The sequence below is a fragment of the Pseudomonas sp. T8 genome (genome assembly GCF_024610635.1).
Lineage (GTDB): Bacteria > Pseudomonadota > Gammaproteobacteria > Pseudomonadales > Pseudomonadaceae > Aquipseudomonas > Aquipseudomonas chlororaphis_I.
Window position 1 is genome coordinate 1933941 of the sequence record NZ_CP102374.1, and the last position, 56896, is coordinate 1990836.

Sequence of the window (56896 nt, forward strand, 5' to 3'; positions counted from 1 at the left end):
GCGCACCAATCTTGCGCGGACCGAGATCGATGTGCTCGCCCAGCTCGCGCCCCACCATCAGGTTGACCAGTTGCTCGCTGTTGTAATTGGCCATCGGCTCGACGCAAACCAGGCAACCGTCACGCAGCACCGCAATGCGCTGGGCGACCCGGGCCAGTTCTTCCAGGCGATGGGAGATGTAGATGATGGCTACGCCACGGGCCTGTAGACGGGTGATCTGCTCGAAGAGCAACTCGACTTCGCGGGCCGTGAGCATCGCGGTCGGCTCGTCGAGGATCAGCACATGGCAGTCGCCGATCAGGTTGCGCGCGATCTCCACCATCTGCTGGTGGCCGATCCCCAGTTCGCCGACCAGGGTATCGGGATCAATCGCTTCCAGGCCGACCTGAGCCATGGCTTCGATCGCCGCCTTGCGCAACTGTTTGCGATTGATCCAACCGCCGCGGCTGGGCAGGTTATCGAGGAACAGGTTCTCGGCCACCGACAGGGTCGGCAACAGGTTGAGCTCCTGCATGACCATGCGGATACCCAGCTCCTCGGCCTGGGTGCGACTGCCGGGACGGTAAGCCTGACCGTTGAAACGCATCTCTCCGGTGGTCGGGGTCACCAGGCCACCGATGATTTTCGACAGGGTGCTTTTGCCTGCGCCGTTTTCCCCGGTCAGCGCCAGCACCTCCCCGCGCATCAGCGTCAGGTCGATGCCGGTCAATACCGGTTGCGCGTAGGTCTTGCCGATACCGCTGACCGAAAGGACAGCGTTCACAGCGGAAACTGACATAAGAAACTCTCCATGCGCCCGCCTGTTCAGGTGGGCGCCGTTGCGCCGCCAGAACGATTACTGGGTGACCAGCTCAACCGGAGTTTCGATCACGCCATTGGCGCCGCCGTCCACCTTCTCGCCCTTGAGAATCTTCAGGGCTGTCTCGATACCGAAGACTGCCTGCTTGGCGGCGAATTGGTCGGCGGTCGCCAGCACGCGACCGTCCTTGAGCATCGGCTTGATGGCATTGATGTTGTCGTAGCCGACCACCTTGACCTTGCCGGCCTTGCCCGCCGCACGCACCGCCGAAACAGCACCGACGGCCATGCTGTCGTTACCGGCCAGCAGCGCCTTGAGGTTCGGGTATTCGCTGAGCATGGCGGCGGCGACACGGTTGCCGGCGTCGATTTCCCAGTCACCGGATTGCAGCGAAACCACCTTGATCTGCGCGGCCTCCATTGCATCCTTGAAGCCTGCGGTGCGCTGCTGGGCGTTGGTGGTGGTAGACACGCCTTCGATGATGCCGACTTCGTCACCGGCCTTCAGGTCCTTGGCCAGGTACTCGCCCACCAGGCGCGCTCCCTTGCGGTTGTCGGGGCCGACAAAAGGCACGCTGATGTTTTTGCTCTTGAGTACCGCCGGGTCCAGCTGGTTGTCGATGTTGATCACGGTGATACCGGCGTCCACCGCCTTCTTGATCACCGGCACCATGGCCTTGGAATCCGCCGGGGCGATCACCAGCGCGTTGACCTTGGAAACGATCATCTGCTCGACGATACGGATCTGGTTGGCGGTGTCGGTTTCATCCTTGATGCCGTTGGAGACCAGGTCGAAATCGGCGGCATGGTCTTTTTGATACGCCTTGGCGCCGTCTTCCATAGTGAGGAAGAATTCGTTGGCCAGGGATTTCATGACCAGGGCGACCTTGGGTTTTTCCAGGGTCTCGGCGAATGCCGAAGAGAGAGGAAGCGTAGCGGATGCGGCAGCCAGAACAGCGACAGCGAGAAGACGTCCAGCGAATGGCAGCTTCATGGGTTCACTCCGATCTTATGATTATTGTGAGCAACGCTTGCGCTGGAGTACGCTCGACGACCTTCAGGCCCCGATGAACGCGGCTTGAAGCGAACCTGAGGCGGGTGTGACTCTTATTCGCCCAGGGCCTGCGCAAACGTTTGCGTAGAACGAACTATGCGAACCCTGCCGGGATTTGTCAACGGGAAAGCCAGCGCCCATGAGCACCGCGGAACTCCAGGACAGGCGCCCCGCCAAAACAACACGCAATCATGCGGTGGTGCTGACCAGCCCGCCCGCGCCCGACGAAGAGTCCTTGCTCAACTCCTTGACCAGGTTCCCCACCACTTCCTGCAACGCACCGCTGGTATCGGCGAGCTGGCCTTGAATCGCCATCACCACAGTCGCCTTGGCTTCCGGGGTCGGGTAGCTCGCCGCCTGGGCGGCGGCCAACTGCTGCTGTTGCTCCTGCAATTGCGCCTGCAGTTCTTTCATGCGCTTGAGCAGCATTTTTACCACCAGACTCTGATTGTCCCCTTCGGACTCTTGAGTCTCGGCCTTCTCGGCTTCGGCACCGGACGCCACCCGCAGCTTGCCGTCTTCGTCCAGCCCCAGGGTTTGCGCAGCGTTATCGGCGGCGCCCTGGCTCAGAGCATCGATAGTGGCCGGCGATTTACCGTTGATGGTGATGGCCCCGGCAGCAGGGAAACCGACAGAAATAGACATGTGAGCTCCATAAAGAAACGATCCTTGAAGGGCATCGGCTGCAAGGACCAGCTCTTTAATTCAGAATTTTCCTCATGCCAATCAGAACTGTCGGACAACCGAACGCGAATCTTCCGGCTATTCGGAAAACCGGACAGCAAAACGTCCCGTGCATCCGGCAAATAAAAATAAATTGATATAAATCATTAAGTTAAAAGAGTTTTGCGGCCACAGTCCGGCTGGTACAGATCCTGCTCTTTCTTTTCGCCCGCGGCATTCAGATCTGTCTCGGGTGTATCTAGATGAACCTGCACCAGCACCGTCTCACTACTAGAGAGAAAATAATGAAATCTGCTTTCAACACCCTTGTTCCGGGCGCCTTGGCCCTCCTCTTGCTCCTTCCGACTGCATTGCAGGCCAAGGAAGTCGAAACCCAACAGAAGCTGGCCAACGTGGTCGTGCTCGCTACCGGCGGCACCATTGCCGGCGCCGGCGCCAGTGCCGCCAACAGCGCCACCTATCAGGCCGCCAAAGTCGGCATCGAGCAGTTGATCGCCGGGATCCCCGAGCTGAGCCAGGTCGCCAATGTGCGCGGCGAACAGGTCATGCAGATCGCCTCTGAAAGCATCACCAACGAAAACCTGCTGCAACTGGGCCGCCGCGTCGCCGAACTGGCCGACAGCAAGGACGTCGATGGCATCGTCATCACCCACGGCACCGATACCCTGGAAGAAACCGCGTACTTCCTGAACCTGGTGGAAAAGACCGACAAGCCCATCGTAGTGGTCGGCTCCATGCGTCCGGGTACCGCCATGTCCGCCGACGGCATGCTCAACCTGTACAACGCCGTCGCCGTGGCCGGTAGCAAGGAAGCCCATGGCAAGGGCGTGCTGGTCACCATGAACGACGAGATCCAGTCGGGTCGCGACGTCAGCAAAATGATCAATATCAAGACCGAAGCCTTCAAGAGCCCATGGGGCGCGCTGGGCATGGTGGTGGAAGGCAAGTCCTACTGGTTCCGCCTGCCGGCCAAGCGTCACACCTCGGGTTCGGAATTCGATATCAAGACCATCAAGAGCCTGCCTGACGTAGAAATCGCCTATGGCTATGGCAACGTCAGCGACACCGCCTACAAGGCCCTGGCCCAGTCCGGCGCCAAAGCCATCATCCACGCCGGTACCGGCAATGGCTCGGTGTCTTCCCGCGTAGTGCCTGCCCTGCAAGAGCTGCGCAAGAATGGCGTGCAAATCATTCGTTCGTCCCACGTCAATGCCGGCGGCTTCGTACTACGCAACGCGGAACAGCCTGACGACAAATACGACTGGGTCGTGGCCAACGACCTGAACCCGCAGAAAGCCCGCATCCTGGCCATGGTCGCCCTGACCAAGACCCAGGACAGCAAGGAACTGCAGCGGATGTTCTGGGAATACTGATTGACCCGCCCGACCTGCTCAGGTCGGGCACTGCTCTACCCCGCACTCGCCCGCCCCGGGTGAGTGCTCCGCCCCAGTTGGCCGGCTCTCTTCCTTTCCCGTCGATAAAAAACTCAATCGTTTTGCAGTAATCCGCGGATATCGCTGTCAGAAGAACTTCTTGAATTTTAAGCGGTTGCGAAATTTCCTACAGTAAAATACTGTACGCGCATACAGCTTAATAAGGAATGTTCCGTGCCCGCCGCAGCAACTACCCCACCAAGCTCTTATGAACGCCTCGGTTTGCGCGTTCAGAAAATCATCAATTCGCCCAACGCGCAAAAAGCCAAAGCCGCCCTGATCTTCCGTCAGCCCGACGAGGTGGTCGACGAGTGGGAGCGCCTGCTCGAAGAAATCGCCGAAAACGACAACGTCACCCTCGCCTATCGCGATGACGGCGGTGTGCAGATTTTCTGGGTCGTGCCGAAGGAAGACTGAGTCGATGAGTGTCCGCTGTTTTGCTGTACTGCTGTTTTGTGTTGCCCTGAATGCCCACGCCGATGCACCCCGCACCTTCAACGAAGCGAAGAAAATCGCCTGGAAGCTGTACGCCCCGCAATCCACCGAGTTCTACTGCGGCTGCAAGTACAGCGGCAATCGGGTCAACCTCGCCGCCTGCGGTTACGTACCACGCAAGAATGCCAACCGCGCCGCGCGCATCGAGTGGGAACACATAGTTCCTGCCTGGCAGATCGGCCATCAGCGCCAATGCTGGCAGCAAGGCGGGCGCAAGAACTGCACCCGCCACGACCCGATCTATCAACGCGCCGAAGCCGACCTGCACAACCTGGTGCCGAGCATCGGCGAGGTCAACGGCGACCGTAACAACTTCAGCTTCGGGTGGCTGCCGGCGCAGTCCGGCCAGTACGGCTCATGCCTGACCCAGGTCGACTTCAAGGCCAAGAAGGTCATGCCGCGCCCGTCCATTCGCGGCATGATCGCCCGGACCTACTTTTATATGAGCAAGCAGTACAACCTGCGCCTGTCGAAACAGGATCGCCAGTTGTACGAAGCCTGGAACAAGACCTATCCGGTACAACCCTGGGAGCGCCAGCGCAATCAGAGCGTGGCCTGTGTGATGGGGCGCGGCAACGAGTTCGTCGGCCCGGTCAACCTGAAGGCCTGCGGCTGATTCCGTCCGGATTACCGATAAACACCTGGGGCATGGACAGCCCCTTCAAGATGACTGAGCGCCGACCAGGCCGGTCGCTCAACGTCGCTGCGACGACCTGGCCTGGCACTCAGAAGAACGGCTTACTGCGCGACGCGGTGCTCGATCACTTGCGGTTCGATATTGCGCTTCTTGGCCTTGGTCAGCTTTTCGACCAGCTCGGTTTTCTTGGCTTCGGCTTCGGCCTGGGAATCGAACGGGCCGATCAGCACCCGATCCTTGCCCTCTTCGACGACGACATAGGAAACGATCCCGTGCTCGATCAGCCAGCCAGCCAGATCGCTCGTCGCCTGAGGCAGGGTGCCGGCGACCAGCACATCCCATTGCGGTTTCGTGGCGGCCTGCGGCGGCTGTGCCTGGACGACCGGCGCCACCTTCTTGTCGACCTCGACCTTCTTGCCCTCACCGCATCCCGCCAATGCCAGGACCGCCATCATCATCGCTACTGTGCGCACAACCTACCCCCTTGAAAGTCTGAGGCGGCGATTTTAGCACCCCAATCCCCTGCGCAAACGCCACAAAATCAGCGCAAAACAAGGAGAATGATATTTATCGCCTCTGTATAGTTGCAGCTCGGGAATTAATACCGCGTCTGCGCGTCAGAAAGAGGCACCCACACAGTGGTACTTCGCAGTAATCTATACGCACTACTACCGACATCTGCACTGTCTGAATCAGGTGCCCTACAAAGCAATCAAGGAGAAGATCATGCTGATACTCACCCGCAAAGTCGGTGAAAGCATAAATATCGGTGACGACATCACGATCACCATTCTGGGCGTGAGCGGCCAGCAAGTCCGGATTGGCATCAATGCCCCGAAAGACGTCGCAGTCCATCGCGAAGAAATCTACCAACGGATCCAAGCCGGCCTCACCGCCCCGGACAAACGCGAAACACCTTGAGCGTCATGAGCGGCCAGCCCTTTGTCTCATCACAATGGCTGGCGCAGCGTCGTCGTTGATTGATTCCCCCGCAGCACACTCCCCTCTTCAAATGGCAGCGGCGCAGTTCAGGCCGCCAGCGCCAGCCCTGGCAAAGTGCGTTACCCAAGCCCTCCACCGATAGCGCTCCATCCCGGCAATCTGTCGATACGACTCGGCCGGGAGAAAGCCCTCCCTCGTTTTTGTATAAATACTCAGTAGCGTGGCAACGAGCAGGAGGAGTAATTTCAAGACCTACCGCCTCCGCGAGCCTGCCGAGGCTCCCCCTTGCCACCGGCAGACGCTTTACGAACAAGGAGCGGTCAATGCAAGAGTTCGCTTACCTTCTGATCACCAACGACCTGAATGCAATGCGCACCATTGCCGCCTGCTCGACGGAGGGGCTCTACGAAGTCAAACGCGGAATATTCACCTTCCGCTCCCAGGCCAACGTCGACTACCTGCACCGTGCGCTGGCCATCGTCAGCGACGAGTTCGGCATCATTCCTGTGCAGCAGGCCGAGTTCAAAACCAACCGGGCCACCATCAGCAAGGCTTTCAGCCAACTCTGCTAGAGCGCGCGGCGCTCGGTGATGCACAACAACCCACATCGAGCCAAAGCACACTCGACTCGCTGCTCCTTCCTCACCTCATGGCTGGCTGAACATGACCCCACGCGCCATGCCGCTGGCCGCCACCACCAGCAGCACGATCAACAGCGCCTGCAGATGGCTGATGCGCGCAAACAGCGTGGCGCGGCCGGTATCGATCGAGGTGCCGCGCCCCAGGGCGATTCGCCATTTGATCAACGTCACCATCGGCAATATTTCGAGCAACAGGATGATGATGAACAAGGTCATCTTGATGTGAAACAGCGGCTGGTGCAGGTAGTAATCCGTACCTTTTTCGTAGCCGGCAAAAGCCCGCAGTAAACCGGTGATCAACAACACCGCGGCAGCCAGCCCCCAGCCGTTATCGGCCAGCAGAGCCCGGCGCACGTCCGCCCCCTCGGTGACCACGCGACGCAACGCCGTACCACGATTGAGCACCGCCGCAAAGGCGACAGCAAAGGCCAACAGGTGTACAGCCGCGAGAAACCAGTGCATGAGCATCGCTCCACTCTCCATTGACGGATGACAAAAAACAGCCTGTGAGTATTAGTTCATAACCCGCAGCTTTGCCCTGCTCTACGTACAACAAAAAGGCGCCCGTCATGGGGCGCCTTTGTACCGCTTCCACCACCGTTCACGCACGCCGCTGAATCGCCACCTTGGCCCAAAGGGTAAAGGCGACATCCGGGGTCCAGCCGGCATTCGAGGTGTGCTCCTGGAAGCACAGATACAGATTGCCCTGGTAGGTCACACCGTCATCTTTGCGATAGTGATGATTCAGTTGCCATTCCGGATATTGCGGGTCAGGTACCCCACCGGCAGTCTTGATACTCAGGTTAGTGCTCGGCAGCGACTGATTACCCTGGGTATCCGTGGCGCTGACAAAGTAGCTGTACAGCGTATCGGTTTTCAGACCTTCGTCCTTCAGGGTCAGCGAGGCCGTCTGGGCCACCGGCTTGCCATCGCGGAACAGGGTGTAGAACTCGATCGGACGAACACCGTGGGCAGCACTCCAGCTCAAGGTCACGCTGTTCTCCGTCTGTGCAGGAGAAACCAGGTTGCCCGGCGCCGAAGGTCGCTCCTCGCCGCTGCCGCCATGGATCAGCGGCGCATAACGATCACGGAACTCCCAGTTGTAACGGACGCCGTACCTGTTGATGCCGTTATCCCAGTTGACCGACCAGGTCATCAGCCCCTTGATCGACAAGCCGGCACGATCCAGACGCTTGAAGGCGTTGCTCACCGACGCGGGGTCAATGACATACCCGCTCGCCGCTGCGTCGACGTTGGCCGGCAGACCGATCACGAACTTGTCGGCAGGGATGGCGATATAGCCACGCGTACCGGTGACCAGGCTCTCGGTCAGATAAAACAGAAAGTCTTCCTTCAGCGCGTCGTCATTCTGGGCTATCCAGACCCCCTTCCCGCCGTTGGCTTCCTGGACCCACAGACCGTCGCCGCCCTGGTTGTAGTACTGCGGCGCGATGAAATCGTAGTAGCCATCCAGCGCCTGGATGTAACCGACATACTTGCCGCCGGTGACGAGGTAGGGAAACTCTGGCGCCATGCTGATGATGAAATGCTTGCCCTCACCTGCGTAGTGATCCTTCACCAGCTTGAGCGCCGCCGGCAGCACAGTCTTGTTGTCGGCAAAATCGATGGCGCTCTGTTCCAGGTCGATGTCCAGCCCGTCGAAACCATAGACTTCCACCAGACGGATGATTTCGTTGGCCAGCGCTTGCTCGTTGCCCTTGTGCAACTCGATATGAGCATCCGCACCGCCAAGGGAAATCAACACCGCCCGCCCCTGGCTGTTGAGCACGCCAACCTGGCGCCGGAACTCCTCATCCGACAGGTTGTAGGGCTTGAAGGTGGGAATGCCGTTGCCTTTCATGAAGGCCACGGCCACCACGTTGTATTCCTTGGGTACATCCACCAGGTCGAGATTGGCGAACTGCCCCTGCTGGTAACCGTCACTGGGGCCTGCCGGCCAGTTGTGCCAGAAACCCATGAGAATCTTCTTGCCAGCGATCGACGGCATCAACGATGCCGAATCATTCAGCTGAGTCTTTACCGATGCAAAGTTGATCTTGTTCACGTTCTAATCCTTCAGAACCATTTAAAGAGAGTGACAACTTCTGCTGTTATTTGAAGTCGACGTCGAATGCCTGATAGAACGCATTGCCGGTGTTGGCGACAATCCACGCCAGCACAATCACGTGATGGCCTCTCTTGCTCCTGGGCAGGGTCACTTGATGTTCGACCTTGGCTTTCATTTCATCGCCATGCTGGTCATACGGAACTTGTGTGTAGAAGTCCTTGAAGAAAGCCTGCGGCTCCAGTTGTGCACGGCTGATACGCTGTTTCGGATCCCAGCCATCCTTGGTGATGAACCAGCTGTAACCGCGGGTCACATGAGGGGCGGTGTACTCCCACTTGACCTGGAACACCTGCCCCGGGTCGACGTTGAGCAACGGCCAGGAGAACGCACGGCCAAGCTTCTTCGACATTTCTTCATTGGTGAAGTTGAGGCAGTCACGCTCGTCGGTCTTGCCGCCGCTGAGGATATGCCCATCAGCCGGTGGCACAACGCTGGCAACATCGCTCTCGTATGGTTTCTGGAAAGGTCCACCCACCAGGTCCGGGAAGTTTTTGCCACCTTCCATCTCGTTGACCTGCCAGGTGCCGAGCAGCCCCAGCTCGACGGCGACAGCGCCACGACTGGAGGGGGACACGACACGCCCGTGTTTCAGTTGAACTAATGGTTTATTCATGATGCTTCACTCCATTGATCAAATAAAACTCCTTCTTGAGGAGAACTTTTAAGCTAGTCCAAATCAGTGTTTTGTCTACTGACTCCCACACACAGAGCTCCGAGCCAATTGTCGCACCTCAATAAAGGCGGGACATCAGAAAATAATTACAGCGCAAACCTACAGAGAGAAAGGCAAATAACTTACACAATTAAATAAGAGAACAACTAGCTTTGTGTTAACTAACCGTTCAGGACAAGCAATGAATATCCCCAAGAAAGCATAAACCCGACAAAAGCCGGGTTCATGATCTGCTTACTGGATAATGCTCAGAAAGGAATTACAGGCAGGTCGCCAATGCTGCCAGTCTACGCTTGGCAACCCAATTGTCCTGGGTCGCGTAATAACTGACAGTGGTACCCGAAGCCTGCCCCCGAATATCGGCAAAGGACTCCGCCGAACGGGTATAGACCGTGTATCCACCCACCTTGGCAGACTCCAGGTAGGCCGACGCATCCACACCGAACACAGCTTCGTCCTGCCAGGCAAACTGCACGCACTGCGCCACGACCTGCTCCGCCTTGGCCGACGAGAGCACCTTGTAGGGGCTCTTCGAACGCGCCTCATTCATCACCGAGCCGGCACACCCCGCCAGCAACGCCGCGATCATTACCGCCATCAACACCCGCATCATGCTACCTCGCCGTGAAAACGCGACTGTACCACTCACATGGCAAGCGATTGGCACTCGGCCGCGAGAAAACTGCTCGCCAATCATTTCGCCCACTGGCTGCAAAAGCAAAAGCCCGCACAAGGCGGGCTTCTTCATGAATCGATAACACCTCGGTTAAAGGCGGCGTAAAAACGAACTCACAATACTTTTGGTGGCGGCCGTTGCATCCAGCTCGCTGGCAGCCCCATAGGCATGCCAGGCGACGGCCGCAATTTCATTCAAGGGACGGGCATCCCCGGCATTGGTCACGGCCACCTCGAACACGTGATGCCGCACATTGCCGGCTTCGAACTCCAGGATGTAAAGAGGCTCACTGGCATCCAACCCTGTCTCTTCCCGCAACTCACGTAGCGCGGCAGCGGCGAGAGACTCCCCAGGCTCGACCTTGCCACCCGGTAAAGACCATTTGGAGCGATCCTTGCGAACAAAAAGAATGTGCCCTCCGTGTGCACAAATAACCGTCGCTCTGCTCTTCATACCTGCACCCTACCCGACCACGCCCTGCCCGCATTGCACAGGGAACGTACATACAGACCGCAATCGACTTAAAAGTGTCACAAAAATGCCATGAAATACGTAAGCATTAAGGATGCCAAGAAGACAACGGCATCGCCTGGAGGGAGCAAGCATGTCGGCGACTCGAAGAACGGCAAAGCCTATCCATACAAACAGAGACATTTACCTCAAGTAAAAACTGCATGCATCTCTATAGGTATCAGTGCATTCCAGGATCGTGGATGAGGAGAAGTCTCGGGACTCTTTCCATGACAACGAGTTCCCAATCCACATGACCTGCTTGTAATTGCTGCCGAGATCAAGATGCATATTCAAATATCTACCCCCGGAGGTCACGTAGATACAGTTATTTATAAAGCCAACTTTATCGACACCTTGGTGAGTCAGTACAAAATAGCTTTTCTCGAAGTTGGTAACGGCTTCCATGACACCATCCACCAACACACCTACCCATTCAGCACCCTCACTCTTGGCTGGCGCGCTAAAAACCCCCATCTTGCCCTTGATATCTCGTGGCGAAGGACATGATTCCTGGTCACCTGACCAGTCAGGGATATTGAAGTAATTGCTACCGGGCGCGGCATGCACGAATGTAAACAGCTGTGAACACAGCAACATCCAACCCAACAATCTCAACACGTTCCATTCCCTCATAAATATCAGAGGGAAAGTTCTATCAGCTAGGACAATTTTAGAATGTAGGACGATTCCTAAAGTATTAGATTCTTCTCTTAAGACCAGCGGTCTCCACGCCGACGCACTTGACCGTGGTGGTCAGCAGAACAGGGATGCCGCACATACGTATGACCACATTCCAGCCGGTGAGCACCCTGCTCTTCATGAGATTCATGCCTGAGGAGCATTGCTGTACGAACAGCAGAAATTCCCACAGGAATATATCCAGCCCCTGATGGCCATGCCGACGAGAAGATGACAGGACACTATCAGGAGAGGCGCACCAAAAAAGAGATCGCGTACCTGGAGACGGGTGCCGATTTGGCCTTTTGAGTGGGAGGGTTTTGCAAAGGCTTTGAAAACCGCAGGCAACAAAAAAGGGCCCACCTTTCGGTGAGCCCTTTCAGACCGCCCAGCAGAGCGGATTTTGTTTGGTAGGCGCGATTGGACTCGAACCAACGACCCCCACCATGTCAAGGTGGTGCTCTAACCAACTGAGCTACGTGCCTGCTGTGAGGCGGCATTCTACGGAATTCCGGAGGGGTGTCAACACCTTTTTTGCAGCTAACCCTCTGAATATGCAAATTTTTATTTTTTGAGTCTGCCAAGAAGATTTTTCGATGGCTGGTAGGCGTTTTTCAACTCAGGTAGGATCCACGCAATCGTCAAGAATATTAAACAGAGGTTGCAGGATGGCGAACACTCCTTACCCACAGTCGTATTACGCGGCGTCAGCCAACGCTGCTCCAGCCCGCCCGCTGCTGCAAGATGATGTGGAAACCGATGTCTGCGTGATCGGTGCCGGCTACACCGGCCTCTCCAGCGCCCTGTTCCTGCTTGAGAACGGTTTTAAAGTCACCGTCCTGGAAGCGGCCAGGGTTGGCTTCGGCGCTTCCGGGCGTAACGGTGGGCAGATCGTCAACAGCTATAGCCGCGACATTGATGTGATTGAACGCAGTGTCGGCCCCAAGCAGGCTCAATTGCTTGGCCAGATGGCCTTCGAAGGCGGCAGGATCATTCGTGAGCGGGTCGCCAAGTATCAAATCCAGTGCGACTTGAAGGATGGCGGAGTGTTCGCCGCCATCACCAGCAAGCAGATGGGCCACCTGGAGTCGCAAAAGCGCCTGTGGGAGCGCTACGGCCACACCCAGTTGGAATTGCTGGATCAGCGTCGCATTCGCGAAGTCGTCGCCTGTGACCTGTATCAGGGCGGCATGCTCGACATGAGCGGCGGGCATATCCATCCACTCAATCTCGCACTGGGTGAAGCGACAGCCGTGGAGTCCCTGGGCGGTGTTATCTACGAGCAATCCCCTGCAGTGCGCATCGAACGCGGCGCCAATCCGGTGATACATACCCCACAAGGCAAAGTCAGGGCCAAGTTCGTCATAGTCGCGGGCAACGCCTACCTGGGCAACCTGGTGCCGGAACTGGCCGCCAAATCGATGCCATGCGGCACCCAGGTCATCACCACCGAACCATTGGGCGATGAGCTGGCAAAAAGTCTTCTCCCCCAGGACTACTGTGTCGAGGACTGCAACTATCTGCTGGATTACTACCGCCTTTCTGCCGACAAGCGCCTTATCTTTGGCGGCGGCGTGGTGTACGGCGCTCGCGACCCGGCAAATATCGAAGCCATCATCCGACCGAAGATGCTCAAGGCCTTCCCGCAACTCAAGGATGTGAAGATCGACTACGCCTGGACCGGCAACTTCCTGCTGACCCTGTCGCGCCTGCCGCAAGTCGGACGCCTGGGCGACAACATCTACTACTCCCAGGGCTGCAGTGGCCATGGCGTCACCTACACCCACTTGGCGGGCAAGGTACTGGCAGAGGCCCTGCGCGGCCAGGCAGAGCGTTTTGACGCCTTTGCCGAGCTGCCGCACTACCCCTTCCCTGGCGGCCAGCTGTTGCGCACTCCATTCACTGCAATGGGCGCCTGGTATTACAGCCTGCGGGACAAGCTGGGATTCTGATAACCCTGCCCCTCTCCAAATAAAAAACCGCCCATAAGGCGGTTTTTTTGAGCTTTGCAGAGGGGAAATATCGACTGCCTGAACGGCACAGAAAAAGCGGAGTGCGAAAACAAAAAACCCCGGTCTTTCGACCAGGGTCTTTGCTATCGATCCGAAGAGCCTATGGCTCCTTCGTCACCTGAGGGCGTTCAGTGCTCCCTCAAGTAGATATGGCGCAGCGGACGGGACTCGAACCCGCGACCCCCGGCGTGACAGGCCGGTATTCTAACCGACTGAACTACCGCTGCGTATCGCTTGGACTTGCGTCCATGTGAACCGTTTAAATCGTCTGACTGGAAAGCTTCGAGGCTTTTCAATCTCAGAGCAGGAATCCCTGATCTGGAAAATATGGCGCAGCGGACGGGACTCGAACCCGCGACCCCCGGCGTGACAGGCCGGTATTCTAACCGACTGAACTACCGCTGCGCGTCGGTTGGATGCTTCCGTGGAAGCCTCCGCCTTTCTTTCGAAAGACACTCAAGAAGTGGTGGGTGATGACGGGATCGAACCGCCGACCCTCTGCTTGTAAGGCAGATGCTCTCCCGGCTGAGCTAATCACCCTTTGCTTCGTTGAGGCCGCGAAATTTACGCAGATACCGATGCTAAGTCAATACCCTGCTTGAAGTTTTTCTGAAAAAGACAAAATCACGACAATGCCTGCAAAAGGGATCAACAACGCCGGCGACCTCAAGCCGCGCTCGCTACGCCCTTCACATGCCATCAATCGCGATAAATCATTTTCTTGCTCATGCCGCCGTCGACCACGAACTCCTGGCCAGTGACAAAACCGGAGTTCTTCGACAACAGCCACGCCACCATCGCCGCCACATCTTCGACCGTCCCTACCCTGCCTGCAGGATGCTGGGCATGATCGGCATCGCTCAAAGGTTCGGCCCGACGCGCCGCCGGATCCCGCGCATCGATCCAGCCAGGACTGACCGCATTGACCCGAATCTCCGGCCCCAGACTCATGGCTAATGCATGGGTCAAGGCCAGCAGGCCGCCCTTGCTCGCCGCATAGGCTTCAGTGTCGGGTTCCGATTGCCGGGCACGGGTAGATGCCAGGTTGACGATGGCTCCGCCATGAGCGCGCAAATACGGCGCACAATGCTTGGCCAGGAGCATCGGACCGCCGAGGTTCACCGCCAGCACCCGATTCCAGTAAGCCAGGTCGAGGCTTTCCAGGGTGATGTTGCGTGGATCGGCGACCGCCGCATTGCACACCAGCGCATCGAGGCGCCCGAACTGCCCCAGCACTTCGGCGACCCCCAGCGCGACCTGCGCTTCATCCGCCACATCCATGCCGATGAACCAGGCGCTGTCACCCAGGACCTTGGCCACCTGGGAGCCGCGCACGCGGTCCAGATCGGTCAACACCACCTGCCAGCCCTCGCTGATCAGCCAGGCGGCAATGCCCAGGCCGATACCGCGTGCCGCGCCAGTCACCAGCGCGACGCGGCCGTTGGCAATGCTCTGCTGTTCGGACAACTCGATCACAAGGCTGCCAAGCCGCGCGCCAGGTCGGCTTGCAGGTCCACCACATCCTCAAGGCCGACAGCGATACGAATCAGGCTGTCACGAATGCCCGCCGCTTCACGCTCTTGCGGCGCCAGACGACCGTGAGAGGTGGTGCTCGGGTGAGTGATGGTGGTCTTGCTATCGCCCAGGTTGGCGGTAATGGAGATCAGGCGAGTGGCGTCGATAAAACGCCAGGCCCCTTCCTTGCCACCCTTGACCTCGAAGCTCACCACCGCACCGAAACCACGCTGCTGACGCTTGGCCAGCTCGTATTGCGGATGGCTTGGCAGACCGGCGTAGTGCACTTTCTCGATGCCGTCCTGCTGCTCCAGCCATTCGGCCAGGGCCTGGGCGTTGGCACAATGGGCGCGCATACGCAGGTTGAGGGTTTCGAGGCCCTTGAGGAAGATCCAGGCGTTGAACGGACTCAGGGTCGGCCCCGCGGTACGCAGGAAACCCACCACTTCTTTCATTTGTTCGCTGCGGCCAGCCACCACACCGCCCATGCAACGACCCTGGCCGTCGATGAACTTGGTTGCCGAGTGCACCACCACGTCCGCGCCCAGCTTCAGCGGCTGCTGCAGTGCCGGGGTGCAGAAACAGTTGTCGACCACCAGCATCGCGCCCTTGGCGTGAGCCACCTCGGACAGCGCAGCGATATCCACCAGCTCGGCGAGCGGGTTGGACGGCGATTCAACGAACAGCAACTTGGTATTGGCCTTGATTGCCGCATCCCAGCCGGACAAGTCCGCCAGGGGCACGTAATCGACCTCGATACCGAAGCGTTTGAAATACTTTTCGAACAGGCTGATGGTCGAACCAAACACACTGCGCGAAACCAAGACATGATCGCCCGCGCTGCACAAACTCATGACCACCGAGAGAATGGCCGCCATGCCGGTGGCCGTGGCCACGGCCTGCTCGGCGCCCTCCAGGGCGGCGATGCGCTCTTCGAACGCTCGCACGGTCGGGTTGGTGTAGCGGGAATAGACATTGCCCGGCACCTCGCCAGCGAACCGCGCGGCCGCATCGGCGGCCGTACGGAACACGTAGCTGGAGGTGAAGAACATCGGATCACCGTGCTCCCCTTCCGGGGTACGGTGTTGGCCGGCGCGCACGGCCAGGGTATCGAAAGCTACGCCATCAAGGTCGCTGTCCAGCCGACCGGCATCCCAATCCTGACTCATGCCGCCTACTCCTTATGTCTTTAGTGCTCTAAATCAGTTGTTGTACAGATCGATGATCGCACTGACCGCCTGGGTCTTGGCTTTGGAGGCATCGTTACGTGCGTTTTCGATCTTGTTCAGGTAGGCCTCGTCGACGTCGCCGGTGACATACTTGCCATCGAATACCGCGCAGTCGAAGCTCTCGATCTTGATCTTGCCGCCACCGACCGCTTCGATCAGGTCAGGCAGATCCTGGTAGATCAGCCAGTCGGCGCCGATCAGATCGGCCACATCCTGAGTCGAACGATTGTGGGCGATCAGCTCGTGAGCGCTCGGCATGTCGATGCCGTATACGTTCGGGAAACGCACGGCAGGCGCCGCGGAGCAGAAGTAGACGTTCTTCGCACCGGCTTCACGGGCCATCTGGATGATCTGCTTGCAGGTGGTGCCGCGCACGATCGAGTCATCCACCAGCATCACGTTCTTGCCGCGGAACTCCAGCTCGATGGCATTGAGTTTCTGGCGCACGGATTTTTTCCGCGCAGCCTGGCCCGGCATGATGAAGGTCCGGCCGATGTAGCGGTTCTTCACGAAGCCTTCGCGGAACTTGACGCCCAGGTGGTTCGCCAGCTCCAGCGCTGCGGTGCGGCTGGTATCCGGAATCGGGATGACCACGTCGATATCGTGATCCGGACGCTCGCGCAGGATCTTCTCGGCCAGCTTCTCACCCATGCGCAGGCGTGCCTTGTACACCGACACACCGTCGATGATCGAGTCCGGACGCGCCAGGTAGACGTGTTCGAAGATGCATGGAGTCAGTTTCGGATTGGTCGCGCACTGGCGGGTGTGCAGCTTGCCGTCTTCAGTGATGTAGACCGCTTCGCCCGGCGCCAGATCGCGGATCAGGGTGAAACCCAGCACATCCAGGGACACGCTTTCGGAGGCGATCATGTACTCGACGCCTTCGTCGGTGTGACGCTGACCGAAAACGATCGGGCGAATACCGTGAGGGTCGCGGAAACCGACGATGCCATAACCGGTGACCATGGCCACTACCGCATAACCGCCAACACAACGGTTGTGCACGTCGGTCACGGCGGCGAACACGTCTTCTTCGGTCGGTTGCAGCTTGCCGCGCTGGGCCAGCTCGTGAGCGAAGACGTTGAGCAGGACTTCCGAATCGGAATTGGTGTTGACGTGGCGCAAGTCAGATTCGTAGATCTCCTTGGCCAGCTGTTCAACGTTGGTCAGGTTACCGTTATGCGCCAAAGTAATGCCGTAAGGCGAGTTGACGTAAAACGGTTGAGCTTCGGCCGAAGTCGAGCTGCCAGCGGTCGGATAACGCACATGGCCGATACCCATGTGACCGACCAGGCGCTGCATGTGCCGTTGATGGAAAACATCACGGACCAGGCCGTTGTCCTTGCGCAGGAATAACCGGCCATCATGGCTGGTCACGATACCGGCAGCGTCCTGGCCGCGGTGCTGGAGGACGGTTAGCGCGTCATACAGCGCCTGATTGACGTTCGACTTACCGACGATACCGACGATGCCACACATGCGACGCAACCCCTACTTAATGAAACTGAACTGAACACATCTTACTGAGGCGTTTTGGCCGGTAAGAGTTGTTCCTTGAACGGTATTTCAGCGGGTACGCTGATACCGCTGGCCAACCACTGACTGCTCCACCCCAATATGAGGTTTTTTGACCAGTCTGCAACCAATAGAAATTGTGGCACCAGTCGCGACTGCTGCCACCAGGAATCCTGTTGTACCGGCCCCAGGCTCAATAGCCCGACTGCCACGACCACCAGCAACGCGCCACGCGCCGCGCCGAAGGCCATGCCCAGGAATCGATCGGTCCCGGATAGCCCGGTGACGCGAACCAATTCGCCGATAAGATAATTGATCATTGCGCCCACGATTAAAGTGGCGACAAACATGATGGCACAGCCCGCGATCACGCGAGCCGAGGGAGTCTCGATGTATCCGCCGAGGTATTCGGACAGAGAGCCACCAAACATCCAGGCAACGACTCCTGCGACGATCCAGGTAAGCAGCGACAGCGCTTCTTTGACGAAGCCGCGGCTCAAACTGATCAAAGCGGAGATGGCGATGATTGCAACGATCGCCCAGTCAACCCAGGTAAATGGCACAGTGCAGCCTACAGACGGATAAGGCGGCGCATTTTAACAGAGCGCATGGCCGTCGGTAAGCTGCGATTCACTGTGCTTTGCAAATCAAGGCGATAGCCTTAACCGCGTTCAGGCTGGAAGCGCACGACAAAACCCTTGAGGTTCTGCTGACGGCTCAGCAAATCGCGCAGGCGGTCTGCCTCGGCCCGCTCGATCAACGGACCAACGAATACCCGGTTCTTGCCATCGGCGGAACGGATATAGGCGTTGTAACCCTGGCTGCGCAAGGTTTTCTGGAGGTTTTCAGCACTTTCCCGACTGGACAGGCTGGCCAGTTGCACCGACCAACTGACCGACAGGCCATTCGCATCGACACGGCTTGGGGTCGCATCGGGCTTGGCTGGCGCCGCGGCAATCGGCTGGGCCGGAGCCGGCTTGGGCGCGGGTGCAGGCGGTGGAGCCACTGGCTTGCTCGCAGCGACTGGCGGCGGCGCCGGAGTCGGGGCTGGAGCTGAAACAGGGGCACTTGGAGCAATCGGCATCGAAGGCGTGGCCTGCTGGGCCACCTCTTCATCGGTGGGTACCGGCTCTTGTGGCAACGCCTGTGGCTCGGGCACCGCCACAGGCTCGACCTGGATCTGGGTTACCGCGGGGGCCTGAGGTGCTGCCGGCGCCTCGACATTGACATGCCGCTGCTCATCTTCGCGGGAAAACAGCATCGGCAGGAAAATCACCGCCAACGCCACCAGAACCAGGGCCCCAACCATTCGCTGCTTGTAGACGTTATCCAGCATAGCCATGTGCAGCTTCCTCCGTGGAGCGCCGAGCGAGCCACTCGAGCGCCTCGGCAACACAATAAAAAGATCCGAACAGCAGAATCTCGTCTTCGGCCGTAGCCTGCGCACACTGCCCTTCCAAGGCAGCGGCGACACTCTCGTGAGACGTTACCGAAGCCCCAAGGTTCTCCAGTGCCGCCTGCAAATCCGCAACGGGACGCGCGCGGGCAGAATCCAGCGGCGCCACCGCCCAATGCTCGACACAGGCATCCAGACGGGCAACCACGCCCTCCAGATCCTTGTCCGCCAACAGGCCGAATACCGCCAGGCGCTTGCCCGCCACAGGTCGACGCATCAGGCGTTCAGCCAGATACTCCGCCGCATGGGGATTGTGCCCGACATCCAGCAACAGGTTCAGGCGCTTGCCCTGCCATTCGAACTGGCGGCGATCCAGGCGCCCCACCACTCGCGTCTGCTGCAAGGCTTCGGCGATGCGTTCGGCCTGCCAAGGCAGCCCCAGCAGCAAATAGGCCTGCAAGGCCAGCGCAGCGTTCTCCATGGGCAGATCGAGCAACGGCAGATCCCGCAATTCGACGGCATTGCCCTGCGCATCGAGACCACGCCACTGCCAGTTCGCCTCGGTAATCCCCAGGTCGAAATCACGACCGCGCAGGAAGAACGGGCAGCTCAGCTCACGCGCCTTATCCAGCAGGGGTTGAGGGGGATTCAGGTCACCACAGAGCGCAGGCGCGCCCTGGCGGAAAATGCCGGCCTTCTCGAAGGCCACGGATTCACGGGTGTCGCCCAGGTAATCGGCATGGTCGACGCCGATACTGGTGACCAGCGCCAGATCGGCATCCACCAGGTTGACCGCATCCAGGCGCCCGCCCAGGCCGACTTCCAGCACCACCGCATCGAGACCGGCGCGCTGGAACAGCCAGAAGGCCGCCAAAGTGCCCATCTCGAAATAGGTCAGGGAAATTTCACCGCGCCCGGCCTCGACCGCGACAAAGGCCTCGCACAGCGAGGCATCGCTGGCTTCGACGCCATCGATCTGCACGCGCTCGTTGTAGCGCAACAGATGGGGAGAATTGTAGACACCGACCTTCAGCCCCTGGGCTCGCAGCAAGGACGCCACGAACGCACAGGTAGAACCCTTGCCGTTGGTACCGGTCACCGTGATGACCCGAGGCGCCAGCCTGCCCAATCCCATGCGGGACGCTACTTCTTGCGAGCGCTCCAGCCCCATGTCGATGGCTGACGGATGCAACTGCTCAAGGTAGGCAAGCCAGTCGCCAAGGGTACGTTCGGTCATATGTTTGCAGGCACCGGTGGCACCACGATCGCTTCGACGGGCGCAGCCACGAACTCAGGCGTCGGCAAGCCCATCAGTTGAGCCAGCAGGTTGCCCAGGCGCGGACGCAGTTCCTGGCGCGGGATGATCATGTCGATGGCGCCATGCTCCAACAGGAACTCGCTGCGCTGGAAACCTTCCGGCAGTTTTTCCCGCACGGTCTGCTCGATCACGCGTGGACCGGCGAAACCGACCAGGGCCTTGGGCTCGGCGACAATCACGTCGCCCAGCATCGCCAGACTGGCGGAAACGCCACCGTAGACCGGGTCGGTCAGCACGGAAATGAATGGCAACCCTTCTTCACGCAGACGCGCCAGCACCGCGGAGGTCTTGGCCATTTGCATCAGGGAGATCAGCGCTTCCTGCATCCGAGCACCGCCGGAAGCGGAGAAGCAGACCATCGGGCAACGCTTTTCCAGCGCGTAGTTGGCAGCACGCACAAAACGCTCGCCGACGATGGCGCCCATGGAACCGCCCATGAAGGAGAATTCGAACGCCGATACCACCACCGGCATCCCCAGCAGGGTACCGCTCATGGAAATCAGCGCGTCCTTTTCACCGGTCTGCTTCTGGGCCGCGGTCAGGCGATCCTTGTACTTCTTGCCGTCGCGAAACTTCAGACGGTCTACCGGCTCCAGGTCGGCACCCAGTTCGGTACGGCCTTCAGCGTCGAGGAAAATGTCGATGCGGGCGCGAGCGCCGATGCGCATGTGATGGTTGCACTTGGGGCAAACGTCCAGGGTCTTTTCCAGCTCCGGACGATACAGCACCGCCTCGCAGGATGGGCACTTGTGCCACAGACCTTCAGGCACCGAGCTTTTCTTCACCTCGGAACGCATGATCGAAGGGATCAGTTTGTCTACTAACCAGTTGCTCATGCTTTCTTTCTCCAGTACCGGCGGCCCGAACGCTCTGGTTCGCGGCCCCGCGTATGCCCTTGAGCTAAATTCATGTGTGCGGCGATGATCTGTTCGCTACCGCGGTCAGCGCGAGCTTGACCTGCCTGTACCGAACGGCTCCTCAGCCATCCCGGCAACCCCCGGATAGAGCGGTTGCCACTTCGATTTCGGCCCGCCCAGCGACGGTGCCGGCCTGTTTTGTACAGTGGTGTTATGGACGGCGGCAGACTGCCAGCCGTCACATCGACTAACAGCTGCCGCGAACGGCCTGCATAAATGCGCGAATCTTTGCGTGATCCTTGATGCCCTTGCTCTGCTCCACCCCACCGCTGACATCCACCGCGTACGGGCGAACCTGTGCTATCGCCTGGCCGACATTCTCGGCAGTCAAGCCACCGGCCAGGATGATCGGCTTGCTCAAGCCTTGCGGTACCAGTGACCAGTCGAAGGCTTCGCCGGTTCCACCGGGCACGCCCTCGACATAGGTATCGAGCAGAATGCCGCTGGCCCGCGCATATGCTGCGCAACTGCCGGCAATATCGTCGCCGGCCTTGACTCGCAGCGCCTTGATGTAGGGCCGGTGATAGCCCTCGCAGTCCGCCGGCGTTTCATCGCCATGAAACTGCAACAGGTCCAGCGGTACTGCATCGAGGATCTCGCCCAGCTCGCAGCGGCTGGCATTGACGAACAGGCCCACGGTGGTCACGAACGGCGGCAGCGCGGCAATGATTGCCCGCGCCTGTTGGACGCTCACCGCCCGCGGGCTCTTGGCGTAGAACACCAGCCCGATGGCATCGGCCCCGGCCTCGACCGCCGCCAGCGCATCCTCAATGCGGGTAATCCCACAAATTTTGCTGCGAACGGCTGACATGTCGTTTAAACCTCAGGGCAAATCCGGGGAAAGTCCCGGATGGTAGCAAATGCTTTTCCGGGCGTCAGCCGTCAAGTTCCGAGAAGCCGGTGAGGAAATGTGGCCCGATGTATCGCTCGGGCAATTCGAACTCATCGTGGTACTCGACCTGCACCAGATACAGCCCGAAAGGATGCGCCGTCACCCCGCCCGTGCGGCGAATCCGGCTCTCCAGCACTTCCCTGGCCCACTCGACCGGACGCTCGCCCGCGCCGATGGTCATCAGCACCCCGGCGATATTGCGCACCATGTGATGCAGGAACGCGCTGGCGCGGATATCCAGGACAATCATCTTGCCGTGCCGGGTGACCCGCAGATGGTGGATTTCCTTGATCGGCGACTTGGCCTGGCACTGCCCGGCGCGGAATGCGCTGAAATCATGGGTGCCCACCAGATGCTGGGCAGCCTCGGCCATCCGCTCGACATCCAGCGGGCGGTGGTTCCAGGTGATTTCCTCGTTCAGGTGCGCCGGACGGATCTGGTCGTTGTAGATCACGTAGCGATAGCGGCGGGCAATCGCCTTGAACCGCGCATGAAAATGCGCCGGCATGACCTTGGCCCAGCTCACACTGATGTCGTGGGGCAGGTTGATATTGGCCCCCATCACCCACGCCTTCATCGAACGCTCGGCCTGGGTATCGAAGTGCACCACTTGCCCGCAGGCGTGCACGCCGGCGTCGGTACGCCCGGCGCAAGACAGCAGCACCGGCGAATCCGCCACCCGGGACAGCGCCTTTTCGAGGGTTTCCTGGACACTCGGGACACCGGAAGCCTGACGCTGCCAGCCGCGATAACGCGAGCCCTTGTATTCGACACCCAACGCGATTCTGAAAAAGCCTGCGGCCGCCATTTCGGCGGCCGCGTTATCTATATTTGCCAAGAACTTACAGCCTGCTGATATGCGCAAAGGCGGCCATTATAAGGCGCGCGCAGACAGACGCCATGCGCGGCCCGCTTTTAGTTGAGGTTTGCCGATTATGCGCCGGCGGGCGTAAACAGGATTGCGTGAAAACCGGGACCAACGCTATATAGACAAATATATAGCGATAAGCATAAATCCACTCGACCGGGACCTGACCAATGACCGCCATCAACAAGGAGGCCGTGGGCCTCGCCTATACCCTGCAGGGCATGCTTCACGCCAAGCACAAGACCTGGGAAGCCATCACCCAGATAGCCGCACGCATCCAGCCAGGCATGCTCGAGTCCCAGGCTCGCGCGCTGGGGCTGGAGGTGCTTGCAGAGCTGGGCATGGACAGAATCTGGCACCCGGCGCTGGTGCGTTTTGGCGCAAACACCCTGAAGACCTTCAAGCAACGCTCCGAAGGCGATCCGGCACTGGGTGACAATGACATCTTTTTTATCGACCTGGGGGTGGTCTGGGACCGCCACGAAGGCGATTGCGGCGCGACCTTCATCACCGGCAACGATCCCGAGATGCAAGCCTGCGCCGCGGCAGCCCAAACCCTGTTCGAACGGGTCCGCGATCACTGGAGCGAGCACAAGGTGGCCGGCCCCGCCCTGTATCGCTATGCCGAAGAACAGGCGAGCGCCATGGGCTGGGTGCTGAATCTGGAGATCAAGGGGCACCGGGTCAGCGACTTCCCCCATGCCATTTATCGAGCGGGCGACCTGGGCAACTTCGAGGCGTGCCCCAACGTCGGCCTGTGGATTCTGGAAATCCAGATCGCCCACCCTGCCCGGCCGTTCGGCGCCTTCTACGAAGACCTGTTGGCCTGACAGCACAAGCACTGTCATTGACCCGGAAACAAAAACGGCAGCCTCGATGGCTGCCGTTTTTTTGCTGCTACCGCTGACTCAGACCAGACGCGCGAGCATTTCCTTGGCTTCGCTTTTCTGACCGTCGTTACCTTCGCTGATGACTTCGCCGAGAATGTCCCGCGCGCCATCGTTATCGCCCATGTCGATGTAGGCCTGGGCCAGATCGAGCTTGGTCGCCACTTCGTCGGCGCCGGAAAGGAAATCGAAATCCCCTTCGTCAGCACTGCCCGCGGCGTCTTCCGCGGTAAAGGTCGGCTCGGCCAATTCCGGCTGCTCAAGGCTTTGCGACAAGCGATCCAGCTCGGCGTTGACATCGTCCAGCTCGGACGCGAAAGCATCCTTGGCAGCGGGCTGGGCATCCATCTCGTCCGCCAGGGACAAGTCGAAGTCCGCAGGCAGTTCAAGATCGTCGAGCGCAGCTTCAGTCACCGTCGGCACTTCGGCAGCCGGCAGATCCTTCAGGTCGTCATCCAGGCTGAGAAGGAAATCCTCATCGGCTTGCGCCGCAGCAGGCAGGTCCTCACCCAGATCCAGGTCGAAATCCGACAGGTCGTCCAGGCTTTCCTTGGCTTCGGTTTGCTGCTGCAGCACCGACTCGAAACTCAGGTCGTCATCCAGCGGGAAGTCGTCCAGCTCGGGCTCAGCTTGAGTCGAAGCAGCAGGAGCAGCCGGTGCCGCTGGAGAGGCCGCCTCCAGATCGTCCAGGCTCAGATCGAAATCGGTATCCAGGTCATCGACAGCCGCTGCCGACGCAGGCTCCTGTGGCTCGTCGAGCAACAGTTCCTTGACGTATTGAGCATCCAGCGCCGCCGCTGCAGCAGCCGCACCGAGACCTGCAGCCGCCACCACAGCCATTGCCGGGAAACGGCTTTTCAGTTGCTCGACTTCAGCGTGGTTCTTGCCATTGGCCACCAGCTGACGTTCCTGGGCCACAAAAGCGCTGCGATCGCCCTGATGGCCATAGACTTCCATCAGCTTCAAACGCAACTCGCTACGCTGTGGCTCCAGCTTGACGGCCTCCTCCAGGATCGCCGCCGCCTGGTTCAGGCGACCGCCATCGATATGGGACTGGGCCTGATCCAGCACATCGACCGGATGCTCGACCGCAGCAGCCACCGGCGCCGCGGCCACCACAGGCGCCACGACTGGAGCTGGAGCTGGAGCTGGAGCTGGAGCTGGAGCTGGAGCTGGAGCTGGAGCTGGAGCTGGAGCCAGCTTGACGCTCGGCGGTGGAACTTCAAGGCCTTCGAAGCTGCTTTCCGGCAGATCCAGGTCCTTGGACAGCTCAGCCTCTTCGGACAGGGCACGCGCCATGCGCAGATGTTTTTCTGCTTCCAGCTGAGCCTTGCGGCGACGAGCCAGCAACAGCAGCAACAACAGCACCAATATTGCCCCGCCGCCCGCCAGCCCCAAGAGGATCGGGTTGGTCAGCAAGTCATTGAATTTGTCTTCATCGGACGCCGGCGCTTGCGCCTGGGCTGCTTCAGCCGGGGCCTCGCCCGCAGCTGCCGCAGGATCGGTCACTGGCGCCGCCGGGGTCGCCGGCTGCTCAGCCAGTTGCGCCGGCATGGCCGCGGTCGGTTGTGCTGGCGCCACGGCACCCGCCCCTTCCGCCTGCAATTTGGCCAACTGGTCGTTCTTCAATTCGATCAGGCGTTGCAGCTTGTCCAGCTGGCTCTGCAGATCCGTCATGCGGCTTTTCAGCTCGGCGTTATCGCGACGGGCCGCATCGAGGCTTTCCTGAGTCACCGCCAGCTTGTTGCTCAGCGCCTGGCTATCGCCAGCCGCACCCTTGCCCCGCGCCTTGCCCGACTCGGCAGACACCAGGCTCAGATTATCCTTGACCGCGCCTTGTGCAGACGCCTTGTCCGCACCAGCGCGCCGAGTGCCGTCCAGTTGCTGCTGAGCGCCGCGTGGTGCCAGGCGACGCCCCTGACGCCACGCCGTATTCTGCGCGGCGACCTCGGCGATCGCTTGTGGCTGCGGCAGGCTGGTGCTCTGCACGGCATCGGGCAGGCGCAATACCTGCCCGGTTTTCAGCCGGTTGATGTTGCCGTCGATAAAGGCATCCGGATTCAGCGCCTGGATGGCCAGCATGGTTTGCTGGACCGAACCGCCATTACGGGCCTTGGCTGCGATTTCCCAGAGGGTGTCGCGGGCCGAGGTGGTGTATTGGGCAGGTTTGTTGGCACCGGTGACCGACGCGGCAACCGCTGGAGCCTGCGCCGCGGATTGCGCGGCCGCCTCAGCGGTTTGCGGGGAAAACTTGGACGGATCGAGCAGGACGCTGTAGTCGCGCAGCAGACGGCCATTGGGCCACATCACCTGCACCAGGAACTTGACCATCGGCTCGGAGAGCGGCTGGCTCGAAGTGACCCGCAGCACGCTCTTGCCGTTGGCATTGAGCACCGGGGTAAAGCTCAGGTCATTGAGAAAGGCCTGGCGATCGACGCCCGCCTTGGCAAAATCTTCAGGCGAGGCCAGGCTCGGCACCACCTCGGCGGCGGTGAGATCCTTGACGTCCAGCAACTCGATTTCTGCGACCAGTGGCTGGTTCAGAGTCGACTTCAGGGTCAGCTCCCCGAGCCCAAGCGCCTGCGCCATACCGGAGGACAGCGCCGACGCGGCCGCTATTGCTAACACCAGTTTGCGAACTTGAACCATAGCCTCATCCTTTGTTTGAACATTCCTCGGCCAGCGAGAAGGTGTTGTAGCGCTGCCGTAAGGCATTGCGTGCGGCCTGAAGGGCCGCTTCGCGCGATTATGTCTGCATGCCTTGGAAGAGCGCGACGACAGCTCACCTCCAGCAACCAGCCAAGCATAGCGCCCAGCTAGAATCATTCTGCAAATTGTTGCCAAGTATCTTTTACAGAAGGTCTTTTATCAACAACTCAGCCAGCTGCACCGCGTTGAGCGCAGCCCCTTTGCGTACGTTATCTGACGTCAGCCAGAGATTAAGTTCCGCCGGGTCGTCGATCCCCCCGCGCACCCGACCAACGTAGACCACATCCTGCCCGACCGCATCGCCCACCGCGGTCGGGTAGTCGCCCGCCTCGACCAGCTCGATGCCGGGCGCCGCTTCAAGCGCGGCATTGACCGCGTCCAGGTCGATCGCCGTGGCTGACTGCAGAGTCACGCTATAGCTATCGCCAAAAAACACCGGGGCTTGAACACAAGTGACAGAAATCTTTAATAAAGGCTGCGCCAGCACCTCGCGCAACTCCCGGACCAGGCGTTTTTCCAACAGGGTGTGACCGTGCTCGTCGGGCGTGCCGACCTGCGCCAACAGGTTGAAGGCCATCTGCCGGTCGAAGAAGCGTGGCTCCAATGGGCGCGCATTGAGCAGTTCGGCGGTCTGCCGTGCCAGTTCGGTTACCGCTTCGCGGCCCTGGGTGGACACCGCCAGGCTGGCGGTCAGGTTGACCCGCTGGATCTCGAACAATGCCTGCAAGGGCGCCAGGACTACCGCCAGCGACGTGGCCGCGGCGCTGGGGCTGCTCAGTTGAACGGGCTTCTTCAGGCCAGCCAGCACGCGCTCGTTGGCTTCCGGCACCAGATTCGGCGCCTGGGCCGAAGGCAATGCGCCCGACAGGTCGATCACCGCGCAATTGGCCGCCGTGGCCCGCAGGGCGAAGCTTAGGGTCACCGCCGGGCCGGCAGCGAAAAACGCCAGCTGTACCTTGCTGAAATCGAACTCGTCGACCTCGCGCACCCGCACATTTTTTCCACGAAACGGCACCGAATGCCCCGCCGACTCACTGCTGGCCAGCAGGTGCAGGTTGGCGATCGGAAAATCGCGCTCTTCGAGAATCTGGACGAGGGTTTCGCCGACAGTACCGGTGGCACCGATCACGGCGATATCGAAGGACTGGTTCATGGTGCTACCTCTGGCGAAACGGGGGGAGCGGCACTTTACCCGGCGCTTGGGGGCGAGGCAATTTATCAGACCTGACACATCAGACTTTTCGCAAACATGCTCATAGCCAGTAATCAGCAGCGGCTCCGACATAAAAAAGCCCGCACCTCTTGCAAGGAGCGGGCTCTTTCAACGCATCAGAGGATCAACGCTCGAGCAGGATCCGCAGCATGCGGCGCAGCGGTTCGGCGGCGCCCCACAGCAGCTGGTCGCCGACGGTGAACGCACCGAGGAACTGCGAGCCCATGTTCAGCTTGCGCAGACGGCCCACCGGGATGTTCAGGGTGCCGGTGACCTTGGTCGGGCTCAGCTCCTGCATGCTGATGTCGCGCTGGTTCGGTACCAGCTTGACCCAAGGATTGTGCTGGCTGATCAACCCTTCGATATCGGCGATCGGCACGTCCTTGTTCAGCTTGATGGTCAGCGCCTGGCTGTGGCAGCGCATGGCGCCGATGCGCACGCAGATGCCGTCGACCGGGATCGGGCTCTTGAAGCGACCGAGGATCTTGTTGGTCTCGGCCTGGGCCTTCCACTCTTCGCGGCTCTGGCCGTTCGGCAGTTCCTTGTCGATCCACGGGATCAGGCTACCAGCCAGCGGTACGCCGAAGTTCTCGGTCGGGTAGGCATCGCTGCGCATGGCTTCGGCGACCTTGCGGTCGATGTCGAGGATGGCGCTGGCCGGGTTGGCCAGGTCATCCGCCACAGCGGCGTGGGTCGCGCCCATCTGCTTGATCAGTTCACGCATGTTCTGCGCGCCGGCACCGGACGCCGCCTGGTAGGTCATGGCGCTCATCCATTCCACCAGACCGGCTTCGAACAGGCCGCCCAGGCCCATCAGCATCAGGCTGACGGTGCAGTTGCCGCCGATGTAGTTCTTGGTGCCGGAATCCAGCTGCTGGTCGATGACCTTGCGGTTCACCGGGTCGAGGATGATCACCGCGTCATCCTGCATGCGCAGGCTGGAAGCGGCATCGATCCAGTAGCCCTGCCAGCCGGCTTCGCGCAGCTTGGGGAAGACTTCGCTGGTGTAGTCGCCGCCCTGGCAGGTCAGAATCACGTCGAGGGTCTTCAGCTCTTCAATGCTGTAAGCGTCCTTGAGCGGAGCAATGTCCTTGCCCACGGACGGGCCTTGGCCACCGACATTGGAAGTGGTGAAAAACACCGGCTCGATAAGATCGAAGTCCTGCTCTTCCAGCATCCGCTGCATGAGCACGGAACCGACCATACCGCGCCAACCGATCAGACCTACACGTTTCATCGCAACTACACCTATACAAAAGTGGGCCACCGTCTGAGCGGTGGGCCCGAAAGATTACAGATTCCGCAGCGCGGCGACTACTGCATCGCCCATTTCCTGCGTACCCACCTTGGTGCAACCGGCCGACCAGATGTCGCCAGTGCGCAATCCCTGGTCCAGTACCAGGCTCACGGCCTGCTCGATGGCATCCGCCGCGTCGTTCAGGTTGAAGCTGTAACGCAGCATCATCGACACCGACAGAATGGTCGCCAGCGGGTTGGCGATGCCCTGCCCGGCGATGTCCGGCGCCGAACCGTGGCATGGCTCGTACATGCCCTTGTTGTTGGCATCCAGCGACGCCGACGGCAGCATGCCGATGGAACCGGTGAGCATCGACGCTTCGTCGGAAAGAATGTCGCCGAACATGTTGTCGGTGACGATCACGTCGAACTGCTTCGGCGCACGCACCAGTTGCATGGCGGCGTTGTCGACGTACATGTGGCTCAGCTCGACATCCGGGTAATCCTTGGCCACCTGCTCGACCACTTCGCGCCACAGCTGGCTGGACGCCAGGACGTTGGCCTTGTCCACCGAGCAGAGCTTCTTGCCGCGTACACGGGCCATGTCGAAGCCGACACGGGCGATGCGGCGGATTTCACTCTCGCTGTACGGCAGGGTGTCGTAGGACTGACGCTCGCCGTTGTCCAGTTCGCGGGTGCCGCGTGGCGCGCCGAAGTAGATACCGCCGGTCAGCTCGCGGACGATAAGGATGTCCAGGCCAGAAACGATTTCCGGTTTGAGGCTGGAAGCGTCGGCCAGTTGCGGATAAAGGATTGCCGGACGCAGGTTGCCGAACAGGCCCAACTGCGCGCGAATCTTCAGCAGGCCGCGCTCAGGGCGGATATCACGCTCGATCTTGTCCCATTTCGGACCGCCCACGGCGCCCAGCAGGACCGCGTCGGCTGCCCGCGCACGATCCAGGGTCTCGTCGGCCAGCGGCACGCCGTGCTTGTCGATGGCCGCGCCACCGATCACGTCGTGGCTCAGCTCGAAACCCAGGCTGTACTTGGCGTTGGCCAGCTCCAGCACCTTGACCGCCTCGGCCATGATTTCCGGGCCGATACCGTCACCTGGGAGAATCAGAATCTGCTTGCTCATGCTTTCCTCATTTGCTCTGTCGGTGTGCTGGTCGGCACGCCCGGAAAAATACTGTTGCCTGGCCCGCGGCGTCCGCTCACTCGTAGAGAACGAAGCGCTGGCCCGAATATCAAACCCGCCATGGCTTTTTTGGCGGTTCCGGCGAGTAAAAAGCTCGCTCCTACAGGTTGTGTGTCCTTTCCTGCCGGAGCGAGCTTGCTCGCGATCACTGCGTCACTTTAACGCCGATCAGGCGTCGCGAAACAACCACGGCTGGCTGGCCCGATGCTTGGCCTCGAAAGCGGCAATCGCGTCGCCATCCTGCAAGGTCAGGCCGATATCGTCCAGGCCGTTGAGCAGGCAATGCTTGCGGAACGCATCGATCTCGAATTTCAACACCTTGCCATCGGGACGGGTCACGGTCTGGGCCTGCAGATCAATCTGCAGCTGGTAGCCCGGCTCGGCCTCGACCTGCTGGAACAGTTCATCGACTTCAGCGTCGCTGAGGATGATCGGCAGCAAGCCGTTCTTGAAGCTGTTGTTGAAGAAGATGTCGGCGTAGCTCGGCGCGATGATGCTGCGAAAACCATATTCTTCCAACGCCCAAGGGGCGTGCTCACGGCTGGAGCCGCAACCGAAGTTTTCCCGGGCCAGCAACACGCTGGCGCCCTGGTAGCGCTCGGCGTTGAGCACGAAGTCCTTGTTCAGCGGACGCTTGGAGTTGTCCTGGTACGGCTGGCCGACATCCAGGTAACGCCACTCGTCGAACAGGTTCGGGCCGAAGCCGGTGCGCTTGATCGACTTGAGGAACTGCTTGGGAATGATCTGATCGGTGTCGACGTTGGCACGATCCAAAGGCGCGACAAGACCGGTGTGCTGGGTGAAAGCTTTCATGCTGCGCTCCTTAGATCAATTCACGGACGTCGACGAAACGACCGTTGACGGCGGCAGCCGCGGCCATGGCCGGGCTGACCAGGTGAGTACGCCCACCGGCGCCCTGACGACCTTCGAAGTTGCGGTTCGAAGTCGAGGCGCAATGCTCGCCGGACTCCAAACGGTCCGGGTTCATCGCCAGGCACATCGAGCAGCCCGGCTCGCGCCATTCGAAGCCTGCTTCGAGGAAGATCTTGTCCAGGCCTTCCGACTCCGCCTGGGCCTTCACCAGGCCCGAACCCGGGACCACGATGGCCTGCTTGATGGTCGAGGCCACCTTGCGGCCCTTGGCGATAACGGCCGCGGCACGCAGGTCTTCGATCCGCGAGTTGGTGCAGGAACCGATGAATACCCGGTCCAGCTGGATATCGGTGATCGCCTGGTTGGCGGTCAAACCCATGTATTTCAAGGCACGGACGATGGAGTCACGCTTGACCAGGTCCATTTCCTTGGCCGGGTCCGGCACGTTCTGATCGACGGCCAGCACCATCTCAGGCGAAGTGCCCCAGCTGACCTGTGGCTTGATTTGCGCGGCGTCCAGTTCGACCACGGTGTCGAACTTGGCGTCGACGTCGGACACCAGGTCTTTCCAGGCTTCGACAGCGAGGTCCCATTCCGCGCCTTTAGGCGCGAACGGACGACCCTTGACGTATTCCACGGTCTTTTCGTCCGCTGCCACCAGGCCCACGCGGGCGCCGGCTTCAATGGACATGTTGCAGATGGTCATGCGGCCTTCGACGGACAGGTCGCGAATCGCGCTGCCGGCGAACTCGATGGCATGGCCGTTACCGCCGGCGGTGCCGATCTTGCCGATCACGGCCAGGACGATGTCCTTGGCGGTCACGCCAAATGGCAACTTGCCCTCGACCCGCACCAGCATGTTTTTCATTTTCTTGGCGACCAGGCACTGGGTGGCGAGCACGTGCTCGACCTCGGAGGTGCCGATGCCGTGGGCCAGGGCGCCAAAGGCACCGTGGGTCGAGGTGTGGGAGTCGCCGCAGACCACGGTCATGCCGGGCAAGGTCGCGCCCTGCTCCGGGCCGATGACGTGAACGATGCCCTGGCGCACGTCGTTCATCTTGAATTCGACGATGCCGTATTCGTCACAGTTGTCGTCGAGGGTCTGAACCTGCAGACGCGAGACCTGGTCGGCGATGGCGCTGATGCCACCCTTGCGCTCCGGCGTGGTCGGCACGTTGTGGTCCGGGGTCGCGATGTTGGCATCGATGCGCCAAGGCTTGCGCCCGGCCAGACGCAGGCCTTCGAAGGCTTGCGGCGAAGTCACTTCGTGGATGATGTGACGATCGATATAGATCAGCGCCGAGCCATCGTCGCGCTGCTTGACCAAATGCGAATCCCAGAGCTTGTCGTAGAGCGTTTTGCCGGCCATCAGACGGTTCCTCATCATTTTCTATGCCGCGGGTCTCTGACACCGGTCAATAACCCCTTGGCTTGTGAGGCTGATGCTATGGCGTTACATTAAATAACTCAAATTCATATTTTTTATACTTTGGATAACCAACTGGAATGCGACCATGGACCTGGCCAACCTCAATGCCTTTATCGCGATTGCCGAAACCGGCAGCTTCTCCGGAGCCGGCGAACGCCTGCACCTGACCCAGCCGGCCATCAGCAAGCGCATCGCCGGCCTTGAGCAACAGCTCAATGTGCGGCTGTTCGATCGCCTGGGCCGCGAAGTGGGCCTGACCGAGGCCGGACGCGCCCTGCTGCCGCGGGCCTATCAGATCCTCAACGTACTGGACGACACCCGCCGGGCGCTGACCAACCTGACCGGCGAAGTCACCGGTCGCCTGACCCTGGCGACCAGCCACCATATCGGCCTGCACCGCCTGCCACCCCTGCTGCGCGCCTTTACCCGGCGTTACCCGGAAGTGGCCCTGGACATCCAGTTTCTCGACTCGGAAGTGGCCTACGAAGAGATCCTCCACGGTCGCGCCGAACTGGCGGTGATCACCCTGGCCCCCGAGCCCCATGCGCTGGTCAAGGCCACGCCGGTGTGGAACGACCCGCTGGACTTCGTCGCCGCCCCCGAGCATCCGCTGGTGAGCAACGGCACGGTCAGCCTGGCCGATGTTGCCCTGCATCCGGCGGTATTTCCCGGTGGCAACACCTTTACCCACCACATTGTCCAGCGCCTGTTCGAGGCCCAGGGCCTGACCCCGAACATCGCCATGAGCACTAACTACCTGGAAACCATCAAGATGATGGTGTCCATCGGCCTGGCCTGGAGCGTCTTGCCCCGCACCATGCTCGACGAACAGGTGGCGCGCATTCCTTTACCGGGCATACAGCTCACTCGCCAGCTAGGCTATATCCTGCATACCGAACGGACGCTGTCGAATGCTGCGCGGGCTTTCATGGCCTTACTGGATGCACAAGTCGATTGGCCAGGGACCAAGGCGTAAGCGTCCCGGCATGACTTATGCCCCCTCCTTGATTGCCTGAACCCGCGCCCAACGCTCTTATCAGCCCAAGGCCCGCTGCTCATGCCCAAACCCGCTGACCGTCTACCGCCCATGCCGCGCATTCACGCGCTCGACCCCAAACAGTCGGAGCAAAGCTGGGAGAGCGCCCCGCAGTTGCTTGCCGCACTCAATGGCGCACGGCTGGGCGCCTGGTACTGGGACATCGAAAGCGGGCAAATCAGCTGGTCGCGGGGCACCCAGGCGCTGTTTGGCTTCGATCCGCGCCAGCCGCTGCCCAAAGACCTGGAATACCTCGACCTGCTGCCCGAGGAAGATCGCGCCAAAACCATTCGCGCCTTCCATTCGGTGCTGGCCGGCGCGCCGCTGGAGCAGGCGATGCATCACCGCATCCGCTGGCCCGACGGCAGCCTGCACTGGCTGGAAATCAATGGCAGCGTACTGCCGGACAAGCACGGCAAGCCGCGGATGATCGGGGTGATTCGCGAAATCACCCACCAACGCCAGCGGGAACAGGCCCTCAGCAGCTCGGAAAAACGCTTTGCCACGCTGTTTCACCTGTGCCCGAACATGGTGCTGCTGACCCGCCTGGAAGATGGCCTGATCAGCGAGGCCAACCAGTACTTCGAAATCCTCTTCGGCTGGCCGCTGCAGCACGTCATCGGCCGCACCACCCTCGAACTGGGCCTGTGGGTCGACCCGGAACAACGCGCGCAAATGGTCAAGGCGGTCCAGAAGCGCGGCCAGGCCGCCACCCTCGAGGTGCAACTGCGCGCCAGCAATGGACAGATTCACGACGGCATCCTCAGCGCCCAGAAAGTCGAACTGGAAGGCCAGGCCTACCTGCTCAGCACCTTTCTCGACACCAGCGAACGCAAGCGCGCCGAACAGGCCCTCAAGGACAGCCAGGAGCGCCTCGACCTGGCGCTGGACTCGGCCCAGCTCGGCACCTGGGACTGGCACATTCCCAGCGGCATGCTCTATGGCTCGGCCCGCGCCGCACAGCTGCATGGCCTGGAGCCGATGCCGTTCCACGAGTCGTTCGATGCGTTTTTCGAGGGCGTGCCCGACGAAGAGCGCAACAGCATGCGCGATGCCTACCGCAGCCTGCGCGAAGGTCCGGCCGGTAATTATCAGCTGACCTACCGCGTGCAGCTGGCCGATGGCTCGTCACGCTTTCTGGAAAGCCGTGCCCGCCTCTACCGCGATGAGCAAGGCAACCCGCTGCGCATGGCCGGGACCTTGCTGGACATCACCGAACAGGTCGAGCGCGAGCAGCGCCTGGTGACGTCCGAGGAGAAGTTCGCCAGCCTGTTCCAGGTCAGCCCAGACCCGATCTGCGTCACACTCCAGGAAACCGGACAGTTCATCGAGATCAACTCCAGCTTCACCCAGACCTTCGGCTGGACCGTCGACGAAGTGCTCAACCGCAGCGCCGACGAAATCGGTCTCTGGGACGATTCCGCGCAGCGCCTGCAGCGGATCGAGCAGGTGATCCGCGAACAGGCGCTGAATAACGTCGCAGTGGTGGTCCGGCACAAGGACGGGCAACCCCTGACCTGCATCATTTCCAGCCGGCAGATCACCGTCGACAAACAGCCCTGCATTGTCACCACCCTGCGCGACATCACCCAGCAGCAACGCTCCGAGGCCGCGCTCAAGGCCAGCGAAGAGAAGTTCGCCAAGGCGTTCCACTCCAGCCCCGACGCCATCACCATCACCGAGCGCGACACCGGGCGCTACCTGGAGGTCAACGACGGCTTCTGCCGGCTGACCGGTTACCGCGCCGAGGAAGTGATCGGCCGCACCGTGTATCAGGTCGGCATCTGGGCCGAGGAAAAACAGCGTTCGATCCTGCTTGCCGAGCTGCAGCTCAAAGGTCGGGTCAATCACCTGGAAATGCTCGGCCGCAACAAGCGCGGAGAGATCCTGACGGTCGAGGTCTCGGTCGAACCCATCACCCTCAACGAAACCGCCTGCCTGCTGCTCACCGCGCGGGATGTCAGCCTGCTGAAAAATGCCCAGGCACAGATTCGCCACCTGGCCTACCACGACCCGCTGACCAACCTGCCCAACCGCGCGCTGCTGATGGATCGCCTGAGCCAGCAGATCGCCCTGCTCAAGCGCCACAACCTGCGCGGCGCCCTGCTGTTTCTCGACCTGGACCATTTCAAGCACATCAACGATTCCCTCGGCCACCCGGTGGGCGACACCGTGCTGAAGATCGTCACCGCGCGGCTCGAGGCCAGCGTGCGCATGGAAGACACGGTGGCGCGCCTGGGCGGCGACGAGTTCGTGGTCCTGCTCAGCGGCCTGGAGGGCAGCCGCAGCGAAGTCAGCGACCAGGTACGGGAGCTGGCCGATACCCTGCGTGAACTGCTGTCCGAGCCGATGTTCCTCGACGGCCAGCGCCTGCAGGTGACCCCGAGCATAGGCGTAGCCCTGATTCCCGATCACGGCTCGACCCCCACCGACCTGCTCAAGCGCGCCGATATCGCGCTGTACCGGGCCAAGGACTCCGGGCGCAACACCACCCAGATGTTCCACAACACCATGCAGAAAGCCGCCAGCGAGCGCCTGCGCATGGAAACCGACCTGCGCCTGGCCCTGTCCCGGGGCGAGTTCAGCCTGCACTTCCAGCCCCAGGTCGACGCCCGCGACAACCGCATCGTCGGCGCCGAAGCCCTGGTGCGCTGGCACCACCCCGAACTGGGGGCGCAATCGCCCACCGAGTTCATCAAGGTCCTGGAAGACAGCGGCCTGATCCTCGAGGTCGGCACCTGGATTCTCGACGAAGCCTGCCAGGCCTTCAGCCAGCTGATCGCCGAAGGCCTGGTGGACCCGCTCGATTTCAGCCTGTGCGTGAACATCAGCCCGCGGCAGTTCCGCCAGAACGACTTCGTCGAGCGCATAGAGCGCAGCCTGAGCCAATACCAACTGCCGTCTTCGCTGCTGAAGCTGGAAATCACCGAAGGCATCGTGATCCAGAACCTGGAAGACACCATCAGCAAGATGCGGCGCCTGAAAAAACTCGGCGTGAGTTTCGCCATGGACGACTTCGGCACCGGTTATTCGTCGCTGACCTACCTCAAGCGCTTGCCGGTGGATGCGCTGAAGATCGACCAGTCCTTCGTCCGCGATGCGACCCACGACCCCAACGACGCGGAGATCGTTCGCGCCATCGTCGCCATGGCCCGCAGCCTGGACTTGAATGTGATCGCCGAAGGCGTGGAAACCGCGGAGCAGCTCGAGTTCCTGCAAGGCCTGGGGTGCCATCTGTATCAGGGTTACCTGCACAGTCGACCGCTGCCGCTGGAGGGCTTGAAAGCCCTGCTGGCCTGAACGGACGACGACACAATCACCAGCCTGACAGATCAACGGGACAGCAATTGCCAGTGTCTGGCGCAACCTGTAGGGTCGCGTTTTTTGTGACGCCCCACGAGATCGATCATGCAGGATGCAACCCTCCCCCGCCCGGCTTTGCTGGGCATTGACCTTGGCACCACCAACAGCCTGATCGCCGTATGGCAGGACGGCCGCGCCCAGCTGATCCCCAACGCCCTCGGCGATGTCCTCACCCCGTCGGTGGTCAGCCTCGATGAAGACGACAGCATCCTGGTGGGCAAAGCCGCGCGGGCCCGCCTGACGACCCACCCGGAACGCACGGTGGCCGCCTTCAAGCGCTTCATGGGCAGCGACAAGCGCCTCGAACTGGGTGGCCGGCCGTTCAGCCCGGAAGAACTCTCGGCGCTGGTGATCGGCTCGCTCAAACAGGATGCCGAAGCCTTTCTCGGCCATCCGGTGCAGGAAGCGGTGATTTCGGTGCCGGCCTACTTCAGCGACGAACAACGCAAGCGCACTCTATTCGCCGCCGAACTGGCGGGCCTGACGGTGTCGCGGCTGATCAACGAACCGACCGCGGCCGCCATGGCCTACGGGCTGCATGAACAGAAGTTCGAACGCACGCTGATTTTCGACCTGGGCGGCGGCACCTTCGATGTCACGGTGCTGGAATACGCACTGCCGCTGATTGAAGTGCACGCCTCCACGGGCGACAACTTCCTGGGCGGCGAAGACTTTACCGAGGCCTTGTTGCAGGCCTGCCTCAAGGACTGGCAACTCACCCCGGCGCAGATCGACGCGCAGGGCATGGCCAGCCTGGATGACGCCCTGGAGCAGCTCAAGTGCAAACTCGCCGACGGCACTCAGTCACTCAGTTGGCGTCATGGGGACCGGTCATATGAATGGACCCTGGACGAAGCGCTGGCGCTGAAGATCTGGGAGCCGCTGCTGGCCCGCTTGCGAGCACCCATCGAGCAGGCCCTGCGCGATGCCCGCCTCAAGCCCCGCGACCTCGACAGCCTGGTGCTGGTGGGCGGCGCCACCCGGATGCCGGCGGTGCAGCAAATGGTCGCCACGCTCTTTGGGCGCCTGCCTTACCGCCACCTCGATCCGGATACGATTGTCGCGCTGGGCGCCGCCACCCAGGCCGCCTGCAAGGCCCGGGACGGGGCCATCGAGGAACTGATCCTGACCGACGTCTGCCCCTACACCCTGGGGATTTCGACCAGTCGCGGCGAACAGGTCAGTGGAGCCTTTTCGCCGATCATCGAACGCAATACGGTGATCCCGACGTCACGGGTGCAGCAGTTCTACACCACGCACCCGCACCAGGCGTTTATCCGCATTGCGGTGTATCAGGGCGAGCGGCCCTGGGTGCGGGATAATATTTTCATTGATTCCTTCGACGTGCCCCTGACGCCCAGCGAACAGATCCAGTCCCTGGACGTACGTTTCAGCTATGACATCAATGGCCTGCTCGAAGTCGACGTCACCCTGCTGGCCAGCGGCGAACGCCATAGCCACAGCATCGACCGCAGCCCCACCGGGCTCGATGCGCAATCCCGGCAGGCCAGCCATGAGCGACTGACCGCGCTGAAAATCCACCCTCGCGACGCCCTGCCCAACCGTACCCTGCTGGCCCGCCTGGAGCGGGCGTGGATGCAAAGCCTGGGCGACGAGCGCGAGCGCATCGCCGACTGGCTGGACACCTTCACCGCCGTGCTCGGTGGCCAGCAACCGGCGGAGATTGCCAGCCATCGAACCCAGCTGAACAAGGCGCTGGATCAACTACGTCTCTAGCAGTCGAGCCGCCGCAAGCAGGCCTGCAAACCGCCAGGCAGTGCGTCTTCACCAGCGCTGTCCGGCGGTACGCCATAGCGGTTGGGCAGTTTGTCGCCAGGGAAGGCAAACAGGATCAGCGCCAGGAATGGAAAGAACACCGACAGACCGCCCAGCACCAGCAAGGTCGGGATGCCACGGCCTATGTCATGCAGACGACGCAGAATCGCCCCGAGCAAAAACACAGTGCCCAGCAACGACACGACGATCGCGGACAGCGATGTGCCGCTGAATAACGCGGCCAGCGGCGTGACCAGCACGGCGCCCAGCACCTGCCAGAAGAACGCTCCACGCCCCAGACGCGTGCCCAGACGCCAGAAAGCCGTGGCCGGCGTCGGACGGCTGTCGCCCTTGGCCAGCAACAGACGCTCGCTCCAGGACAGCAGCGCGCTGAAGGCAAACCGCAGGCCAGGCCCGTGCTCCGGGTTGTCTTTGGCCCGCTGCATGCGCAGCAGCACTTTCTGCCGAGGTACACCGGCACTGCCATAACGCACTAGCCCCTTGAGCACATCGAGGGCCAGGTAAAAGGCCTCGCTGTCGATCCCTTCGTCTTCGGCCAGCGTCTGATGCGGCGGCCGTGGCGGCTCGCCCTTGATCAAGCCGTGGCGAAAGCCGTCGAACCAGTCCTGGGGGTTGGTGATTTCGGTAATCCGGTCGAGCAGGTATCGACGCTGCTGCGCATCGATCACCGGGTCGTGATACAGCACGCCACTCAAGAGCATGCGCCCGAGCAAATCGTCCGCGAAGGCCGGCAGGTCACCGCGCAGGCATGCAAACAGACGCTCATTGCTCAACAACCGCGCACTGTCGAGCGCTTCCTGGACGCCAAGCAACTGCCGGTCGAGCAAGGCATGCACCGGATCGTCCAATTGCAGCCAGCCGAGCAAAGCGCTCAGGTCGCCCTGTTCGCGCTGCAACTGGGCAAGCTGCGGCTGCAGCCGGCTGAGCGGATGGGACGGATTGAGCGCCAGACGCGCCAGACACTGCGAGTCGATCAATTGCCACCAGCGTTCCGGCTGCTCCAGCAATGCCATCAGGAACAGCGTATGGGCGTACCAGTGCCAGAGCGCCTCGCCCGTCCCTGGTGGCGGCAACACGACGCCGCGCTGGCTCAGTTGCAGCAGCAGGTTCAGTTCCGACAGATCGCTTGCCGCATCGGTATCGCTCAATTCGAAAGACTCGGCGATACGCTCCAGGGCGGCATGACCGTAAGGGCGCAATCGGCGCAGCCACAAACGGCAGATCTGGTGCGGCTCACCGGTTGTCAGCGCATCGGCCAGTTGCGCCGAAGCAGACTCCTCATCGATGAAGGTCTTCATCGCCAACGGAATCGGCGCCTGGTTCAACCAGCGCAAGTGCTGCCCGGCCTGGTCCTTGAACCCGCTCAGCACCAGGGCTTCGAGGGCATCCAGCGGCTGCGGCTCATCCAGCACCTGTTGCAACAGCTCTGCTGCGCCACGGTGCAAGGCCCAGGCATGCCGGTACAGGCGCAACAACCGGGTATCGGCATTCTGGCCAAGCAACTGCGCCAGCAAGGGCAACTCGTCGCCGCTCATCCGCCAATCGATAAAGGCCTGCGCCAACCCCTGCAGCTCGAGCCGGCCAACACCGAGCCAGCGGATCAGCGTCTCGGGACGTTGTGAAGGGCTGCCATATTCCTGGGTGACGTGGGCGAGATCGGTGGACCAGTCGCTGAAGTTCTCCAGACGATCAAAGGCCTGAATCAGCAGCGGCAAAAAGTCCGGCTGACGTTTGGCGCACAGCGCCAGCAATTGGCTCTCGGCCTTGGGATGACGATGCTCCTGCCACAGCCGGACCCAGCAAGGCAATGCCTGATCGTCCAGCCCCAGCAGGCTGTTCTGGCACGCCAACAGGTAAAGCCAGTCCACATCATCCGGCGCTTCGCGCTGCTGCTCGATGCACAACTGCAGCAGCCCCTGGCCACCGATGCCGGCCTGGGTGAATTGCACCAGCAGGCGCTTGATGAACACTGCATCGTTCGGTAACGGCAGGCAGGTGTGCTGGCTGGCGAAGCCTTCGTACTCGTGGAGCGGTCGCCGGTCGAAGATGAAGTCGAGGCTGCGCGCGAACCACAGGCTTTCGGTCTGCGCCGGTTCCGACCAGCCCCCCATCAGCGCCGTATCGAATGGGTCCGGGGCCTTGATCCGGTTCAGATAGTCCTCGACATGGCGGGCCTGATCGAAACCCAGCTCCAGCAACTGATGCTCCCAGCCCATGCGCTGGGCCAGCAGGCCCGCGCAACGGTAGGAAAGCGGCCCGGCGTTGGCCGTCCGCTGGAACAACTCCCAGCGCAAGTCATCGAGCAGGCCGAGCGGCAGTTGATCCAGCGCCTTGATAAAAGCCTGCCAGGCATCGGGATCGAAGCGGCGCGTCGGATCATTCAGCAGCGCATCAAAATCGAGGATGGCTTGCGCAGGCGCAGGCTCGCTCTCCTGCGACGCCTCAAGCTCCTGCTCGTTGTCACGCACCAGCCGCAGAGCACTTTCGTAGGCCTGGCGCAGCGCCTGGAACCCTTCCGGATCGGTCTCCGGGTGATGCTCCGGCAGACGGGCCCGATAGGCATTGCGAATCAGCGTTTCATCGGTGGTAGGGTCGATGCCCAGCTTTATCCAGCAACTCATGACCAGTCGAACTCCTCTAGCGACGCCGGACGCTGCGGCAAGTCGAGATCCAGGTGCCAAGGCAAGTCCGCCAGACAATCCGCCATGTTTTCAGCGAGCCCGCGGGCAATCATCTGGCTGAGGGGGTTCTCCCCCTGTCGATCCAGCTCGTAAGCCAGTTCGTCATCGCTATTACCCTGGCAACCCCAGAACGCGCGGCCAACGAGGAATCCATTGAAATAAGCGAACCAACTGCCGTAGTGGTATTGCGCCCTGACCGCCAGCCGGCCGTGCAACCACAGGCTCTCGGCCAGATCGATCCACTGGTTGCGCACACCGCAACGCAAGAGAAACCCCATGCGCCCGTAATCCCAGGCCAGGATCCCACCCGGGCCACAAGCGCCAAAGGTACGGCTGGCGAACTGGTGCAGGATGCGTTCACGGGGTTCGAGCGTCTCGAGCAAGGCCTGCCATTCGCTCGGCAGACAACGCTGCCAGGCGCGATACGCGTCGTCGAGGTGGGTGGCATGACCGTTGTCAGTCATCCTTTCCAGCATGCCCAGCAACTGCCGTCGGTCACTGATGCCCCAACTGCCTTGCAGGTCGATGGAGTCCGAGCCGGGGTAGAACGCGGGGTTGTCGTATCCGGCGCGAGGGTTGAGCGCAACCATCGGCGCAGAGAGGCTCCACAGCCAGCGCTGCTGTATCTCGTCCATGAAAAAGGCTCCAGGCCGACCGGTGAGGAATGGGGGGTCGGCAAAACTGCGGCGGATTGTAGAGAAAGCGCCACTACGCGGCAAAGGCGAACGATGATTTTCCCGGGCATAAAAAAGGCCCCGACTGGTCGGGGCCTTTTTCAGCGACTCAGCGCTTGATCACACGCTGGTGTGGCGGCGCAAGGATCAATGCTGCAGGGCTGGCTTCTGCGTCCCGTTGATCGGGATGCGCTTGGCTTTCGCTTCTTCCGGGATCACCCGCAACAGGTCGATGCTCAACAAACCGTTGCTCAGGCCGGCGGCCTTGATCTCGATGTGATCGGCCAAGCGGAAGGACAGCTTGAACGCACGCTGGGCGATGCCCTGGTGCAGGAAGGTGACGCCTTCGTTCGCGTCACGCTTGCCGCCACTGATGGTCAGCACGCCCTTCTCGACTTGCAGCTCCAGGTCTTCTTCCTGGAAACCGGCGGCGGCCACGACGATGCGGTACTGGTCGTCACCGTGCTTTTCGACGTTGTAGGGCGGATAGGTGCTGCCTGGCTCATTGCGCAGGGCGGTTTCGAACAGGTCGTTGAAACGGTCGAAACCCACCGAGGAACGGAACAGTGGAGCGAGGGAAAATGCAGTACTCATGGTTCAAATCTCCTGAAAACAATCAGCAAGTTTTTTTGTCTCCGCGACCCGAATTCGGCATCGCGTAACCCTTAGATAGGGACCGCCGATTGCATTTCAAGAGACTTTTTGCAGATTTTTTTCAGGCCTCCTCGGCCACTAGCAAGCCGAGCAAACGCGAGACTTGATCCGGCTCGGTTTCACGGCGCAGGACGGTAAACAGCTCCACCGCCTCGGGATAATTGCGGGTCAGCATCGCCAGCCATTGCTTCAGGCGACCCGGCGATTGGCGAGCGGTCATCTGTGCCTTGGCTTGCAACCAGAAGTCCTGGATCAGCGGCATCAGCTCGGCCCAGGTCATCTCAACGACTTCCTCGCCGGCACGTGCGGCGGCGATCTGTTTGGCCAGGTCCGGACGCGACACCAGGCCACGACCGAGCATGATGTCTTCGACGCCGCTGATTTCCCGGCAGCGGCGCCAGTCTTCGACACTCCAGATATCGCCGTTGGCGAACACCGGCACCTTGACCACGTCCTGCACCCGCGGAATCCATTCCCAATGCGCCGGCGGCTTATAGCCGTCGACCTTGGTCCGCGCATGCACCACAATATGTTCCGCACCACCTTCGGCCAACGCCGTGGCGCACACCAACGAGCCATCCGGGCTGTCGAAGCCGAGGCGCATCTTGGCGGTCACCGGGATATGCGTCGGCACGGCACGCCGCACATGCTCGACGATCTGGTTGAGCAGCTCCGGCTCCTTGAGCAGCACCGCCCCGCCCCGGGATTTGTTGACGGTCTTGGCCGGGCAGCCGAAGTTCAGGTCGATGACTTCGGAACCGAGCTCACAGGCCAGGGCGGCGTTTTCCGCCAGGCACACCGGATCGGAACCCAGCAGTTGCACCCGCAACGGCACGCCGGACGCGGTCCGCGCGCCATTCAACAACTCGGGGCCGAACTTGTGGAAATAGGCCGGCGTAAGCAACTGGTCGTTGACCCGGATGAACTCGGTCACGCACCAGTCGATACCACCGACCCGGGTCAGCACATCCCGCAGGATGTCATCGACCAACCCCTCCATGGGCGCCAAAGCAATTTGCATGAATCACACTCAACGTAAAACGCGATAAAAAACGTGCGGCAGTTTACTGGGTTTCGCCGGGGAGCAGGTATTTCAACGGGTGGATGGTCACCGGCGGCGATGAAGCCATGCCGAAAGCTCAGCTCGCGCCTTGCAACGCCGGCCCATAACCTTCAAGAAATTCCGCCGGCATGCGCTTGGGCTTGCCGCTGGACAGCTCGATGCAGACAAAGGTGGTCTGGGCCCGCAGCAAGGTGGTGCCGTCGCTCGGACGCACCAGCTGGAAGCGCCGCGACATCTTCAGGCGCTGGTCCCAATCGACGATCCAGGTCGCCAGTTGCAGCTCGTCGCCTTCATAGGCCGCCGCCAGGTAGTCGATCTCGTGGCGTACCACCGCCATGGCCCGATCCAGGCGGCGGTACTCGCTCAGGTCCAGGCCCAGGCGCTGGGAATGACGCCAGGCGCAACGCTCGAGCCAGGTGACATACACCGCGTTGTTGGCATGCCCCAAGCCGTCGATGTCTTCGGCACCCACCTGCAGATCGATGATAAATGGCGTTGCCAGATCCCAGCCCATGCCCCACTCCCGGTCAGATTATTCGACCGGGGCAGTGTAACGGATTGCTCAGGCGGATTGGCGCGCTTGCAGACTGCGGCCGGCCAACAGCGTCAGCACGCCCTCGATCACACGTGGGTCGGCCAATACGCGCTGATGCCCACCTTCCTTGAGGCGCAACAAGCGGCTGTCGAACCAGGCCTCGTGGATCAGCTCGGATTCCTTGACCGGGACAAAGTTGTCGTCTTCGGCATGCACGATCAACCCGGGCATATCCAACTGGTAGTGCGCGACATCCATGGCCGCGGCGCGCATGCCGACATCCTGCTCCACCTGGCGGATAAAGGCCGAGCGCGCCTTGGGCGGCAGGCGCACATAACGGGCGAAGCCGCGCAACACACCGAGTATCCGCGCCGGGGCGGCGATACTGACCAGGGTCTCGGTACGCAAGCCCAGTTGCACCGCCAGCATGGCGCTGGCGCCCCCCATGGAATGGCCGATGACCGCGCGCAGCGGCGGCAACTCCGCGGCGGCTTCGAGCATGGCCCGGGCAAACAGCATCACATTGGCCTCGTGACCGGGAGAACGTCCGTGAGCGGGACCATCCAGCGCCACAACGCTGTAACCGGCGCCCACCAGTGCATCGATCAGGCTGGCGAATTGCGTCGGGCGCCCTTCCCAGCCATGCATCAGCAGCACCGCCGGCCCCTGGCCCCAGCGCAATGCCGAGAGCCCGAACCGCAGGGTGATGCGCTCCGAACGCGCCAGCAGCGGCAGCTCCCAGTCACGCGGCAGCCGCTCGCGCGGCGTCATGAATGCCAGCCGCATCTTGCTGGCGACCAGCTTTGGTGCAACCCAGCCCAAGGTGCCATTAACGCCACGAACCCAACTTAACGTGCTCATCGCTCCTCTCCTCAGGCCAGCGCCTCAGGTCATAGCACCGCCGACTTGGCAGCGCGCAGTAAACGGTCCGACAGCTCACCGGCTCCCAGCGCCCGGGCCAGGGACAAGCCACCCACCATCAGGGCCAGGTCGGCCAGGGCCTTGTCGATGTCTTCAGGCGTGGTCGCCAACTGAGCCAGCATCAGCTCGATGTGTTCATTCAGGACTCTGCGGAAATCATCCGGCAGGCGCCCCATCTCACCGACCGATGCGGGGATCGGGCAAGCCTGCTCGGTGGAATCGCGGTGTTTGCGCGACAGGTAGAACGCCGCCACCAGCGCTCGCCGCTCTTCGCCGGTCAACGACGCATCCATATCGGCGATCAGGCCCCGGCGCTGGGCCAGCAATTGACTGAACGCTTCCAGCATCAGCGCGTCCTTGCTTTCGAAATGCGCGTAGAAGCCACCGACCGTCAGGCCCGCGGCGCCCATCACTTCGCCCACGCTCGGCTCGGCCGGGCCACGTTGCACCAGCGCGGAGCTGGCGGCCTGGAGAATGCGTTCGCGGGTTTGAGCTTTTTTATCGTTCATCGTTGCCTCCGAATATTACGATCAAAATATTATTCTCATAATAAATTTTCGCAAGTCGTTAGTGTGACCGCCGGTCAGAAGAACAGTGTGGGGAGAAAGGGAGAATTGGCCAAACGCCAGACAAACAAAAGGGCCATTCAATAATTGAATGACCCTTATAAATCCCGCAGAGCGGGTAATCGTGGCGTCCCCTAGGGGACTCGAACCCCTGTTACCGCCGTGAAAGGGCGGTGTCCTAGGCCACTAGACGAAGGGGACACAAACCCTTCTATACAACTGATCAGTGCTGAGATCTGATCGATTCAAGGCCGGTGTGGCCAAACCTTGAACTGTAAATTGGTGGAGCTAGACGGGATCGAACCGTCGACCTCTTGCATGCCATGCAAGCGCTCTCCCAGCTGAGCTATAGCCCCGGATTTTTCGCCTCGCGGCGGAGCGACATCTTGCAACATCGCTTCTGTAAAACTGGCGTCCCCTAGGGGACTCGAACCCCTGTTACCGCCGTGAAAGGGCGGTGTCCTAGGCCACTAGACGAAGGGGACGCAAACCCTTCTAACAACTGATCAGTGCTGAGAACTGATCGATTCAAGGCCGGCGTGGCCAGACCTTGAACTGTAAATTGGTGGAGCTAGACGGGATCGAACCGTCGACCTCTTGCATGCCATGCAAGCGCTCTCCCAGCTGAGCTATAGCCCCTCATCGTTGATGTCATCGCTGAGGACGGGGCGAATCTTAAGGGCGTATCGGAAGGCTGTCAAATTTTTTTTCAGCTTTTTTTAAAAAAATTTGCCGGCATAACAATCACTTACCGCCCTCCCCCGTAAATCCGGGGCTTTTGCGGACCGTTGTGCCCTCCGCCAACGACCGCAATTTCACTTCTTGCGCAGGTCCGCGGGAGCCAGCATGCCGGCTCCCGCGAATCAGAGTGCTGAATCAGGCGATCGCGCCCAGCAGTTTTTCCCACTCTTTGTTTTCTTTCTTCGACACGCCACCCAGCAGGTCGATGGCCTGGCGCAGGCGGAAACGGGTCAGGTCCGGCCCCAGGATTTCCATGGCATCGAGCACCGAGACCGAGCTGGCCTGACCGGTGATCGCGGCGAACATCAGCGGCATGGCATCACGCAGCTTCAGCTCCAGGGATTCGACCACGGCCTGGATGGTCGCGGTGATGCTGTCCTTTTCCCACTGACGCAGGCTTTCCAGCTTCCACAGGATCAGTTGCATCAGCTGCCGTACCTGGTCGCCCGACAGCTTCTTCGATTCGAACAGCTTGGCATCCGGGGTCACGCCACCGGCGAAGAAGAACCCGGCCAGCGGTGCGATCTGGCTGAAGGTTTCCACCCGGCCTTGCACGTGCGGCGCGATCTTCATCAGGTATTCAGGGTTCAGCGCCCAGGTCTGCACGCGGCTGGCGAACTCTTCCACCGGCAGGTCGCGCAGCCACTGGCCATTGAGCCACGACAGCTTCTCGATATCGAAAATCGGCCCCCCCAGGGAGACGCGCGACAGGTCGAAGTTGTCGACCATTTCCTGCAGCGAGAATTTCTCGCGCTCGTCCGGCATAGACCAGCCCATACGGCCCAGGTAGTTGAGCATGGCTTCCGGCATGAAGCCCATGCGCTCGTAGAAGGTTACCGAGGTCGGGTTCTTGCGCTTGGACAGCTTGCTCTTGTCCGGGTTGCGCAGCAGCGGCATGTAGCACAGCTGCGGCTGCTCCCAGCCGAAATACTCGTAGAGCAGAATCAGTTTCGGCGCCGAAGGCAGCCACTCTTCACCACGCAATACGTGGGTGATGCCCATCAGGTGGTCGTCGACCACGTTGGCCAGGAAGTAGGTCGGCAGGCCATCGGTCTTCATCAGCACCTGCATGTCCATGCGATCCCACGGGATCTCGACATCGCCACGCAGCATGTCCGGCACCACGCAGACGCCTTCGCTCGGCACCTTCATGCGGATCACATGCGGTTCGCCAGCGGCCAGGCGGCGGGCGACCTCTTCCTTGGACAGCAGCAGCGCGCGGCCGTCGTAGCGTGGCGTCTCGCCACGGGCCATCTGCTCGGCGCGCATCTGGTCCAGCTCTTCGGCGGTGCAGAAGCACGGGAAGGCATGGCCCATGTCGACCAGCTGCTGGGTGTACTTCTGGTAGATCTCGCTACGCTCGCTCTGCCGGTAAGGGCCGTGCGGGCCGCCCACGTCCGGGCCTTCGCTCCAGTTGATGCCCAACCAGCGCAAGGCGTCGAAAATCTGCTGCTCGGACTCGCGGGTCGAACGCAGTTGATCGGTGTCTTCGATGCGCAGGATGAACTCACCGCCGTGCTGCTTGGCGAAGCAGTAGTTGAACAAGGCGATGTAAGCGGTACCTACGTGGGGATCCCCGGTAGGCGATGGCGCGATGCGCGTGCGGACGGTGGTCATGGCATGTCTCGGAAAGAATATGAAAAGCGAAGATCAAACAAGAGGCGAATGGTAACAGGCGATGCCGGCCCCGCTCCAGTGAGCAGGGCATTTAAGCCAAGGTCGGGGCTAATCGAAACGAATCTGTAGCCGCTGCCGCAGGCTGCGATAGGTCCGCAGGACCTCCAGCGATTTCAAGAATGCCAAGGCCGTAAGGGCCGATCGCAGCCTGCGGTAGCGGCTACAGGCAGCAATTGCAGATCAGACCGTCAGCAAACGCTCGCGCAGCTTGCCGATTTCGTCGCGCATCTGCGCCGCGGCTTCGAACTCCAGGTCGCGGGCCAGTTGGTACATCTTCTCTTCGAGCTGGCGGATGCGCTTGGTGATCTCGCTGGGCGAACGCAGTTCGTTTTCGTAGCGGGCATTTTCCTCGGCGGCCTTGGCCATGCCCTTGCGCTTCTTGCTGCGCGAACCGGGCACGGTGGCGCCTTCCATGATGTCGGCGACGTCCTTGAACACGCCTTTGGGGGTGATGCCATTGGCCAGGTTGAAGGCGATCTGCTTGTCGCGACGGCGCTCGGTCTCGCCGATCGCCCGTTCCATGGAGCCGGTGATGCGGTCGGCGTAGAGAATCGCCCGGCCGTTGAGGTTACGCGCGGCACGACCGATGGTCTGGATCAACGAGCGCTCGGAACGCAGGAAACCTTCCTTGTCCGCATCGAGAATCGCCACCAGCGACACTTCCGGCATGTCCAGGCCTTCGCGCAGCAGGTTGATCCCCACCAGCACATCGAAGGTGCCCAGGCGCAGGTCGCGAATGATCTCGACCCGCTCCACGGTGTCGATGTCCGAGTGCAGATAACGCACACGCACGCCGTGATCGGCGAGGTAATCGGTCAGGTCCTCGGCCATGCGCTTGGTCAGGGTGGTCACCAGGACCCGCTCTTCCACGGCCACGCGCTTGGTGATTTCCGACAGCAGGTCATCGACCTGGGTCAGCGCCGGACGCACTTCCACCTGCGGGTCGACCAGGCCGGTGGGGCGAACCACCTGCTCGACCACCCGGCCGGCATGTTCGGCTTCATAGTTGCCCGGCGTGGCCGAGACAAAAATGGTCTGCGGGCTGACCCCTTCCCATTCGTCGAAGCGCATCGGCCGGTTGTCCAGCGCCGAGGGCAGGCGGAAGCCGTACTCCACCAGGGTTTCCTTGCGCGAACGGTCGCCTTTGTACATGGCGCCGACCTGCGGCACGCTGACGTGGGACTCGTCGATCACCAGCAAGGCGTCCGCCGGCAGGTAGTCGTACAGGGTCGGTGGCGCCGCCCCGGCCGGCCGTCCGGACAGGTAGCGCGAGTAGTTTTCGATACCGTTGCAGTAACCCAGCTCGAGGATCATCTCCAGGTCGAAACGGGTGCGCTGCTCCAGGCGCTGGGCTTCCACCAGCTTGTTGTTGCTGCGCAGGTATTCCAGGCGCTCCTGCAACTCGACCTTGATCCCCTCGATGGCATCCAGCAGGGTTTCCCGCGGCGTCACGTAGTGGCTCTTGGGATAGAAGGTGAAACGCGGCAGCTTGCGGATCACCTCGCCGGTCAGCGGGTCGAAGGCGGAGATGCTTTCCACCTCGTCATCGAACAGCTCGATGCGGATCGCTTCCAGGTCGGATTCCGCCGGGTAGATATCGATCACATCGCCACGCACGCGGAAGGTGGCGCGGGCAAAATCCATGTCGTTGCGGGTGTATTGCAGGTCGGCCAGGCGGCGCAGCAAGGCGCGCTGGTCGAGCTTGTCGCCGCGATCGACGTGCAACACCATCTTCAGATAGGTTTCCGGGCTGCCCAGGCCGTAGATGCAGGACACCGTGGTGACGATGATCGCGTCCTTGCGCTCCAGCAGCGCCTTGGTCGCCGACAGACGCATCTGCTCGATATGGTCGTTGATCGAGGCGTCCTTCTCGATAAAGGTGTCGGAGGACGGCACATAGGCTTCCGGCTGGTAGTAGTCGTAGTAGGAAACGAAGTACTCCACCGCGTTGTTCGGGAAGAACGCCTTGAACTCGCCGTACAGCTGCGCGGCCAGGGTCTTGTTCGGCGCCAGCACCAGGGTCGGGCGCTGCACCTGGGCGATCACGTTGGCGATGCTGAAGGTCTTGCCCGAGCCGGTCACACCGAGCAGCGTCTGGTGCGCCAACCCGGCCTCGATGCCCTCGACCATCAGGCGGATGGCTTCCGGCTGATCGCCGGCGGGCTGGAAGCGGGTGACTAGCTGGAATTCAGACATAACGTACCTCTGGGTTCACTCCAGCACGACGCCGCCGCACAGGAACGAGAAAGACCGCAAACGACGAGTGTCGCAGGGAAAATACTGGATTGTGCTGGATGTGGAGGCAAATTCCACAGCTTTCAAGGTAAAGCTCCCAAGCCCCTCTACGACTTTGACGTTGCAATAAGACTAACGGTCGAAAAATAAACCGAAAAACTTGCCGGAAAAGCCCTTTCAGCTGTCGCCGCGCACAGTGATGTGCCTCTATACTAGCTCCCCGTTTGTGCACCGCTCTAGTGCATTCGGCTGGAGCGCGACACGTCCCTCCACACTCCATTCAGAGCCGCCGTAATAATGAGCCTGTTCTCCGCTGTCGAAATGGCACCACGCGATCCTATCCTGGGCCTCAACGAAGCATTCAACGCCGATACCCGTACCAACAAGGTCAACCTGGGGGTCGGTGTTTACTGCAACGAGGAGGGGCGAATTCCACTCCTGCGCGCCGTTGTCGAAGCCGAGACGATCCGCGCCGCTCAACATGCTTCCCGTGGCTACCTGCCGATCGACGGTATCGCCGCCTACGACCAGGCCGTGCAGAAACTGCTGTTCGGCAACGATTCGCCACTGCTGGCCGCCGGTCGCGTGGTTACCACCCAGGCCGTCGGCGGTACCGGCGCACTGAAGATCGGTGCCGACTTCCTCAAGCAGCTGCTGCCTGACGCAGTCGTGGCCATCAGCGATCCAAGCTGGGAAAACCACCGCGCGCTGTTCGAAACCGCCGGCTTCCCGGTGCAGAACTACCGCTACTACGACGCCGCCACCCACGATGTGAACCGCGTCGGCCTGCTGGAAGACCTGAATGCCCTGCCAGCCCAGTCGATCGTGGTCCTGCACGCCTGCTGCCACAACCCGACCGGCGTCGACCTGAGCCCGGAAGACTGGAAAAACGTGCTGCAGGTGATCAAGGCGAAAAACCTCGTGCCGTTCCTCGACATGGCCTACCAGGGCTTCGGTGACGGTATCGCCGAAGACGCCGCCGCCGTGCGCCTGTTCGCCGAATCGGGCCTGACCTTCTTCGTCTCCAGCTCGTTCTCCAAGTCGTTCTCGCTGTATGGCGAGCGCGTTGGCGCCCTGTCGATCGTCAGTGAGTCGAAAGAAGAAAGCGCGCGCGTGCTGTCGCAAGTCAAACGCGTAATCCGCACCAACTACTCCAACCCGCCGACCCACGGTGCAAGCATCGTCGCCGCGGTGCTCAACAGCCCGGAACTGCGCGCCCAGTGGGAAGCCGAACTGGCCGAAATGCGCCTGCGCATCCGCGGCATGCGCCTGCAGATGGTCGACCTGCTGGCCAAGGGCGCGCCACAGCGCGACTTCAGCTTCGTCGCCCGTCAGCGCGGCATGTTCTCCTACTCCGGCCTGACCGTCGATCAAGTGACGCGCCTGCGCAACGAGTTCGGCATCTATGCCCTGGACACCGGCCGCATCTGTGTGGCCGCGCTGAACCAGAGCAACATCGACGTCGTGACCAAGGCCATCATCCAGGTGATCTGAGCCACGTGCGGTGAATGAAAAGGGGGAAGCTTTCAGGCTTCCCCCTTTTTTGTGAGCCGCCCTCGCCGGCCCGATGCCCACTAGACTGAATCCAGCTTTCCTTCTTCCCCATCGCTTCCCTATCGAGAATCCCCATGAGACACGACGACCTGCGAGCCGACCGCGACGAACTGGACCACTTCCCCCGCCCGCAGAAACGCGAAAAGAACCTGGTCCTGCAAATTGCCCTGGGGGTATTTCTCGGCGGCCTGGCGCTGTGGCTGGTGCAACTGGCCGCCACCTCGCTGGCCGCGAAGTTCATGCTGGGCACCTTTACCTTCGGCGGTTAAGGGCGCTCAACCGGCCAGTTCAGCGCTGCGCTGGCTGGCGGCATCATCGAACGCCACATACAGCGACTCGGCAACCTGGCCCTTGATGGCCTTGGTGCTTTCCAGCCCCAGGACAAAACCCTCGGCCTTGCCACCTGCACGGTTCAATTCAGCGGCCGATCCGGCCTGGGTAATGGCGTCCCACAGTTTCATGGCCTGGGGACCGACGCCTTTGGGCAGGCTGATTTGCTCGATGCTCATAGGGCCTCCTCAGACAGAGGCGACAGGGCAAGCACTACGGCGGGTAAAAACTTGAACAGGGTCATGAGCGTTACCTTTTCGGCGAGAAGCCGGGAGCGCGTGAAACCACTGCCGGGGCGCCATGGTAGACCTGTGCCGCGGTTCCGGTAACCGCCAACGGGCAAATAGCCGCGGATTGGCGTCGTGACCAGGACCAAACAAGCCCACCCAAGCCAAACTTTGTTTTTGGATGCTTGACTTCTCCTTTTTAATCAGTAAGATACGCCGCATTCCGCGATAGCTCAGTTGGTAGAGCAAGTGACTGTTAATCACTGGGTCCCTGGTTCGAGTCCAGGTCGTGGAGCCATATTCCTACACTGATTAGCCAGCAATACTTCCAGGAGCGCCCTGCTCCTACGGCGAATCAGCTCAGCGTCACCCTCCCCCAAGATCGATTCACCGCATGCCAGATCGGCATGCGGATAGGCGTTTGCGCTGCGCCCGATTCCGGCCTGTCTCCGATTGCCTGTCTCCGATTGCCTGTCTCCGATTGCCTGACGCCAGCGCCTGAAGTAGGCTGTGCCCCTTCTCACGCCAGCCGTCACGACTCATGTTTTTTCCCGCACAGTCCCATCACAGTTTTCTCTCGATGAGCCCATCGCAGACCTTCGCGATGTCGCAATCCGACTGCGCGATCAATCGACGCCGCCGCAGCGTGCTGTTCGCCTTCACCTTCTCCCCTCACGCCTGACGCCACCGTTGCGTCCGAACCCGGCGCGGAGCTGATGCCGCAGCGGCCCTTGCCCGCCGCGTACAGATCCATCCGCCGCTTTGCACCGCAGACTCCCGGCCCGGCCTACGCCTGCGTAAGTCGAACCGGAACCCTGCCCGAACCAAAGCGCCGCGCCACCGCAAACCGTCTTTGAGCGCCCGACTCGTCGGGCGCAGGTGTCTTCCATGAACAAAACCCTGTTGGCCGCGCTGATCCTCGGCATCTCGATTGTCGGCCTGAGCATCGGCTCCACCGTGCCGGTCATTGCCTTGCGCCTGTACCAGGCCGGCGCCTCGAACACCCAGATCGGCATCATGTCGGCCCTTCCCGCCGCCGGCATGATGCTGTCGGCGTTCCTGGTGAACGGCCTGTGCCAGAGACTCAGCCGCCGGCAGATCTACCTGCTGTGTTTCAGTCTGTGCGCCCTCAGCATCGGCGCCCTGGAAATCCCCGGGATCAGCCTCACCAGCCTGGGGCTGGCGCGGATCGTCATGGGCTTCGGCGCCGGGCTGATCATCATCCTGGGGGAAACCTGGGTCAACGAGATGGCCACGGACACCGTGCGCGGGCGGGTGATCGCGGTCTACACCACCTGCTTCACGGTGTTCCAAATGATTGGCCCGGGCCTGGTGGCCCTGCTCGGCACCGAAGGTCCAGCAGTGATCGCCAGCGTCAGCGCGGGTTACCTGCTGGCCATTGCGGTGATCTGGCTGACCCTGCCACGCCAGCGCCCTGTCGCCGCCCACGCCGAGAACAAGAGTTTCTCGGTACTGGGCTTTATCCGGGTGGCGCCGGCGCTGTGCGTGGGCATCCTGTTCTTCGCCTTCTTCGATACGGTGGTTCTCTCGCTGTTTCCGGTCTACGCCGCGACTCACGGCTACGCCATCAAACTCGCGGCGCTGATGGTCAGCATCATTCTGCTGGGGGATGCGGCGTTCCAGTTTCCCCTGGGCTGGCTGTCGGACAAGGCCGGACGCGCTGCCATCTACCTGGGTTGCGGCGTGGTCTCGTTGGTGATCGGCCTGGGGCTGCCATTGCTGATGAACTACCCGGCGCTGCTCTGGCCGAGCCTGGTGATACTCGGCGCGGCGGCTGGCGGGGTGTATACCCTGGCGATCATCCTGATCGGCCAGGAATTCAGCGGCCCCGACCTGGTCACGGCCAATGCCAGCGCGGGGTTGTTGTGGGGTATCGGCAGCCTGCTGGGGCCGCTGCTCAGCGGCGCCGCCATGAGCGGTAGCGCCCACGGCCTGCCCTTGGCGCTATCAGCGGCCGCCGCCGTGGTGGTGCTGTTCGCCTTGTCGCTGGTCCGGCAAGGACTGCCGGACCGGGTCGCGGAGTAACCAGCCGCCAGCCTGGACTGATTGCGGCCAGCCTGGCGACTCGATCAACCGGCCCTAGACCTTGCTGGCTTGGACCGCGCCCGAGACATGGGCCGAGGGCTGATGAGCAGCCGCAGAATGCTCGCCATGGGACGTATCCACCACCGGGATCTCGTTACCCTCGGCATCGTGCAGCTTGCCGCCGCTGAAATAATCGCCTTCACGCAGCGCCGCCAGGTCCTGGTAACGCAGGGTGCGCTCGGACGCCACGGCGAACACCGACTGCTGATCCGAGTTGCCCAGGGTGAAGTGGTTGAACGTCAGGTTCAGCGCGATGGCCATGATCGCCGACGAGCTGATGCCGGAATGGAAGATGGTGGCGAACCAGCTTGGGAAATGGTCGTAGAAATTCGGCGCAGCGATGGGAATCATGCCGAAGCCAATCGAGGTGGCGACGATGATCAGGTTGACGTTGTTGCGGTAGTCGACCTTGGACAGGGTCCGGATACCGCTGGCCGCCACGGTGCCGAACAGCACGATACCGGCACCGCCAAGCACCGAGGTCGGCACCGCGGCAATCACCCGCCCCATGAACGGCAGCAGGCCGAGGATCACCAGGAACACCCCGCCGGTGGCCACCACATAACGGCTCTTGATCCCGGTCACCGCCACCAGCCCGACATTCTGCGCGAAGGCGCTCTGGGTAAAGGAACCGAAGATCGGCGCGATCATGCTCGACAGCATGTCGGCGCGCAGGCCATTGCCCAGACGCTTGGAGTCAACCTTGGTGTCGATGATCTCACCCACCGCGAGGATGTCGGCCGAGGTCTCCACCAGGGTCACCATGACCACGATGCACATCGACAGGATGGCGGCGAAATGAAAGGTCGGCATGCCGAAATGAAACGGCGTCGGGAAGCCGAACATCGGCCCCTGGGTGACCATGGAGAAATCGGCCATGCCCAGGAACACCGCGATAATCGTCCCCACCACCATGGCCAGCAGGATCGACAGCCGCGAGATGGTCGCGCTGCCGATCTTGCTCAGCAGCAATACCAACACCAGGGTGATTGCTGCCAGGCCGATATTGGCCATGCTGCCGAAGTTTTCCGCATGGCTGTTGCCACCCATGGCCCAGCGCGCGGCCACCGGCATCAGGGTCAGGCCGATGGTGGTGATCACGATGCCCGTGACCAGCGGCGGAAAGAACTTGGTGATGCGTGAAAACACCGGAGTGATCAGCAGACCGATCAGCGAGGCGGCGATCACCGCCCCGAGAATCGACTGGAAGCCCCCTTCGCCACCGCTGCTGACAATCGCCACCATGGTCGCCACGCCCGAGAAGGACACGCCCTGGACCAGCGGCAACTGACAACCGAAAAACGGCAGGCCGAGGGTCTGCAGGAGTGTCGCCAGGCCGCCGGCAAACAACGACGCCGCGATCAGCAGACCGATGTCCGCCGGGGCCAGGCCAGCAGCCTGGCCGACGATCAAAGGCACCGCAACGATACCGCCGTACATGGTTAGAACATGTTGCAGGCCGTAAGCCATATTCGCGCCAAGACCGAGGTTTTCATCTTCAGGCCGTTGCGGTGAAACAGAGGGCGTTTTCATGGTTGGGGGGTTCCCTGGTTTTTGTTATGGGGCACACTGTATTCAACAGTAGAGACAAATGTCTATAGAGTTGTATACACTTTATTCGACACAGCCCAACCTCATAAAACCGCGATACCCGATAACCCGCCCCCGCCTTTCACCTGCCGAACACTGCGCCAGACACCCTGATAGAATCCCCCGCCTCCAAAGGGCGCCTACCCAGGCAACGCCCTTCGTCTACGCATGGAAGCGCTTGAATGAATCATCTATGGCAAACCTTTATCCTCGCCTATGGCAGCTTCCGCACGGTCGTGGCCTTACAGGGTTTTGTCCTGGCCATGTACAGCGCCAGCTTCACCGACAGCCTATGGCAAGGGTTCTGGGCTGGCCTGGGGACCTTTGCCCTGTTCGTCGCCGGCGGCGCGATATTCGGCTTTCTGCCCATGGCGCTGGTGTTTACCCCGCTGTACGCCCTGCTCTGCGCCAAGGGCCTGGCCAATTGGCTCAGCAGCCTGCTGCTGGGATTGACGATTGCCGGAGTGCTCTGCCTTCACCCAGCCTTGCGTTTGCTGATGCCGCTCTGGCTGCTGGACAGTGCATTGATTGCGCTGCTGACTCACTGGACGTATCGCCGGCAGTTGAAGGATGGTGATGAGCAGATG

50 protein-coding genes and 9 tRNA genes (2 of these 59 only partly in view) are annotated in these 56896 nt (G+C 61.2%); 15 read left to right on the forward strand and 44 right to left on the reverse strand.

Annotation, left to right across the window (positions count from 1 at the left end; all coding sequences use genetic code 11):
- From NRG23_RS08470 to NRG23_RS08480, 3 genes are all read right to left on the reverse strand, one after another.
- A protein-coding gene (locus tag NRG23_RS08470) for a sugar ABC transporter ATP-binding protein (protein ID WP_124314847.1) crosses the window boundary here: on the reverse strand, positions 1 to 778 show its 5' portion. 776 nt of this gene lie to the left of the window's left edge; 778 of the gene's 1554 nt are visible here — the first part of the coding sequence; it begins with the start codon at positions 776 to 778; its stop codon lies beyond the left edge, outside the window.
- Between the two features lie 57 nt (positions 779 to 835).
- Positions 836 to 1792 carry a sugar ABC transporter substrate-binding protein gene (locus tag NRG23_RS08475; protein ID WP_198919999.1) on the reverse strand — a complete coding sequence of 319 codons (957 nt, stop codon included), beginning with the start codon at positions 1790 to 1792 and terminating at the stop codon, positions 836 to 838.
- A gap of 249 nt (positions 1793 to 2041) precedes the next feature.
- On the reverse strand, positions 2042 to 2497 hold the full coding sequence (locus tag NRG23_RS08480; RefSeq protein ID WP_257374353.1) for a hypothetical protein: 456 nt from the start codon (positions 2495 to 2497) through the stop codon (positions 2042 to 2044).
- 323 nt (positions 2498 to 2820) lie between these two features.
- Here NRG23_RS08480 and NRG23_RS08485 point away from each other — a divergent pair, with 323 nt between their 5' ends.
- From NRG23_RS08485 to NRG23_RS08495, 3 genes are all read left to right on the forward strand, one after another.
- Entirely contained in the window at positions 2821 to 3909 is a 1089-nt protein-coding gene (locus tag NRG23_RS08485; protein WP_257374354.1) for an asparaginase, read from the forward strand.
- A 234-nt stretch (positions 3910 to 4143) separates the two neighbouring features.
- Positions 4144 to 4386: a DUF1654 domain-containing protein gene (locus NRG23_RS08490; RefSeq protein WP_009048120.1), complete on the forward strand. Its 243-nt coding sequence runs from the start codon at positions 4144 to 4146 to the stop codon at positions 4384 to 4386.
- Between the two features lie 4 nt (positions 4387 to 4390).
- A complete protein-coding gene (locus NRG23_RS08495; protein ID WP_009048119.1) occupies positions 4391 to 5080 on the forward strand; it encodes an endonuclease in 690 nt (229 codons plus the stop codon).
- A 122-nt stretch (positions 5081 to 5202) separates the two neighbouring features.
- On the opposite strand, the gene NRG23_RS08500 is transcribed toward NRG23_RS08495, so the two are convergent.
- A complete protein-coding gene (locus NRG23_RS08500; RefSeq protein ID WP_009048118.1) occupies positions 5203 to 5559 on the reverse strand; it encodes an SPOR domain-containing protein in 357 nt (118 codons plus the stop codon).
- A 268-nt stretch (positions 5560 to 5827) separates the two neighbouring features.
- Between NRG23_RS08500 and csrA the strand changes: the two genes are divergently transcribed.
- Together csrA and NRG23_RS08510 are read left to right on the forward strand one after the other, a co-directional pair.
- A complete protein-coding gene (gene csrA, locus NRG23_RS08505) occupies positions 5828 to 6022 on the forward strand; it encodes a carbon storage regulator CsrA (protein ID WP_007920550.1) in 195 nt (64 codons plus the stop codon).
- A gap of 344 nt (positions 6023 to 6366) precedes the next feature.
- Positions 6367 to 6615, forward strand: a complete 249-nt coding sequence (locus NRG23_RS08510) for a hypothetical protein (RefSeq protein WP_009048117.1) — start codon at positions 6367 to 6369, stop codon at positions 6613 to 6615.
- A gap of 75 nt (positions 6616 to 6690) precedes the next feature.
- Here the strand turns inward: NRG23_RS08510 and NRG23_RS08515 are convergent, their stop codons facing one another.
- The 7 genes from NRG23_RS08515 to NRG23_RS08545 all read right to left on the reverse strand — a co-directional run bounded on the left by NRG23_RS08515 (position 6691) and on the right by NRG23_RS08545 (position 11837).
- The gene (locus NRG23_RS08515; protein WP_009048116.1) at positions 6691 to 7152 is read right to left on the reverse strand and encodes a DUF2214 family protein; all 462 of its coding nucleotides are present in this window, start codon (positions 7150 to 7152) and stop codon (positions 6691 to 6693) included.
- A gap of 133 nt (positions 7153 to 7285) precedes the next feature.
- A complete protein-coding gene (locus NRG23_RS08520) occupies positions 7286 to 8749 on the reverse strand; it encodes a carbohydrate-binding protein (protein ID WP_009048115.1) in 1464 nt (487 codons plus the stop codon).
- Positions 8750 to 8795: 46 nt separating this feature from the next.
- Positions 8796 to 9425 (reverse strand): lytic polysaccharide monooxygenase auxiliary activity family 9 protein, encoded by a 630-nt coding sequence (locus NRG23_RS08525; protein ID WP_009048114.1) that lies wholly within the window; start codon positions 9423 to 9425, stop codon positions 8796 to 8798.
- Between the two features lie 319 nt (positions 9426 to 9744).
- Positions 9745 to 10095: a hypothetical protein gene (locus NRG23_RS08530; RefSeq protein ID WP_009048113.1), complete on the reverse strand. Its 351-nt coding sequence runs from the start codon at positions 10093 to 10095 to the stop codon at positions 9745 to 9747.
- A gap of 156 nt (positions 10096 to 10251) precedes the next feature.
- Positions 10252 to 10614 carry an NUDIX hydrolase gene (locus NRG23_RS08535; RefSeq protein WP_009048112.1) on the reverse strand — a complete coding sequence of 121 codons (363 nt, stop codon included), beginning with the start codon at positions 10612 to 10614 and terminating at the stop codon, positions 10252 to 10254.
- 201 nt (positions 10615 to 10815) lie between these two features.
- On the reverse strand, positions 10816 to 11292 hold the full coding sequence (locus tag NRG23_RS08540) for a DUF3757 domain-containing protein (protein ID WP_257374355.1): 477 nt from the start codon (positions 11290 to 11292) through the stop codon (positions 10816 to 10818).
- Positions 11293 to 11760: 468 nt separating this feature from the next.
- Positions 11761 to 11837 (reverse strand) — tRNA-Val (locus NRG23_RS08545).
- A 183-nt stretch (positions 11838 to 12020) separates the two neighbouring features.
- On the opposite strand from NRG23_RS08545, the gene NRG23_RS08550 reads away from it, so the two are divergent.
- Positions 12021 to 13304 (forward strand): FAD-binding oxidoreductase, encoded by a 1284-nt coding sequence (locus NRG23_RS08550; RefSeq protein ID WP_257374356.1) that lies wholly within the window; start codon positions 12021 to 12023, stop codon positions 13302 to 13304.
- 210 nt (positions 13305 to 13514) lie between these two features.
- On the opposite strand, the gene NRG23_RS08555 is transcribed toward NRG23_RS08550, so the two are convergent.
- The 12 genes from NRG23_RS08555 to truA all read right to left on the reverse strand — a co-directional run bounded on the left by NRG23_RS08555 (position 13515) and on the right by truA (position 22954).
- Positions 13515 to 13591, reverse strand: a tRNA-Asp gene (locus NRG23_RS08555).
- A 101-nt stretch (positions 13592 to 13692) separates the two neighbouring features.
- A tRNA-Asp gene (locus tag NRG23_RS08560) sits at positions 13693 to 13769 on the reverse strand.
- 59 nt (positions 13770 to 13828) lie between these two features.
- Positions 13829 to 13904 (reverse strand) — tRNA-Val (locus NRG23_RS08565).
- Positions 13905 to 14063: 159 nt separating this feature from the next.
- Positions 14064 to 14831 (reverse strand): SDR family oxidoreductase, encoded by a 768-nt coding sequence (locus tag NRG23_RS08570; protein ID WP_373922259.1) that lies wholly within the window; start codon positions 14829 to 14831, stop codon positions 14064 to 14066.
- A gap of 5 nt (positions 14832 to 14836) precedes the next feature.
- Entirely contained in the window at positions 14837 to 16048 is a 1212-nt protein-coding gene (locus tag NRG23_RS08575; protein WP_009048109.1) for an O-succinylhomoserine sulfhydrylase, read from the reverse strand.
- A gap of 33 nt (positions 16049 to 16081) precedes the next feature.
- Positions 16082 to 17587, reverse strand: a complete 1506-nt coding sequence (purF, locus tag NRG23_RS08580) for an amidophosphoribosyltransferase (protein WP_009048108.1) — start codon at positions 17585 to 17587, stop codon at positions 16082 to 16084.
- A gap of 41 nt (positions 17588 to 17628) precedes the next feature.
- The gene (locus NRG23_RS08585; RefSeq protein WP_009048107.1) at positions 17629 to 18186 is read right to left on the reverse strand and encodes a CvpA family protein; all 558 of its coding nucleotides are present in this window, start codon (positions 18184 to 18186) and stop codon (positions 17629 to 17631) included.
- 98 nt (positions 18187 to 18284) lie between these two features.
- Entirely contained in the window at positions 18285 to 18965 is a 681-nt protein-coding gene (locus NRG23_RS08590; protein WP_257374358.1) for an SPOR domain-containing protein, read from the reverse strand.
- Positions 18949 to 20256 (reverse strand): bifunctional tetrahydrofolate synthase/dihydrofolate synthase, encoded by a 1308-nt coding sequence (gene folC, locus NRG23_RS08595; protein ID WP_257374359.1) that lies wholly within the window; start codon positions 20254 to 20256, stop codon positions 18949 to 18951. The genes NRG23_RS08590 and folC overlap by 17 nt, the downstream gene beginning before the upstream one ends.
- Positions 20253 to 21173, reverse strand: coding sequence for an acetyl-CoA carboxylase, carboxyltransferase subunit beta (gene accD, locus NRG23_RS08600; RefSeq protein WP_257374360.1), 921 nt, complete (start codon positions 21171 to 21173; stop codon positions 20253 to 20255). Before accD ends, folC begins: the two co-directional genes overlap by 4 nt.
- Positions 21174 to 21441: 268 nt before the next feature.
- The gene (locus tag NRG23_RS08605; RefSeq protein WP_016704909.1) at positions 21442 to 22065 is read right to left on the reverse strand and encodes a phosphoribosylanthranilate isomerase; all 624 of its coding nucleotides are present in this window, start codon (positions 22063 to 22065) and stop codon (positions 21442 to 21444) included.
- A 64-nt stretch (positions 22066 to 22129) separates the two neighbouring features.
- On the reverse strand, positions 22130 to 22954 hold the full coding sequence (gene truA / locus NRG23_RS08610; protein ID WP_016704910.1) for a tRNA pseudouridine(38-40) synthase TruA: 825 nt from the start codon (positions 22952 to 22954) through the stop codon (positions 22130 to 22132).
- Between the two features lie 230 nt (positions 22955 to 23184).
- Here truA and NRG23_RS08615 point away from each other — a divergent pair, with 230 nt between their 5' ends.
- Positions 23185 to 23844, forward strand: coding sequence for an aminopeptidase P family protein (locus NRG23_RS08615; protein WP_257374361.1), 660 nt, complete (start codon positions 23185 to 23187; stop codon positions 23842 to 23844).
- A gap of 78 nt (positions 23845 to 23922) precedes the next feature.
- On the opposite strand, the gene NRG23_RS08620 is transcribed toward NRG23_RS08615, so the two are convergent.
- The 6 genes from NRG23_RS08620 to leuC form a co-directional block, all read right to left on the reverse strand.
- Positions 23923 to 26550, reverse strand: coding sequence for a FimV/HubP family polar landmark protein (locus NRG23_RS08620; RefSeq protein ID WP_257374362.1), 2628 nt, complete (start codon positions 26548 to 26550; stop codon positions 23923 to 23925).
- Positions 26551 to 26752: 202 nt separating this feature from the next.
- Complete coding sequence (locus NRG23_RS08625) at positions 26753 to 27763, reverse strand: aspartate-semialdehyde dehydrogenase (RefSeq protein WP_257374363.1); 1011 nt, start codon at positions 27761 to 27763, stop codon at positions 26753 to 26755.
- A gap of 184 nt (positions 27764 to 27947) precedes the next feature.
- A complete protein-coding gene (gene asd, locus NRG23_RS08630) occupies positions 27948 to 29060 on the reverse strand; it encodes an aspartate-semialdehyde dehydrogenase (protein ID WP_007921989.1) in 1113 nt (370 codons plus the stop codon).
- 54 nt (positions 29061 to 29114) lie between these two features.
- Positions 29115 to 30197, reverse strand: a complete 1083-nt coding sequence (gene leuB / locus NRG23_RS08635) for a 3-isopropylmalate dehydrogenase (protein WP_009048099.1) — start codon at positions 30195 to 30197, stop codon at positions 29115 to 29117.
- Between the two features lie 228 nt (positions 30198 to 30425).
- Positions 30426 to 31070, reverse strand: coding sequence for a 3-isopropylmalate dehydratase small subunit (gene leuD, locus NRG23_RS08640; protein WP_009048098.1), 645 nt, complete (start codon positions 31068 to 31070; stop codon positions 30426 to 30428).
- 10 nt (positions 31071 to 31080) lie between these two features.
- Positions 31081 to 32499 (reverse strand): 3-isopropylmalate dehydratase large subunit, encoded by a 1419-nt coding sequence (gene leuC / locus NRG23_RS08645; RefSeq protein WP_257374364.1) that lies wholly within the window; start codon positions 32497 to 32499, stop codon positions 31081 to 31083.
- 145 nt (positions 32500 to 32644) lie between these two features.
- Between leuC and NRG23_RS08650 the strand changes: the two genes are divergently transcribed.
- The 3 genes from NRG23_RS08650 to NRG23_RS08660 all read left to right on the forward strand — a co-directional run bounded on the left by NRG23_RS08650 (position 32645) and on the right by NRG23_RS08660 (position 38695).
- On the forward strand, positions 32645 to 33535 hold the full coding sequence (locus NRG23_RS08650; protein WP_009048097.1) for a LysR family transcriptional regulator: 891 nt from the start codon (positions 32645 to 32647) through the stop codon (positions 33533 to 33535).
- An 81-nt stretch (positions 33536 to 33616) separates the two neighbouring features.
- Positions 33617 to 36895, forward strand: a complete 3279-nt coding sequence (locus NRG23_RS08655; RefSeq protein ID WP_257374365.1) for an EAL domain-containing protein — start codon at positions 33617 to 33619, stop codon at positions 36893 to 36895.
- Between the two features lie 108 nt (positions 36896 to 37003).
- A complete protein-coding gene (locus NRG23_RS08660; protein WP_257374366.1) occupies positions 37004 to 38695 on the forward strand; it encodes a molecular chaperone HscC in 1692 nt (563 codons plus the stop codon).
- On the opposite strand, the gene NRG23_RS08665 is transcribed toward NRG23_RS08660, so the two are convergent.
- The 13 genes from NRG23_RS08665 to uvrB all read right to left on the reverse strand — a co-directional run bounded on the left by NRG23_RS08665 (position 38692) and on the right by uvrB (position 50463).
- Positions 38692 to 41376, reverse strand: a complete 2685-nt coding sequence (locus NRG23_RS08665; protein WP_257374367.1) for a DUF805 domain-containing protein — start codon at positions 41374 to 41376, stop codon at positions 38692 to 38694. The two genes, NRG23_RS08660 and NRG23_RS08665, sit on opposite strands and share 4 nt — an antisense overlap.
- A complete protein-coding gene (locus NRG23_RS08670) occupies positions 41373 to 42071 on the reverse strand; it encodes a DUF1266 domain-containing protein (RefSeq protein WP_016704918.1) in 699 nt (232 codons plus the stop codon). The genes NRG23_RS08665 and NRG23_RS08670 overlap by 4 nt, the downstream gene beginning before the upstream one ends.
- A gap of 186 nt (positions 42072 to 42257) precedes the next feature.
- Positions 42258 to 42704 carry an Hsp20 family protein gene (locus NRG23_RS08675; protein ID WP_007922004.1) on the reverse strand — a complete coding sequence of 149 codons (447 nt, stop codon included), beginning with the start codon at positions 42702 to 42704 and terminating at the stop codon, positions 42258 to 42260.
- A 121-nt stretch (positions 42705 to 42825) separates the two neighbouring features.
- Complete coding sequence (locus NRG23_RS08680; RefSeq protein WP_257374368.1) at positions 42826 to 43785, reverse strand: tRNA-dihydrouridine synthase; 960 nt, start codon at positions 43783 to 43785, stop codon at positions 42826 to 42828.
- Between the two features lie 118 nt (positions 43786 to 43903).
- Complete coding sequence (locus tag NRG23_RS08685) at positions 43904 to 44341, reverse strand: thioesterase family protein (protein WP_009048091.1); 438 nt, start codon at positions 44339 to 44341, stop codon at positions 43904 to 43906.
- 48 nt (positions 44342 to 44389) lie between these two features.
- Positions 44390 to 45223, reverse strand: coding sequence for an alpha/beta fold hydrolase (locus NRG23_RS08690; protein ID WP_016704921.1), 834 nt, complete (start codon positions 45221 to 45223; stop codon positions 44390 to 44392).
- Between the two features lie 29 nt (positions 45224 to 45252).
- On the reverse strand, positions 45253 to 45792 hold the full coding sequence (locus NRG23_RS08695) for a TetR/AcrR family transcriptional regulator (RefSeq protein ID WP_009048089.1): 540 nt from the start codon (positions 45790 to 45792) through the stop codon (positions 45253 to 45255).
- A 182-nt stretch (positions 45793 to 45974) separates the two neighbouring features.
- Positions 45975 to 46050 (reverse strand) — tRNA-Glu (locus NRG23_RS08700).
- 79 nt (positions 46051 to 46129) lie between these two features.
- Positions 46130 to 46205 (reverse strand) — tRNA-Ala (locus NRG23_RS08705).
- A gap of 53 nt (positions 46206 to 46258) precedes the next feature.
- A tRNA-Glu gene (locus NRG23_RS08710) sits at positions 46259 to 46334 on the reverse strand.
- Positions 46335 to 46412: 78 nt separating this feature from the next.
- Positions 46413 to 46488, reverse strand: a tRNA-Ala gene (locus NRG23_RS08715).
- A gap of 237 nt (positions 46489 to 46725) precedes the next feature.
- Positions 46726 to 48207, reverse strand: a complete 1482-nt coding sequence (gene gltX, locus NRG23_RS08720) for a glutamate--tRNA ligase (RefSeq protein WP_007922014.1) — start codon at positions 48205 to 48207, stop codon at positions 46726 to 46728.
- Between the two features lie 240 nt (positions 48208 to 48447).
- Positions 48448 to 50463, reverse strand: coding sequence for an excinuclease ABC subunit UvrB (gene uvrB / locus NRG23_RS08725; RefSeq protein WP_007923725.1), 2016 nt, complete (start codon positions 50461 to 50463; stop codon positions 48448 to 48450).
- Positions 50464 to 50799: 336 nt separating this feature from the next.
- Here uvrB and NRG23_RS08730 point away from each other — a divergent pair, with 336 nt between their 5' ends.
- Both NRG23_RS08730 and NRG23_RS08735 read left to right on the forward strand, forming a co-directional pair.
- Positions 50800 to 51996, forward strand: a complete 1197-nt coding sequence (locus tag NRG23_RS08730) for an amino acid aminotransferase (RefSeq protein WP_009048088.1) — start codon at positions 50800 to 50802, stop codon at positions 51994 to 51996.
- 134 nt (positions 51997 to 52130) lie between these two features.
- Positions 52131 to 52325: a hypothetical protein gene (locus NRG23_RS08735; RefSeq protein WP_009048087.1), complete on the forward strand. Its 195-nt coding sequence runs from the start codon at positions 52131 to 52133 to the stop codon at positions 52323 to 52325.
- Between the two features lie 6 nt (positions 52326 to 52331).
- On the opposite strand, the gene NRG23_RS08740 is transcribed toward NRG23_RS08735, so the two are convergent.
- Entirely contained in the window at positions 52332 to 52565 is a 234-nt protein-coding gene (locus NRG23_RS08740) for a hypothetical protein (protein ID WP_009048086.1), read from the reverse strand.
- A 270-nt stretch (positions 52566 to 52835) separates the two neighbouring features.
- Between NRG23_RS08740 and NRG23_RS08745 the strand changes: the two genes are divergently transcribed.
- Both NRG23_RS08745 and NRG23_RS08750 read left to right on the forward strand, forming a co-directional pair.
- Positions 52836 to 52911 (forward strand) — tRNA-Asn (locus NRG23_RS08745).
- Positions 52912 to 53501: 590 nt separating this feature from the next.
- Complete coding sequence (locus NRG23_RS08750) at positions 53502 to 54659, forward strand: MFS transporter (RefSeq protein ID WP_198919990.1); 1158 nt, start codon at positions 53502 to 53504, stop codon at positions 54657 to 54659.
- Between the two features lie 54 nt (positions 54660 to 54713).
- On the opposite strand, the gene NRG23_RS08755 is transcribed toward NRG23_RS08750, so the two are convergent.
- A complete protein-coding gene (locus NRG23_RS08755) occupies positions 54714 to 56252 on the reverse strand; it encodes a nucleobase:cation symporter-2 family protein (RefSeq protein ID WP_257374369.1) in 1539 nt (512 codons plus the stop codon).
- 239 nt (positions 56253 to 56491) lie between these two features.
- Here NRG23_RS08755 and NRG23_RS08760 point away from each other — a divergent pair, with 239 nt between their 5' ends.
- Positions 56492 to 56896: the 5' portion of a hypothetical protein gene (locus tag NRG23_RS08760; RefSeq protein WP_041988511.1), read on the forward strand. It continues 15 nt past the right edge of the window; 405 of the gene's 420 nt are visible here — the first part of the coding sequence; it begins with the start codon at positions 56492 to 56494; its stop codon lies beyond the right edge, outside the window.

Coding starts and splice junctions, on each gene's coding strand:
- NRG23_RS08475 (WP_198919999.1), bottom strand. CDS start 1,792: ATGAAGCTGCCATTCGCTGGACGTCTTCTCGCTGTCGCTGTTCTGGCT.
- NRG23_RS08480 (WP_257374353.1), bottom strand. CDS start 2,497: ATGTCTATTTCTGTCGGTTTCCCTGCTGCCGGGGCCATCACCATCAAC.
- NRG23_RS08485 (WP_257374354.1), top strand. CDS start 2,821: ATGAAATCTGCTTTCAACACCCTTGTTCCGGGCGCCTTGGCCCTCCTC.
- NRG23_RS08495 (WP_009048119.1), top strand. CDS start 4,391: ATGAGTGTCCGCTGTTTTGCTGTACTGCTGTTTTGTGTTGCCCTGAAT.
- NRG23_RS08500 (WP_009048118.1), bottom strand. CDS start 5,559: ATGATGATGGCGGTCCTGGCATTGGCGGGATGCGGTGAGGGCAAGAAG.
- csrA (WP_007920550.1), top strand. CDS start 5,828: ATGCTGATACTCACCCGCAAAGTCGGTGAAAGCATAAATATCGGTGAC.
- NRG23_RS08510 (WP_009048117.1), top strand. CDS start 6,367: ATGCAAGAGTTCGCTTACCTTCTGATCACCAACGACCTGAATGCAATG.
- NRG23_RS08515 (WP_009048116.1), bottom strand. CDS start 7,152: ATGCTCATGCACTGGTTTCTCGCGGCTGTACACCTGTTGGCCTTTGCT.
- NRG23_RS08525 (WP_009048114.1), bottom strand. CDS start 9,425: ATGAATAAACCATTAGTTCAACTGAAACACGGGCGTGTCGTGTCCCCC.
- NRG23_RS08530 (WP_009048113.1), bottom strand. CDS start 10,095: ATGCGGGTGTTGATGGCGGTAATGATCGCGGCGTTGCTGGCGGGGTGT.
- NRG23_RS08535 (WP_009048112.1), bottom strand. CDS start 10,614: ATGAAGAGCAGAGCGACGGTTATTTGTGCACACGGAGGGCACATTCTT.
- NRG23_RS08550 (WP_257374356.1), top strand. CDS start 12,021: ATGGCGAACACTCCTTACCCACAGTCGTATTACGCGGCGTCAGCCAAC.
- NRG23_RS08575 (WP_009048109.1), bottom strand. CDS start 16,048: ATGAGTCAGGATTGGGATGCCGGTCGGCTGGACAGCGACCTTGATGGC.
- purF (WP_009048108.1), bottom strand. CDS start 17,587: ATGTGTGGCATCGTCGGTATCGTCGGTAAGTCGAACGTCAATCAGGCG.
- NRG23_RS08590 (WP_257374358.1), bottom strand. CDS start 18,965: ATGGCTATGCTGGATAACGTCTACAAGCAGCGAATGGTTGGGGCCCTG.
- folC (WP_257374359.1), bottom strand. CDS start 20,256: ATGACCGAACGTACCCTTGGCGACTGGCTTGCCTACCTTGAGCAGTTG.
- accD (WP_257374360.1), bottom strand. CDS start 21,173: ATGAGCAACTGGTTAGTAGACAAACTGATCCCTTCGATCATGCGTTCC.
- NRG23_RS08605 (WP_016704909.1), bottom strand. CDS start 22,065: ATGTCAGCCGTTCGCAGCAAAATTTGTGGGATTACCCGCATTGAGGAT.
- truA (WP_016704910.1), bottom strand. CDS start 22,954: ATGGCGGCCGCAGGCTTTTTCAGAATCGCGTTGGGTGTCGAATACAAG.
- NRG23_RS08615 (WP_257374361.1), top strand. CDS start 23,185: ATGACCGCCATCAACAAGGAGGCCGTGGGCCTCGCCTATACCCTGCAG.
- NRG23_RS08620 (WP_257374362.1), bottom strand. CDS start 26,550: ATGGTTCAAGTTCGCAAACTGGTGTTAGCAATAGCGGCCGCGTCGGCG.
- NRG23_RS08625 (WP_257374363.1), bottom strand. CDS start 27,763: ATGAACCAGTCCTTCGATATCGCCGTGATCGGTGCCACCGGTACTGTC.
- asd (WP_007921989.1), bottom strand. CDS start 29,060: ATGAAACGTGTAGGTCTGATCGGTTGGCGCGGTATGGTCGGTTCCGTG.
- leuB (WP_009048099.1), bottom strand. CDS start 30,197: ATGAGCAAGCAGATTCTGATTCTCCCAGGTGACGGTATCGGCCCGGAA.
- leuD (WP_009048098.1), bottom strand. CDS start 31,070: ATGAAAGCTTTCACCCAGCACACCGGTCTTGTCGCGCCTTTGGATCGT.
- leuC (WP_257374364.1), bottom strand. CDS start 32,499: ATGGCCGGCAAAACGCTCTACGACAAGCTCTGGGATTCGCATTTGGTC.
- NRG23_RS08650 (WP_009048097.1), top strand. CDS start 32,645: ATGGACCTGGCCAACCTCAATGCCTTTATCGCGATTGCCGAAACCGGC.
- NRG23_RS08655 (WP_257374365.1), top strand. CDS start 33,617: ATGCCCAAACCCGCTGACCGTCTACCGCCCATGCCGCGCATTCACGCG.
- NRG23_RS08660 (WP_257374366.1), top strand. CDS start 37,004: ATGCAGGATGCAACCCTCCCCCGCCCGGCTTTGCTGGGCATTGACCTT.
- NRG23_RS08665 (WP_257374367.1), bottom strand. CDS start 41,376: ATGAGTTGCTGGATAAAGCTGGGCATCGACCCTACCACCGATGAAACG.
- NRG23_RS08670 (WP_016704918.1), bottom strand. CDS start 42,071: ATGGACGAGATACAGCAGCGCTGGCTGTGGAGCCTCTCTGCGCCGATG.
- NRG23_RS08675 (WP_007922004.1), bottom strand. CDS start 42,704: ATGAGTACTGCATTTTCCCTCGCTCCACTGTTCCGTTCCTCGGTGGGT.
- NRG23_RS08680 (WP_257374368.1), bottom strand. CDS start 43,785: ATGCAAATTGCTTTGGCGCCCATGGAGGGGTTGGTCGATGACATCCTG.
- NRG23_RS08685 (WP_009048091.1), bottom strand. CDS start 44,341: ATGGGCTGGGATCTGGCAACGCCATTTATCATCGATCTGCAGGTGGGT.
- NRG23_RS08690 (WP_016704921.1), bottom strand. CDS start 45,223: ATGAGCACGTTAAGTTGGGTTCGTGGCGTTAATGGCACCTTGGGCTGG.
- NRG23_RS08695 (WP_009048089.1), bottom strand. CDS start 45,792: ATGAACGATAAAAAAGCTCAAACCCGCGAACGCATTCTCCAGGCCGCC.
- gltX (WP_007922014.1), bottom strand. CDS start 48,207: ATGACCACCGTCCGCACGCGCATCGCGCCATCGCCTACCGGGGATCCC.
- uvrB (WP_007923725.1), bottom strand. CDS start 50,463: ATGTCTGAATTCCAGCTAGTCACCCGCTTCCAGCCCGCCGGCGATCAG.
- NRG23_RS08730 (WP_009048088.1), top strand. CDS start 50,800: ATGAGCCTGTTCTCCGCTGTCGAAATGGCACCACGCGATCCTATCCTG.
- NRG23_RS08735 (WP_009048087.1), top strand. CDS start 52,131: ATGAGACACGACGACCTGCGAGCCGACCGCGACGAACTGGACCACTTC.
- NRG23_RS08740 (WP_009048086.1), bottom strand. CDS start 52,565: ATGAGCATCGAGCAAATCAGCCTGCCCAAAGGCGTCGGTCCCCAGGCC.
- NRG23_RS08750 (WP_198919990.1), top strand. CDS start 53,502: ATGAACAAAACCCTGTTGGCCGCGCTGATCCTCGGCATCTCGATTGTC.
- NRG23_RS08755 (WP_257374369.1), bottom strand. CDS start 56,252: ATGAAAACGCCCTCTGTTTCACCGCAACGGCCTGAAGATGAAAACCTC.